The organism is Vibrio sp. 970, from assembly GCF_033339075.1.
In genome coordinates this window covers 57672-115342 of sequence record NZ_JAWOTW010000012.1, presented here as the reverse complement: position 1 = coordinate 115342, position 57671 = coordinate 57672, and the positions used below count along the sequence as shown (strand labels likewise).

44 protein-coding genes, 1 pseudogene and 1 other annotated feature (2 of these 46 cut by a window edge) are annotated in these 57671 nt (G+C 44.9%); of the genes and pseudogenes, 25 read left to right on the top strand and 20 right to left on the bottom strand.

All coding sequences use genetic code 11. The features are described from left to right. Both ftsZ and lpxC read left to right on the top strand, forming a co-directional pair. Positions 1-942, top strand: partial view of a cell division protein FtsZ gene (gene ftsZ / locus R7Q11_RS17515; RefSeq protein ID WP_017633617.1) — the 3' portion only. 297 nt of this gene lie to the left of the window's left edge; only the last 942 of its 1239 coding nucleotides appear in the window; the start codon falls outside the window, past its left edge; the stop codon is at positions 940-942. Between the two features lie 101 nt (positions 943-1043). Continuing rightward, entirely contained in the window at positions 1044-1961 is a 918-nt protein-coding gene (gene lpxC, locus R7Q11_RS17510; protein WP_005381871.1) for a UDP-3-O-acyl-N-acetylglucosamine deacetylase, read from the top strand. Between the two features lie 113 nt (positions 1962-2074). Here the strand turns inward: lpxC and R7Q11_RS17505 are convergent, their stop codons facing one another. Then, positions 2075-2533, bottom strand: coding sequence for a DUF721 domain-containing protein (locus R7Q11_RS17505; protein WP_033906094.1), 459 nt, complete (start codon positions 2531-2533; stop codon positions 2075-2077). A 407-nt stretch (positions 2534-2940) separates the two neighbouring features. Between R7Q11_RS17505 and secA the strand changes: the two genes are divergently transcribed. The 5 genes from secA to carB all read left to right on the top strand — a co-directional run bounded on the left by secA (position 2941) and on the right by carB (position 12015). Then, entirely contained in the window at positions 2941-5670 is a 2730-nt protein-coding gene (secA, locus tag R7Q11_RS17500; protein ID WP_064353624.1) for a preprotein translocase subunit SecA, read from the top strand. Positions 5671-5825: 155 nt separating this feature from the next. Further along, positions 5826-6224 (top strand): 8-oxo-dGTP diphosphatase MutT, encoded by a 399-nt coding sequence (gene mutT, locus R7Q11_RS17495; protein ID WP_005387387.1) that lies wholly within the window; start codon positions 5826-5828, stop codon positions 6222-6224. Between the two features lie 110 nt (positions 6225-6334). After that, complete coding sequence (dapB, locus tag R7Q11_RS17490) at positions 6335-7144, top strand: 4-hydroxy-tetrahydrodipicolinate reductase (protein WP_005381860.1); 810 nt, start codon at positions 6335-6337, stop codon at positions 7142-7144. Between the two features lie 481 nt (positions 7145-7625). After that, positions 7626-8765 carry a glutamine-hydrolyzing carbamoyl-phosphate synthase small subunit gene (carA, locus tag R7Q11_RS17485; protein WP_017821483.1) on the top strand — a complete coding sequence of 380 codons (1140 nt, stop codon included), beginning with the start codon at positions 7626-7628 and terminating at the stop codon, positions 8763-8765. 16 nt (positions 8766-8781) lie between these two features. Beyond that, positions 8782-12015: a carbamoyl-phosphate synthase large subunit gene (carB, locus tag R7Q11_RS17480; protein ID WP_213869784.1), complete on the top strand. Its 3234-nt coding sequence runs from the start codon at positions 8782-8784 to the stop codon at positions 12013-12015. 75 nt (positions 12016-12090) lie between these two features. On the opposite strand, the gene R7Q11_RS17475 is transcribed toward carB, so the two are convergent. Continuing rightward, entirely contained in the window at positions 12091-12510 is a 420-nt protein-coding gene (locus tag R7Q11_RS17475) for a hypothetical protein (RefSeq protein ID WP_155396149.1), read from the bottom strand. Continuing rightward, complete coding sequence (locus tag R7Q11_RS17470; protein ID WP_025768414.1) at positions 12500-13414, bottom strand: hypothetical protein; 915 nt, start codon at positions 13412-13414, stop codon at positions 12500-12502. Before R7Q11_RS17470 ends, R7Q11_RS17475 begins: the two co-directional genes overlap by 11 nt. A 249-nt stretch (positions 13415-13663) precedes the next feature. Between R7Q11_RS17470 and R7Q11_RS17465 the strand changes: the two genes are divergently transcribed. After that, on the top strand, positions 13664-14443 hold the full coding sequence (locus R7Q11_RS17465; protein ID WP_017821480.1) for a TSUP family transporter: 780 nt from the start codon (positions 13664-13666) through the stop codon (positions 14441-14443). Here the strand turns inward: R7Q11_RS17465 and R7Q11_RS17460 are convergent. From R7Q11_RS17460 to gltB (R7Q11_RS17415), 10 genes are all read right to left on the bottom strand, one after another. Further along, on the bottom strand, positions 14385-15239 hold the full coding sequence (locus R7Q11_RS17460) for a LysR family transcriptional regulator (RefSeq protein WP_225466621.1): 855 nt from the start codon (positions 15237-15239) through the stop codon (positions 14385-14387). The genes R7Q11_RS17465 and R7Q11_RS17460 overlap by 59 nt on opposite strands. Before the next feature lie 128 nt (positions 15240-15367). Continuing rightward, positions 15368-15988: a TRIC cation channel family protein gene (locus tag R7Q11_RS17455; RefSeq protein ID WP_005387377.1), complete on the bottom strand. Its 621-nt coding sequence runs from the start codon at positions 15986-15988 to the stop codon at positions 15368-15370. 69 nt (positions 15989-16057) lie between these two features. Then, the gene (gene btuF / locus R7Q11_RS17450) at positions 16058-16879 is read right to left on the bottom strand and encodes a vitamin B12 ABC transporter substrate-binding protein BtuF (protein WP_025768416.1); all 822 of its coding nucleotides are present in this window, start codon (positions 16877-16879) and stop codon (positions 16058-16060) included. Continuing rightward, a complete protein-coding gene (locus tag R7Q11_RS17445; protein WP_025768417.1) occupies positions 16879-17832 on the bottom strand; it encodes a cobalamin biosynthesis family protein in 954 nt (317 codons plus the stop codon). Before R7Q11_RS17445 ends, btuF begins: the two co-directional genes overlap by 1 nt. Positions 17833-17843: 11 nt before the next feature. Further along, on the bottom strand, positions 17844-18539 hold the full coding sequence (gene mtnN / locus R7Q11_RS17440; RefSeq protein ID WP_005381837.1) for a 5'-methylthioadenosine/S-adenosylhomocysteine nucleosidase: 696 nt from the start codon (positions 18537-18539) through the stop codon (positions 17844-17846). 63 nt (positions 18540-18602) lie between these two features. Next, positions 18603-19031: a DUF1499 domain-containing protein gene (locus R7Q11_RS17435; protein WP_025768418.1), complete on the bottom strand. Its 429-nt coding sequence runs from the start codon at positions 19029-19031 to the stop codon at positions 18603-18605. 91 nt (positions 19032-19122) lie between these two features. Beyond that, positions 19123-20535, bottom strand: a complete 1413-nt coding sequence (locus R7Q11_RS17430) for an FAD-dependent oxidoreductase (protein ID WP_005381833.1) — start codon at positions 20533-20535, stop codon at positions 19123-19125. Between the two features lie 20 nt (positions 20536-20555). Next, the gene (gltB, locus tag R7Q11_RS17425) at positions 20556-25019 is read right to left on the bottom strand and encodes a glutamate synthase large subunit (protein ID WP_053306880.1); all 4464 of its coding nucleotides are present in this window, start codon (positions 25017-25019) and stop codon (positions 20556-20558) included. 448 nt (positions 25020-25467) lie between these two features. Then, positions 25468-26937, bottom strand: coding sequence for a glutamate synthase subunit beta (locus R7Q11_RS17420; RefSeq protein WP_104975856.1), 1470 nt, complete (start codon positions 26935-26937; stop codon positions 25468-25470). After that, positions 26937-31487, bottom strand: coding sequence for a glutamate synthase large subunit (gltB, locus tag R7Q11_RS17415; RefSeq protein ID WP_213896354.1), 4551 nt, complete (start codon positions 31485-31487; stop codon positions 26937-26939). The genes R7Q11_RS17420 and gltB (R7Q11_RS17415) overlap by 1 nt, the downstream gene beginning before the upstream one ends. Positions 31488-32038: 551 nt before the next feature. Between gltB (R7Q11_RS17415) and R7Q11_RS17410 the strand changes: the two genes are divergently transcribed. The 4 genes from R7Q11_RS17410 (at position 32039) to R7Q11_RS17395 (ending at position 37822) form a co-directional block, all read left to right on the top strand. Next, positions 32039-32998, top strand: coding sequence for a TIGR01212 family radical SAM protein (locus R7Q11_RS17410; protein ID WP_005381829.1), 960 nt, complete (start codon positions 32039-32041; stop codon positions 32996-32998). Between the two features lie 35 nt (positions 32999-33033). Then, positions 33034-34779 (top strand): GGDEF domain-containing protein, encoded by a 1746-nt coding sequence (locus R7Q11_RS17405; protein WP_005381828.1) that lies wholly within the window; start codon positions 33034-33036, stop codon positions 34777-34779. Positions 34780-35016: 237 nt separating this feature from the next. Then, positions 35017-37371: an aerobic respiration two-component sensor histidine kinase ArcB gene (gene arcB, locus R7Q11_RS17400; RefSeq protein WP_005381826.1), complete on the top strand. Its 2355-nt coding sequence runs from the start codon at positions 35017-35019 to the stop codon at positions 37369-37371. 1 nt (position 37372) lies between these two features. Further along, positions 37373-37822, top strand: a complete 450-nt coding sequence (locus R7Q11_RS17395; RefSeq protein ID WP_054574283.1) for a hypothetical protein — start codon at positions 37373-37375, stop codon at positions 37820-37822. Positions 37823-37907: 85 nt separating this feature from the next. Here the strand turns inward: R7Q11_RS17395 and arcA are convergent, their stop codons facing one another. Continuing rightward, positions 37908-38624: a two-component system response regulator ArcA gene (arcA, locus tag R7Q11_RS17390; protein ID WP_005381824.1), complete on the bottom strand. Its 717-nt coding sequence runs from the start codon at positions 38622-38624 to the stop codon at positions 37908-37910. A 361-nt stretch (positions 38625-38985) separates the two neighbouring features. On the opposite strand from arcA, the gene R7Q11_RS17385 reads away from it, so the two are divergent. Both R7Q11_RS17385 and R7Q11_RS17380 read left to right on the top strand, forming a co-directional pair. After that, positions 38986-39393, top strand: a complete 408-nt coding sequence (locus R7Q11_RS17385) for a DUF3293 domain-containing protein (RefSeq protein ID WP_005381823.1) — start codon at positions 38986-38988, stop codon at positions 39391-39393. 64 nt (positions 39394-39457) lie between these two features. Continuing rightward, positions 39458-39940: a putative 4-hydroxy-4-methyl-2-oxoglutarate aldolase gene (locus R7Q11_RS17380; protein ID WP_005381822.1), complete on the top strand. Its 483-nt coding sequence runs from the start codon at positions 39458-39460 to the stop codon at positions 39938-39940. Here R7Q11_RS17380 and R7Q11_RS17375 read toward each other — a convergent pair. Then, positions 39937-40407 (bottom strand): hypothetical protein, encoded by a 471-nt coding sequence (locus R7Q11_RS17375; protein ID WP_017821468.1) that lies wholly within the window; start codon positions 40405-40407, stop codon positions 39937-39939. The genes R7Q11_RS17380 and R7Q11_RS17375 overlap by 4 nt on opposite strands. A 423-nt stretch (positions 40408-40830) precedes the next feature. Here R7Q11_RS17375 and thrL point away from each other — a divergent pair, with 423 nt between their 5' ends. The 5 genes from thrL to R7Q11_RS17350 all read left to right on the top strand — a co-directional run bounded on the left by thrL (position 40831) and on the right by R7Q11_RS17350 (position 46530). Beyond that, on the top strand, positions 40831-40908 hold the full coding sequence (thrL, locus tag R7Q11_RS17370; RefSeq protein WP_074192076.1) for a thr operon leader peptide: 78 nt from the start codon (positions 40831-40833) through the stop codon (positions 40906-40908). Continuing rightward, positions 40844-40963 (top strand) — a sequence feature (Thr leader region). (Overlaps the previous gene by 65 nt.) A 53-nt stretch (positions 40964-41016) precedes the next feature. After that, complete coding sequence (thrA, locus tag R7Q11_RS17365) at positions 41017-43476, top strand: bifunctional aspartate kinase/homoserine dehydrogenase I (RefSeq protein WP_017821509.1); 2460 nt, start codon at positions 41017-41019, stop codon at positions 43474-43476. A gap of 20 nt (positions 43477-43496) precedes the next feature. Next, on the top strand, positions 43497-44453 hold the full coding sequence (gene thrB, locus R7Q11_RS17360) for a homoserine kinase (RefSeq protein ID WP_017635074.1): 957 nt from the start codon (positions 43497-43499) through the stop codon (positions 44451-44453). Then, on the top strand, positions 44450-45730 hold the full coding sequence (gene thrC / locus R7Q11_RS17355) for a threonine synthase (RefSeq protein ID WP_005381818.1): 1281 nt from the start codon (positions 44450-44452) through the stop codon (positions 45728-45730). Before thrB ends, thrC begins: the two co-directional genes overlap by 4 nt. A gap of 140 nt (positions 45731-45870) precedes the next feature. Next, positions 45871-46530 (top strand): NADPH-dependent FMN reductase, encoded by a 660-nt coding sequence (locus tag R7Q11_RS17350; protein ID WP_053350217.1) that lies wholly within the window; start codon positions 45871-45873, stop codon positions 46528-46530. Positions 46531-46641: 111 nt separating this feature from the next. Here R7Q11_RS17350 and grcA read toward each other — a convergent pair whose 3' ends face one another. Further along, a complete protein-coding gene (gene grcA / locus R7Q11_RS17345) occupies positions 46642-47019 on the bottom strand; it encodes an autonomous glycyl radical cofactor GrcA (protein WP_005381814.1) in 378 nt (125 codons plus the stop codon). A gap of 326 nt (positions 47020-47345) precedes the next feature. Between grcA and nfo the strand changes: the two are divergent. From nfo to R7Q11_RS17330, 3 genes and pseudogenes are all read left to right on the top strand, one after another. Then, positions 47346-48230 (top strand): annotated as a pseudogene (gene nfo / locus R7Q11_RS17340) (deoxyribonuclease IV). 289 nt (positions 48231-48519) lie between these two features. Beyond that, positions 48520-49200 carry a uracil-DNA glycosylase gene (gene ung, locus R7Q11_RS17335; RefSeq protein WP_149192034.1) on the top strand — a complete coding sequence of 227 codons (681 nt, stop codon included), beginning with the start codon at positions 48520-48522 and terminating at the stop codon, positions 49198-49200. Positions 49201-49313: 113 nt separating this feature from the next. Beyond that, positions 49314-49865: a hemerythrin domain-containing protein gene (locus tag R7Q11_RS17330; RefSeq protein WP_005381807.1), complete on the top strand. Its 552-nt coding sequence runs from the start codon at positions 49314-49316 to the stop codon at positions 49863-49865. Positions 49866-50101: 236 nt separating this feature from the next. Here R7Q11_RS17330 and R7Q11_RS17325 read toward each other — a convergent pair whose 3' ends face one another. After that, on the bottom strand, positions 50102-50287 hold the full coding sequence (locus tag R7Q11_RS17325) for a DUF3545 family protein (protein WP_005381805.1): 186 nt from the start codon (positions 50285-50287) through the stop codon (positions 50102-50104). A 721-nt stretch (positions 50288-51008) separates the two neighbouring features. On the opposite strand from R7Q11_RS17325, the gene R7Q11_RS17320 reads away from it, so the two are divergent. Then, positions 51009-52442, top strand: coding sequence for an alanine/glycine:cation symporter family protein (locus R7Q11_RS17320; RefSeq protein ID WP_225466620.1), 1434 nt, complete (start codon positions 51009-51011; stop codon positions 52440-52442). A 110-nt stretch (positions 52443-52552) separates the two neighbouring features. Then, on the top strand, positions 52553-53329 hold the full coding sequence (gene yaaA / locus R7Q11_RS17315; protein ID WP_225466619.1) for a peroxide stress protein YaaA: 777 nt from the start codon (positions 52553-52555) through the stop codon (positions 53327-53329). 109 nt (positions 53330-53438) lie between these two features. Here the strand turns inward: yaaA and srmB are convergent, their stop codons facing one another. Together srmB and R7Q11_RS17305 are read right to left on the bottom strand one after the other, a co-directional pair. Next, positions 53439-54662 carry an ATP-dependent RNA helicase SrmB gene (gene srmB / locus R7Q11_RS17310; protein WP_005381797.1) on the bottom strand — a complete coding sequence of 408 codons (1224 nt, stop codon included), beginning with the start codon at positions 54660-54662 and terminating at the stop codon, positions 53439-53441. 107 nt (positions 54663-54769) lie between these two features. Beyond that, the gene (locus R7Q11_RS17305; RefSeq protein ID WP_206970473.1) at positions 54770-55489 is read right to left on the bottom strand and encodes a tRNA1(Val) (adenine(37)-N6)-methyltransferase; all 720 of its coding nucleotides are present in this window, start codon (positions 55487-55489) and stop codon (positions 54770-54772) included. A 330-nt stretch (positions 55490-55819) separates the two neighbouring features. Between R7Q11_RS17305 and brnQ the strand changes: the two genes are divergently transcribed. Then, on the top strand, positions 55820-57130 hold the full coding sequence (gene brnQ, locus R7Q11_RS17300; RefSeq protein ID WP_005382851.1) for a branched-chain amino acid transport system II carrier protein: 1311 nt from the start codon (positions 55820-55822) through the stop codon (positions 57128-57130). A gap of 72 nt (positions 57131-57202) precedes the next feature. On the opposite strand, the gene fldB is transcribed toward brnQ, so the two are convergent. Beyond that, a protein-coding gene (gene fldB / locus R7Q11_RS17295) for a flavodoxin FldB (protein ID WP_005381790.1) crosses the window boundary here: on the bottom strand, positions 57203-57671 show its 3' portion. 50 nt of this gene lie beyond the right edge of the window; 469 of the gene's 519 nt are visible here — the last part of the coding sequence; the start codon falls outside the window, past its right edge; the stop codon is at positions 57203-57205.

The window sequence follows — 57671 nt, the reverse complement described above, 5'->3', positions numbered from 1 at the left end:
TTTATCGCAGCTGGTATGGGTGGCGGTACCGGTACTGGTGCAGCGCCTGTTATTGCTGAAGTGGCTAAAGAGCTTGGCATTCTAACAGTAGCGGTAGTAACTAAACCGTTTAGTTTTGAAGGTAAAAAGCGTTTGGCATTTGCTGAGCAAGGTATCGATGAGCTGTCTAAGCATGTTGACTCTTTGATCACGATTCCAAACGAAAAGCTACTTAAAGTACTTGGTCGTGGTGTAACACTACTAGAAGCTTTTGCAAGCGCTAACGATGTTCTTAAGAATGCCGTTCAAGGTATTGCTGAGCTAATTACTCGCCCTGGCATGATCAACGTCGACTTTGCGGACGTAAGAACTGTAATGTCTGAAATGGGTCACGCAATGATGGGTAGCGGCATCGCCAAAGGTGAAGACCGTGCTGAAGAAGCGGCTGAAATGGCAATTTCTAGCCCACTTCTGGAAGACATCGATCTAGCGGGCGCTCGTGGTGTTCTTGTCAATATTACTGCTGGTCTGGATATGCGTCTTGACGAGTTTGAGACGGTTGGTAATACAGTGAAGGCATTCGCTTCTGACAATGCGACTGTTGTTATCGGTACTTCTCTAGACCCTGATATGACTGACGAAATCCGCGTAACAGTTGTAGCGACAGGTATTGGTAATGAGAAAAAGCCAGATATCACGCTAGTTGCGGGTGGTAAAGCTAAAGTGGCACCGACGCCGCAAGCTCAACCACAGCAACAAGCAGCGGCAACGCAAGCTGAAGAAAAACCGGCACAGACCTTGCAGAATAATCAAGTGCAAGAGAAGCCACAGGTAACTCCTCAGCCGACAAACACTGCTCCTTCTTCTCCAGCTTCGTCGAGCCAAAGTTCTGCGGCTCCAAAGCAAGAAAAGGAAAGTGGTTATTTAGATATACCGGCATTTTTGCGTCGTCAGGCTGATTAATCTTTAACCCATAAATTTGACATGGCTCAAAATTATGGTAGCATTCACGGTCGACGTTACAGACGGCCGTGTTTTGTAGCAAATTTTTGAGAGGCAAGCAGATGATCAGACAACGTACTCTGAAAGAAATAGTGAAAACAACTGGTGTGGGTCTCCACTCTGGTCGTAAAGTCACACTTACTCTGCGCCCGGCTGCTGCAAATACAGGTATCATTTACCGTCGTACAGATGTAAATCCACCTGTAGATTTTCCAGCTGATCCAGCTTCGGTTCGTGACACCATGCTTTGTACTGCATTGGTAAACGATGAAGGTGTGCGTATTTCAACTGTTGAGCACTTGAATGCGGCACTTGCTGGTATGGGCATCGATAACATTGTTGTCGAAGTAGACGCACCTGAAATTCCGATCATGGATGGTAGTGCAAGCCCATTTGTATACTTGCTACAACAAGCAGGTATCGAAACGCAAAATGCGCCAAAACGCTTCATCCGCATCAAAAAGCCAGTTCGTTTTGAAGATGGTGATAAATGGGCAGAATTTGTACCATTTAACGGCTTCCGTATGGACTTCGAAATTGAGTTTAATCACCCAGCGATTGAATCAGACGAGCAACGTTTGCTGTTTGATTTCTCGTCAAAAGGCTTTGTTCGTGAGATTTCTCGAGCACGTACGTTTGGCTTTATGCGTGATATCGAATATCTACAATCTCAAAACCTAGTTTTGGGTGGTAGTTTTGACAATGCTATCGTTTTGGATGATTACCGTATTCTTAATGAAGAAGGTCTACGCTTTGAAAATGAGTTTGTGACTCACAAAGTGTTGGATGCGATTGGTGACCTTTACATGTGTGGCCACCCAATCATTGGTGAATTCCGTGCCTTTAAATCTGGCCACGGTTTAAATAACCAACTGTTACGTGCTGTTCTTGCAGATCAGGAAGCGTGGGAGTGGACTACATTCGAAGAAGAAGTCGGCTCACCAGTAGCATTCGCAGAACCAAATATGGTGCTTGCGTAAATACTTGGCATTAGAATTAATAAAAAACCAGGCTTATGCCTGGTTTTTTGCTATTTGGCTTTAATCCTGGATTTATCAATAACATTCAAGCTTTCAGCATATTGAAATAACGTTCACTTACGATCTTCCTTTTCTGCCATATCGGCTAATCGTTTTAAACGCTCTTGAATTTTCGGTGGCGCCATGTCGGCAATCGTCATTAATGACTTTGCTGCAGATTCGGTTAGTGGTGGACGCTTAGGTCTGTCGTCTTGTTGAAAGCGGTTTCGATATAGTGAAGGATTGATCCTCACTTCAACGCTCATCAGCTTGGCAAAGCCTTGAGTACGAAGTTTATTTAGGATCATGAGGCGATCGTAATCGATCTTCATTTTGATCGCGGCACTAGAGACATCGATCAATAGATGGCCGTTACGAACATTCGCTACTCGGCAATGATCGGCCGTCCCCGTGGGTAAGACCTCTTGCAAAGCTTGGTTAAGCTGTAAGATTTCTCCAGCATGTTCTTGAATCTGCTTGAACTGTGACTCAGCAATAACATCTTCAGTCGAGGTTGGACGGTGATCACGCATAGGTAAAATCTAATTTTGTTGAGATATAGCTATTCTAGAGCAGCTTTCTATCAAGGTATAGTTTACATTAACGTCTTTAGCTTCAGTTTTACAATGTAGCAAGGTAAAAAGCAAAGTTTGCTCTGGATGGATTACACATATTGCGGTATGCAATATCGGCTAATCAGTCACCACTTTAAGTAAAAACTTCAGAGTGCTTCAAACAAATACGTCTATTTATGGTTGTATCGATTAAAAATCCTTACACTAAGCCACATTGTTTCAAAACTTAGCCTTGAAATATGGATGTTTGAACTCAATATCTTTGATAAATGATTTATCTCAGTATTCTTAGTTCCAAACTGGCAGAGACTGAAGGCATTATGAGTAGATCGGGAACGGTCTGAATAAAGAGAGATTCACGAAAAATGATAACTAAGCTACTGACAAAAGTGATTGGCAGTCGCAACGACCGAACACTGCGCCGCCTTAGAAAAATTGTAAAAGAAATTAATAACTTTGAGCCAACATTCGAAGCTCTAAGTGACGAAGAGTTAAAAGCAAAGACGGTTGAATTCCGTGAGCGCCTAGAGAAGGGTGAAACTCTTGATAAACTACTTCCAGAAGCTTTTGCTACGGTTCGTGAAGCATCTAAGCGTGTCTACGGTATGCGCCACTTCGACGTCCAGCTTATCGGTGGTATGGTTCTAAATGCGGGTCAAATCGCTGAAATGCGTACGGGTGAAGGTAAAACGCTGACGGCAACGCTTCCTGCTTACCTAAATGCCCTAGCTGGTAAAGGCGTTCATATTGTAACAGTGAACGATTATCTAGCTAAACGTGATGCAGAGACAAACCGCCCTCTATTTGAATTTTTAGGTATGACTGTTGGCGTAAACGTGCCAAACATGCCTCCTCAAGAGAAAAAAGAAGCGTACCAAGCTGACATCTTGTACGGAACGAACAATGAATTTGGTTTTGACTACCTTCGTGACAATATGGCTTTCCGTAGCGAAGATCGCGTACAACGTGAACGCTTCTTTGCAGTTGTCGATGAGGTGGACTCAATCCTAATTGATGAAGCTCGTACCCCTTTAATCATTTCTGGTCCTGCTGAAGATAGCTCTGAGCTATACACCCGAATCAACCTTTTGATCCCGCATCTTAAAAAGCAAGACAAAGAAGACTCTGAAGAATATCGTGGTGATGGTCACTACACTGTTGATGAGAAATCAAAGCAAGTATACCTCACAGAAACGGGCCAAGAGTACGTTGAAGAACTGTTGGTGAAAAATGGTCTTATGGAAGAGGGTGACACACTTTACTCTCCGACTAACATCAGCATGTTACATCACGTGAATGCCGCTTTGCGTGCTCATGTGTTGTTTGAGCGCAACGTTGATTACATCGTTACTGACGAAGGTGAAGTAGTAATTGTTGATGAACATACTGGTCGTACAATGCCAGGTCGTCGTTGGTCTGAAGGTCTTCATCAAGCAGTAGAAGCGAAAGAAGGCGTTAAGATTCAAAACGAAAACCAAACTTTGGCTTCGATTACCTTCCAGAACTACTTCCGCTTATACGAAAAACTGTCTGGTATGACAGGTACTGCGGATACTGAAGCGTTTGAGTTCCAATCTATTTATGGCTTGGAAACTGTTGTTATCCCAACCAACAAACCAATGATTCGTAACGATATGCCGGATGTGGTGTACCGTACCGAAGCTGAGAAGTTTGCTGCAATCATTGAAGATATCAAAGAGCGCGTTGCGAAAGGTCAGCCAACATTGGTTGGTACCGTATCGATTGAAAAATCAGAACTACTCTCCAACGCCTTGAAGAAAGCGAAGATCAAACACAACGTATTGAATGCGAAATTCCATGAGAAGGAAGCGGAAATTGTTGCTGAAGCGGGTATGCCGGGTGCGGTAACTATCGCGACCAACATGGCCGGTCGTGGTACGGATATTGTGCTTGGCGGTAGTTGGCAATCAAAAGTGGAAGCTTTGGAGAACCCAACTCAAGAACAAATCGATGCGATTAAAGCAGAGTGGAAAGTGGTACATGATCAAGTACTAGATGCTGGTGGTCTACACATCATTGGTACTGAGCGCCACGAATCTCGCCGTATTGATAACCAGCTACGTGGTCGTTCTGGTCGTCAAGGTGATGCGGGTTCATCGCGCTTCTACCTATCTATGGAAGACTCTTTGTTACGTATTTTCACTTCTGATCGTATGGCGAGCCTTATTCAAAGTGGTATGGAAGAAGGTGAAGCTATTGAATCGAAAATGCTTTCTCGCTCAATTGAAAAAGCACAGCGCAAAGTGGAAGGCCGTAACTTTGATATCCGTAAGCAGCTACTAGAATACGATGATGTGGCGAACGATCAGCGTAAGGTTGTCTACGAGCTGCGCGACGAATTGATGAACGTTGAAGACATCAGCGGTATGATCGAGCAAAACCGTGAAGATGTGCTAACCGCGGTTATTGATGAGTACATCCCGCCACAATCACTAGAAGATATGTGGGACGTTGAAGGTCTGCAAGAGCGCTTGAAAGCAGACTTCGATCTTGATGCGCCAGTGAAGCAATGGCTTGAAGAAGACGATAAGCTTTACGAAGAGGCGCTACGCGAGAAGATCATCAATCTAGCCGTTGAAGTGTACAAAGAGAAAGAGGAAGTGGTGGGTGCGCAAGTGCTTCGTAACTTCGAGAAATCGGTTATGCTTCAAACTCTGGATACGCTTTGGAAAGAGCACTTGGCAGCAATGGATCACTTGCGTCAGGGTATTCACTTACGCGGCTATGCGCAGAAGAACCCGAAACAGGAATACAAGCGTGAATCGTTTGAACTGTTTGAAGGTCTACTAGAAGCGCTGAAAGCTGATGTGATTACTGTTCTATCTCGCGTTCGAGTTCAGCAACAAGAAGAAGTTGAACGTATGGAAGAGCAACGTCGTGCGCAAGCTGAAGAGGCCGCTCGTCGTGCTCAAGCGCAACACGCAGCAGCACAAAATCCTCTTTCTGAAGGTGAAGAATCTGAAGAAGGTTCAAGTCAGCCAATGGTACGTGATGAACGTAAAGTAGGTCGCAATGAGCCTTGCCCTTGTGGTAGTGGTAAGAAGTATAAACAGTGTCACGGCAAAATCGACTAACGTATTAGTCAGATAATTTTTTAAAGAGTCGCCTAGGCGGCTCTTTTTTTAAGCAAATTCTGTGGCTGTCGAATTTCATAAGTTTTGATAGCATCGGATAGTTTTAGAGATGCAAAGACCGTTGAAGTGTAACGGCTTGAGAGTTAGGAACCCCTATGAAAAGAATTCACATAGTCGCGGCTATTATTTTTAACCAAGACAAATCAAAAATTTTTATTACAAAGCGTCCAGACGACAAGCATAAAGGCGGGTTTTGGGAGTTTCCCGGCGGGAAAGTCGAGTCAGGAGAAAGTATTGAACATGCTCTAGCAAGAGAACTTGAAGAAGAAGTAGGAATTGAAGTTACTGAGCAAGCCCTTTTCGAGCATTTGGAATATGACTATCCAGACAAATCACTTAAGTTTGATTTTATTACGGTATCTAAGTTCAGTAATGAGCCTTACGGCCGAGAAGGTCAAGAAGGTCGCTGGGTTGAGATAAGAGAATTGGGTAACTATGCCTTTCCTGAAGCGAACGTGCCTATCTTGGAGCGTGTCGTAAAAGAGTTTGCTTAAGCCTGATGAACTTGCTTGTGGTAACCACGGTATGTTGTTAGTTTAAACAGATTAAGCGAAACGAGAGAACGAGAGCAAGCCTCGTTATCCAGAGAAGGAGAGAAAGCGCAATGGTTCGTATTGCAATCGCAGGAGCAGCAGGCCGAATGGGCCGTAATTTGGTTAAAGCTTCACACCTTAATCCAGAGGCGACAGTGAGCGCGGGATCAGAACGACCTGAGTCCTCACTTGTCGGTGTCGATATCGGTGAACTTTGTGGTGAAGGCAAATTCGATGTGTTCTTAACGGATGATCTTGCTAAAGACGTCGATAATTTTGATGTAATCATCGATTTTACTGCCCCAGTAAGTACGTTGGCGAATCTTGAACTGTGTAAGAAGCATGGAAAGAGTATTGTGATTGGGACGACTGGTTTCAGTGATGCAGAGCGTGAACTGATTGACGAAGCCGCTAAGCAAGTGCCTGTTGTCATGGCTCCTAACTACTCTGTTGGTGTGAACCTAGTATTTAAGCTTCTTGAGAAAGCAGCCAAAGTGATGGGCGACTACTGTGATGTTGAGATTGTCGAAGCACATCATCGTCATAAAGTTGATGCTCCTTCTGGTACCGCTATCGGGATGGGCGAAGCCATTGCTGGTGCGATGGGCAACAAGCTGAATGATGTAGCTGTCTATGCGCGAGAAGGTATCACAGGTGAACGTACTAAAGATGAGATCGGCTTTGCTACAATTCGCGCTGGCGATATCGTCGGTGAGCACACAGCCATGTTTGCTGATATCGGGGAACGAGTGGAGATAACGCACAAAGCGACCGATCGTATGACGTTTGCTAATGGCGCCGTCAAGGCCGCTGTTTGGTTGAGTGCCAAACCAGCGGGCTTTTATACCATGACAGATGTTTTGGGATTGAATGAACTCTAAATACATAATTATTCGCCGGCGGTAGCCGGCTTTTTTATATCTATAGAATTATTTGTAAATGAAATGATTCTAACAGAAAGTATTTTGGTGCTTGCTTTTGTTGTTGTTTTGGTTGTTTTGTGGGTTTTTTGGGTTTTGATGTCTAAAAACTAATATCTTTTTTGTCGAGTGAACGTTTGCGTGAAAAACTCATACTTTTTTGTGATCTCTAAAAAGTTCAAATTTGTAAAATTCATTAAACCTCTATGCCTCTCTATGTAATAGCATGTAAAAGTTATCTTTTTGGGCCTTACTGATTCAAAATGACCTTACTCGCTAGAAATTAATCATTTATTTTTGATTGTAGGTTGACAGGTTTCGAGTCCAACTTTAGAATACCGCCAATTTGTCTGAAATACCTATTTATGTAGATTTTATAGGTAAAGGAAGGCATGTTTGCAGTTTGATTTATTTTTTTTGCATTTTTATTCTGGAGGTTGTCTTGGGTAAATTAGCACTGTTGGTCCTAGAAGATGGGACAGTGTTCCGCGGAGTGTCCATAGGGGCAGATGGTCTTTCCGTTGGTGAAGTCGTTTTTAATACCTCGATGACGGGGTATCAAGAAATCCTCACTGATCCTTCCTATTCTCAGCAAATCGTCACTCTCACTTATCCTCACATTGGCAATACCGGAACCACTTCCGAAGATGAAGAATCCTCTTCCATTCATGCACAAGGCCTTGTGATTCGCGATCTTCCTCTAATCGCTTCTAACTTCCGTAACGAACAATCCCTCTCTGATTATCTTAAGTCTCAAAATATCGTTGGCATCGCTGATATCGATACTCGTAAGCTCACTCGTATCCTGCGTGAAAAAGGTGCTCAAAACGGCTGTATTGTTGCGGGCAACAACCTAGACGAAGCTTTGGCACTAGCGAAAGCAAAAGAATTCCCAGGCTTAAAAGGAATGGACCTTGCGAAAGAAGTTACAACAAAAGAAGCGTATCAATGGAAGCAAGGTTCGTGGACGCTTGAAGGTGGACTTCCAGAGGCGAAAGATGACAGCGAGCTGCCATACCACGTTGTCGCTTACGACTTCGGCGCAAAACGCAACATCTTACGAATGTTGGTTGACCGAGGCTGCCGCTTAACGGTTGTACCTGCAGAAACGTCAGCGGAAGAAGTTCTGGCACTAAATCCAGATGGCGTATTCTTATCAAACGGCCCTGGTGACCCAGAACCATGTACTTACGCGATTGAAGCAACCAAAGTGTTCCTAGAAAAAGGCCTGCCAATTTTTGGTATTTGTCTAGGTCACCAAATTCTGGCGCTAGCATCAGGTGCGCAAACGGTGAAAATGAAGTTTGGTCACCACGGTGCAAACCACCCAGTAAAAGATTTAGAGCGTAACGTTGTGATGATCACTTCGCAAAACCACGGCTTTGCGGCAGATGAAGCAACATTACCGGAAAACTTACGTGCTACTCACGTATCGCTATTTGATGGCTCTTTGCAAGGTATCCACCGCACAGACAAGCCAGCATTTAGCTTCCAAGGTCACCCAGAAGCGAGCCCTGGTCCACATGACGCGGCACCGCTATTTGACCACTTTATCGAACTAATCAAAAAACACAGCGCTTAATTCGGAGTAGTAGATAATGCCAAAACGTACTGACATTCAAAGTATTCTAATTCTTGGTGCTGGTCCGATTGTTATCGGTCAGGCATGTGAGTTTGACTACTCTGGCGCACAAGCGTGTAAAGCTCTTCGCGAAGAAGGCTACCGAGTTATCCTAGTTAACTCTAATCCAGCAACGATTATGACTGACCCAGAGATGGCAGATGCGACTTACATCGAGCCGATTCAGTGGGAAGTTGTACGCAAGATCATCGAGAAAGAACGTCCTGATGCAGTTCTGCCAACTATGGGTGGTCAGACAGCACTTAACTGTGCGTTAGATTTAGAGAAGCACGGCGTTCTCGCAGAGTTTGGCGTAGAGATGATTGGTGCAACGGCTGATGCAATCGACAAAGCGGAAGACCGTTCTCGTTTTGATAAAGCGATGAAGTCTATCGGCCTTGAGTGTCCTCGCGCAGATACAGCGAAGAGCATGGAAGAAGCTTACAAAGTTTTAGATATGGTTGGCTTCCCTTGTATCATCCGTCCATCGTTCACCATGGGTGGCACTGGTGGTGGTATCGCGTACAACAAAGAAGAGTTCGAAGAAATCTGTCGTCGTGGTCTGGACTTATCTCCGACCAACGAACTTCTTATCGATGAGTCGCTAATCGGTTGGAAAGAGTACGAAATGGAAGTCGTTCGTGACAAAGCGGACAACTGTATCATCGTATGTTCAATCGAGAACTTTGACCCAATGGGCATCCATACGGGTGACTCAATCACGGTTGCTCCAGCACAAACACTGACTGACAAAGAATACCAGCTTATGCGTAATGCATCGCTAGCCGTTCTACGTGAGATTGGTGTTGAAACAGGTGGTTCAAACGTACAGTTTGGTATCAACCCGAAAGATGGTCGTATGGTCATCATCGAGATGAACCCGCGTGTATCTCGCTCTTCTGCGCTAGCATCAAAAGCAACAGGCTTCCCAATCGCGAAAATTGCCGCGAAACTGGCTGTTGGCTTTACGCTAGACGAACTACAAAACGACATCACAGGTGGTGCAACACCTGCGTCATTTGAACCAACTATCGACTACGTCGTAACTAAGATCCCTCGCTTTAACTTCGAGAAATTTGCTGGTGCAAACGATCGTCTGACAACTCAGATGAAATCGGTTGGTGAGGTAATGGCGATTGGTCGTAACCAACAAGAATCTCTTCACAAAGCACTGCGTGGCCTAGAAGTTGGCGCAACTGGTTTTGATGAGATGGTCGATCCGGAAGCGCCAGATGCACTGACTAAGATTCGTCACGAACTTAAAGAAGCAGGTGCAGAGCGTATCTGGTACATCGCCGATGCATTCCGAGCGGGTATGTCAGTCGACGGTGTGTTCAACTTGACTCAAATCGACCGCTGGTTCCTGGTTCAAATCGAAGAAATTGTAAAACTCGAAGAACAAGTCAAGGCGGGCGGCTACGCAGGTTTGACCAAAGAAGTGCTTCGTCAGATGAAACGCAAAGGCTTCTCTGATGCTCGCTTGTCTAAATTGCTTGGTGTCGCTGAAAGTGAAATTCGCCGTGCTCGTGAGCAGTTTGATATTCATCCGGTTTACAAACGTGTGGATACATGTGCAGCAGAGTTTTCTTCTGACACGGCTTACATGTACTCATCTTACGATGAAGAATGTGAAGCAAACCCAACAGACAAAGATAAGATCATGGTTCTTGGTGGCGGTCCAAACCGTATCGGCCAAGGTATCGAATTCGATTACTGTTGTGTTCATGCATCACTTGCGCTGCGTGAAGACGGTTACGAAACCATTATGGTTAACTGTAACCCAGAAACGGTATCTACTGACTACGATACGTCTGATCGTCTGTACTTCGAGCCAGTAACTCTGGAAGATGTACTGTCTATCGCTCGCGTTGAAAAACCAAAAGGTGTGATTGTTCAGTACGGTGGTCAAACGCCACTTAAACTGGCTCGTGCTCTAGAAGCGGCTGGTGTGCCAATCATTGGTACTAGCCCAGATGCTATCGACCGTGCGGAAGACCGTGAACGCTTCCAAGCCGCTGTTGACCGTTTAGGTCTACTTCAGCCAGAAAACGCGACAGTAACAACGATGGAGCAAGCGGTTGAGAAATCGAAAGAAATTGGCTTCCCATTAGTTGTTCGTCCATCTTATGTACTCGGTGGTCGTGCGATGGAAATCGTATACGACGAGCAAGATCTGCGTCGCTACTTCAACGAAGCAGTAAGCGTATCGAACGAGTCTCCAGTTCTGCTAGACCGTTTCTTGGATGATGCAACCGAAGTTGATATTGATGCTATCTGTGACGGTGAACGCGTCGTTATCGGCGGTATCATGGAGCACATCGAACAAGCGGGTGTTCACTCTGGTGACTCTGCATGTTCACTGCCTGCATACACGCTAAGTCAGGAAATTCAAGACAAGATGCGTGAGCAAGTTGAGAAGTTAGCATTCGAACTCGGTGTGCGCGGTTTGATGAACACGCAGTTTGCTGTGAAAGATAACGACGTTTATCTAATTGAAGTGAACCCTCGTGCTGCTCGTACGGTACCATTCGTATCGAAAGCGACAGGCGCTCCTCTAGCGAAAATCGCTGCACGTGTAATGGCGGGTCAATCTCTAGAGTCACAAGGCTTTACTAAAGAGATTATCCCTCCTTACTACTCAGTGAAAGAAGTGGTTCTGCCGTTCAACAAATTCCCTGGTGTTGACCCTCTATTGGGCCCTGAAATGCGCTCAACAGGTGAAGTAATGGGTGTGGGTGCAACGTTCGCAGAAGCTTACGCGAAAGCAGAGCTAGGTTGTGGTGCGGTTTATCCTGAAGGTGGTCGTGCGCTACTGTCTGTACGTGAAGGTGATAAAGAGCGTGTTGTTGACCTAGCTTCTAAGTTAGTGAAACTGGGTTACCAGTTGGATGCGACACACGGTACAGCTGTAATTCTGGGCGAAGCGGGTATTAACCCACGTTTGGTAAACAAAGTACACGAAGGTCGTCCACACATTCTTGACCGCATCAAGAACAACGAATACACCTACATCGTAAACACGGCTGCTGGTCGTCAAGCGATTGAAGATTCGAAAGTTCTACGCCGTGGTGCACTGGCTGAAAAAGTGAACTACACAACGACACTGAATGCAGCGTTCGCTACATGTATGTCTCATACTGCAGACGCAAAAGCGTCAGTAACTTCGGTTCAAGAGTTACACGCTAAAGTGAAAGCGAGTCTAGACGCGTAACAGATAAAAATCAGTAAGCTCATTAATCAGGGCTTACATGACAACCTCATTGCCCGCTCATTTGAGCGGGCTTTTTTATATCGAGGTTTTTCTAAAATGAAGAGCATTAAAGTGTGCTAGGAACGATTGGTATGCTTCGCTTTTGAAGATCATTAAGCTAATGATGGCAAGCAATGTACCCAAAGATGAAGAAATAGTACTACCATTTGCTACAACAAAATTAATGCTGCAAGTGAGAATGATAAAAGAGATAGTAAGTAAGTTTATTTTTGCAGCAACACTTAATCCTTTGCTTATTGTCAGAATGTTTGGAATGCATACAACAACAACCGTAATAGCTCCCAATGTAAGGAGGTAAGTATCTAGAGCAATGTGTTGAGTGAAAGAAAACCAGTCATTCCAAATGCTTAAGCTAATAGCCAGACCAATAGTCAATGCCAAGTATAAACATATACTTAGTGAGATGTTTGCTATGCTAATTGATTTAGTATTCAACTTTCAATTCCTCATAGATTCCAATAGCAAGATTTCTTAACTCTCCCGAATAACCGCTTCCTACTATGCTAATTGAGCCTCCAATTGCATCTAGAAGCTGATGAGAAATGGATGCGGATATTGTTGCTTGTGAATACCTCTTAGGAATTTCTCCTGACAACATTAGCTGTTTACGAGCTTTATTCGAAATGCTCGGAAGGTTTTTACGGATGATTTCTTTAGTTAATCTTGTTCTTTCTTGTCTGTTTAAGCCTTTTAGAATCTCGGGAACGCCTTTCTTAGTGGTTTGCTTAAGAGATTGAACCATTTTTATCGTTTGATATCCACTAGCGCCCGCTCCAGCTAAGGAGATGTAATCTAAAGCTTTAGTTGTATTTTGATACCACTCATTACTGTCTATATCCGATAATTTGTCTGGTGATTTAGATACCATACGGGTTCTTGCTACTCCAATAGCACATTGAGCTGTGGCAGCAACAGTAGCGGCGTGTGAGATATAGGACATAGTTACGCCCACAGGACCACTTACTGGTATTGTTAGCCCCGAACCAACTACCCCAATCCAGCCAATCGCTGCACCAATACAGCTAATGCTCGCTGATAGAAGCTCTTGATTGAATCTTGATTTTGACTCTTCCTGTTTTATTTTTTTTGCAAATTCTTGAGATGATTGTAATTTTATCGGTTCTCGTAGAATGATAAAGGTAGGATTGATATGGCATGTGGATTTAAAGTCTCTTAAGCGTACAACGGTGAATTTGTTATCAATATAAATTACACCCGCACCGCTAGTCTCTGGTTTAGCGTCAATAACGCTGAATAGCTGATTAATATTCACTATCTGTTCGATTTTTAAGCGTAATTGCTGTTCTTTTATTGATGGTCGAGTCAGTAAGGCTTCCATTATTTTCGTTTTTTATCAGATTAAATATTTCCTATTAAGACAGCATTTTCTTTTTCTATCAAAATATTAAGAGGCTCTTGAGGTGAGGCTCTATATTTGGATGTAATTGATATTTTTAATGTATCATTCTCTAGATTTATTAACTGATGAAAATTAGGAATAGATTGGTGTCTTGACTTTCCATTGGTAGTTTTGTGAATAAGTGCTACCGTTTCTTCCTCTTTGATACCTCTTCAAAAAGGAAGTGTAGTGGAAATCACGGTTGAAATTTTGTTGGCCTTATTTTTAGTTGCGACTGCCGCAGGCTTTATTGATGCGATGGCTGGTGGGGGAGGGCTCATTACGCTCCCTGCGCTTTTGGCTGCGGGGTTGAGTCCGACTCAAGCTCTAGCGACCAATAAGTTACAAAGTTCGTTTGGCAGTTTCTCTGCTAGCTGGTATTTCGTGCGTAACGGTATTGTTAGCTTAAAGGAAATGCGTTTTGCGATACTCTGCACTTTTATAGGCGCTGCAATCGGTGCCGAGGCTGTGCAGTTTATTGATGCTAGCGTACTCACCAGTTTGATCCCTGTTCTTTTGATAGCCATTTCCCTCTATTTTTTACTCGCGCCAAGTACGCGAAAAATCGATGGAGAACCAAAGTTATCTGAAGCGATGTTTGCGCTATGCATTGGTGGCGGGATCGGTTTCTATGATGGCTTTTTTGGCCCTGGGACTGGATCTATTTTTACTGTTTGTTTTGTTGCACTAGGTCACTTTTCTTTGGTCGAAGCCACAGCTAGAACCAAAATCCTCAATTTCACGTCAAACATTGCGGCACTACTCTTTTTTATCTTAGCTGGGTTGCCAGTGTGGAAGCTTGGCTTAACTATGGCTGTTGGCGGTTTTCTTGGTGCTCAGTTAGGGGCGAAGGTCGTGGTAAGTAAAGGGCAAAAATGGATTCGTCCTCTAGTTATAGTGATGTCGATGCTTATGGCAACGAAACTTCTTTGGCAACAACATCAGCAATGGATTCTGTCAGTGCTTTAACTCGCTCGCTACGATATGTGCTGTGACGTAAGCAGATATGTATTGGTCGAACTAACTGATCTAGCTCTTCAAAGTCATAGCAGAACTTAGGTGTGATATTAAGTATCGTTAGGATAGATTTAGGGATTAAAGCGGGAGCCATACCTCCCAAAGCCAGTTGTGCTGCCGCAGTATACGAATCCATTTCCATCAAAGGTTCGATTCCGTGTTTGGATAAAATAGCTTGTTGATATGTGTTGGCAGGGTTAGTTAGGTCATTGGTCAAAATAGCTTTAGGTAGTTGTGAAAGTGAATGTCGACTGACAATTGAGAAAGGTTCATCGGCGAGGTGAAGGCTCATTAATCCATGGTGAGGCGGTAAATAACCAGCACAGAATCCCAGTGTCGCTTTACCTGATTTCACATTCTCAATAATGCGTGGCGTATGATTGGTCGATATTCGTATGTACTGATCATGGGCAGAGTGTTCTGCCATGATCATGCTGAGGTATCCCGCCACTAAGGTTTCAGAGCAGTCCATTTTGATTAAAGAAGTGTCTTCTATTTGTTGTTGATCGTAGATTTTTCCTCTTAACTCATTGAACGTGGGTTCTATTGTGTTTATGAGGGCAAGGCCATCGGAGGTCAGCTTTATGTGCCGACCATTTGGCTCTATCAATTTTTTTCCTAACTTCTTCTCTAGATTTGAAATACGTTTACTCACGGCAGACTGACTAATATAGAGTTGACTGCCCGTGCGGCTCATGGTTTTTTCTTTACTGAGGATAAGTAACGTTTCAATACCTTCAAGCAACATAATGATTAATGAAAGTTAGGAATGGTTGAGATAATTTAGCGAATTGCCCAAGAATTGGCGAATCAAATGAGCATAAATGAGAGGAGCCGACACTTGGTCGACTCCATGATGAGTGATGTTGTTGGTGTTTAACGGTTAATGGCGAAAGTTGGCAGGGATAGATGCCAACGAATCGCACCGAGACGTATAATGAGCGTTGAGATTACACCAGCGAGTAAAGCCGTTGAGTGGTCATAACCCATGTTTACCGCCATCGTATGGAAGATGCCGCCAATAATACATGCCGTAGCATAGACTTCACTTCTTAATACCATAGGAACTTCGCGAGCCAACACGTCTCGTATAATGCCACCGCCACAGCCAGTAATAACCCCCATTATCACCGCGACCATCCCAGAAGCATTGTAGGCGAGTGCCTTTTCTACTCCTATTCCCACAAATACAGCGAGACCGATGGCATCACAAACGGGTAATACCCACCATGAGAGTCGCTTGGGTCTTCGAATAACAAGCATGGTTAGTAGACACGTAACAAATATCACCCATAAGTAAGTCGTATCTGTTATCCAAAATACGGGAGTGGCACCAAGCGCCATGTCTCGGATTGTTCCGCCACCTATAGCAGTCACACTGCCGAGCACGATAACGCCGAATGGATCCATTTTTAAACGGCCCGCCAGTAATACGCCAGAGATGGCGAAAACAGCGGTACCGAACAAATCGATCATATAAAGCAGCATGGAGTCCATGTTACTTAGTACCTTTAAATAGTGTGAGAAAAAATGGGCGGAAATTGTACGGTATTTGCCACGAAATCGTTAGCGTTTTTGACGAACGCTTTTAAAGTGCTCACACACTTCCTTGATCGCGTTCAATGTGCGTGGTGTCGGACGGTTAATCCAATCAGAGTTTAGGGACCAGATGTGTTTGTTTTTAAGGGCAAGAAGCTCATTACTCCACTCAGCCCACATACCATCGTTACTCATTGCGTGACGAGAAGTAAAAATAACCTCTGGCTGGCGAGTAATGACTTGTTCGATGCTAACTTGAGGATAAGGCGCGCTGGATGCGGCGAAAATGTTCTCACCACCGCAAAAAGTAAAGACTTCACTTGGCCAGTTCTTTCCAGCGACAGTGATGATAGGCTTTTCACTCAACTGATAAAAGTAACGAACTTTCTCGTTCGTGTTGTACTGTTCTTTTAGTGTACTCAGCTGCGTTCTAAAATCTTCAGCGGCCTTTTTTCCTACTTGTGGAGTTTCGCTGTATTGGCTGAGTTGCTCGATATTATTGGCGATATCTTCTAATGAACCTGTAGTGGAGTAATAGATAGGAATACCGAACTGTTTAATTTTCTCCAACTCTTTAGCGGGGTTTCCGGCTGGCCAAGCAATCACTAAGTCCGGTTGAAGAGCAATAATGCGCTCTAATTTAATTCCTTGATAATTTGAGACTCTTTCTAGCTGCTTTGCCTGTTCTGGATAATCGCTCATTTCGCTGACAGCAACAAGCTGGTCTCCTAGCCCTGCAGCAAAGGCAATTTCGGTGGCATGTGGAGCTAAACTTATAATGCGTTGAGCGGGTTGAGCGACGGTCGCTGTCGAAACAAACAGCGTTAATGCGAAGCATAATTTATTCATCATAATCCTTGATAAATTATTCCTAAAAGCAAACTTTGGATTGCGATCCAAGCCAGGACGCGCCAAACGAGCAGCGTATGTATTTGTGAAAGGTGAATAGCCGATGGCGCAATGCGCCCACCGATTTTTGCGCGCTCTGCACGCACACCTTGATAGATAGCAGGGCCGCATAAAGACAGTTGTAGTTTGTGTCCGATAGTACATAACACCCAACTAGGTCCTGGTAAGGGCCAAGACTTCGCTTGCTGTTGTATTCCAGAGAGCACATTACTTGTATTCTTTCCGGCAGCTAAAAGTATGGCAAAGAGACGAAGTGGAATAATATCCAGAGTAGCAACCAGTTGAACCACAGGTTTACCAAAGGGCAAATATTGGCGTCGGCTAGGGGACCACACTCGCGCTAATTCTGTTGTGAGTCGATACATTAACGCACCAATACCACCTGTTAGTGCGTACCAAAATAGCACACCGATCACGTTGCGGCTGTATGCCATAATCAGGGTTTCTGAGCCAGCTTTACCTATGCCAACGAGCGAGAGGCTACCAGTATCGCGATTAAGATATGGTTGCAGTAATGCTCGACATTGGGCTTTGTCTTCCGAAGAGATACTTGTGACGAGCTGTTTCGTTAACGTTTCGCTGTTGCGCCAGTCTAGCGCAAGGATCAATAGAACCAGTTCATATAAAGGGATTTGCCAAACAAATGGCTTTACTGCAATCAGTAATATCAAGCAAGGAAACAGCATCAAGCCTAATGCAAGACTGCCTGAGATTACACTCTGTGAGTAATTGTGATTATTGTTCACTTTGTTAGCTAGCTGCTCTGCTAGCTTTCGCCATAAAGTGATGGGGTGCGCTGAATGGGGGATTGGCACTAAAAGGTGCAAGATCAGTGCACCCCACATAATGAGGAGCGCACCGTTGGCATAAAATGACTGAAAAACTTCTTCCATGAATGAGTCGTTTACTTAATGAGTTCCAGCATTTTGAATACCATTTCGGAAGAGCTTTTTGCTGCTAGAGGCAGGAACTCATCAAAGCTCATTGGTGATTCTTTATCAGCGACATCAGAGATTGCACGCACAACAACAAACGGTGTGTTGAATTGGTGACAAGTTTGAGCGATAGCAGATGCTTCCATTTCTACAGCGATAACTGACGGGAAGTGTTTACGAATAAACTCTTGACGCTCAGCAGTACAAACAAACGCATCGCCAGTACAAATTAGGCCGCGAACCGCATGAGTGTTTTCCATTTGTGCTAGGGCTTTTTCGGCTAAGTCCATTAGCTTGTCATCCGCTTTGAATGCAGCTGGTTGACCGGCCATTTGGCCAATCTCATAACCAAAAGCGGTTACGTCTGCATCGTGATGACGAACTTCTGTAGAGATAACTACATCGCCAAGGTTTAAGCTTGAATCGAAACCGCCAGCAGAGCCTGTGTTAATCACAACGTCTGGTTGGTATTCATCAAGAAGGATTGTCGTGCCCACTGCCGCTGCAACTTTACCGATGCCCGATTGTAGTACGACGACTTCAACATCGTTAATTTGACCAGAGAAAAACGTACAACCTGCTTTATTTACAGTTTTGCAGTTTGTAATTGCTTGCTTCAGGATGGTCACTTCTTGTTCCATCGCACCGATGATACCAACTTTCATAACACTCTCTTTAGGTAAATATTTTAGTTGGCCGAGAGTATAGCACTCCCCGTTGGCAGTTTTCTATTTGATGAGCTTAGCTTGAGTGAGCTTTTCTCGTAATTGATCGGCGCGCTTTCTGTTTACGCCAAAATCAGAGTAGCCCACACGAGATTCCGAGCGCACAATCAGTTGGTCTCCTGCTATTTTTAGTTCGAGGTCATCCACGAAGCGCATGATTTTAGATGTGCACTCGATACGAAGGTAGTTGCTTTCTTTCACCGCGGTTTTCGCGCCTGGCAGTTCAAGCGCAACTTGCTCAATAGCGTCGATGTTCGCTGAATCCACTAAGATGAATGGCGTTAGGTTGTATTTTTCTCGCGTGTCTTGGGTGGAGACGCAGTTTGGTTTGTCACCACAAGGTGATTGAGAACGATCCGTCATGGTTGTGACTCCTTGGCTACAAGCGGTTAAGCCGAGCAAAGTAATGGAAAGGAGAGCGGCTTTTTTCATTGGTTTTATCCCTTATCATAGGAATTTAATTATATGTAATAAAAGAAAAAAGGATCCAATAGTAGGATCCTTTTTGAGACGTTAACAGTGATTAAACTTCGAGGTAATCGAGAATGCCTTCTGCCGCTTTTCGTCCTTCATCAATTGCGGTTACGACAAGATCAGAACCTCGTACCGCATCGCCACCCGCGAAGATCTTTTCGTTGCTGGTCTGGAACTGGAACTCTTGCTTAGCTGGGGCTTTGATACGACCCCATTGATCCAAATCGACATCAAACGGTGCTAACCAGTCCATTTTGTGCGGCTGGAAACCAAACGCCATGATAACAACGTCTGCTGGTAGAACGTGCTCGCTGCCTTCAACGGGCTCTGGACGTCGGCGACCCGCTTCATCAGGTTCACCAAGTGCGGTTTTCACCACTTTGACCCCCGAGACTTTGCCTGACGCATCCACTTCAACTCCCAAAGGCTGAAGGTTGAACATGAACTTCACGCCTTCTTCCTTTGCGTTTTTTACCTCGCGACGAGAGCCCGGCATGTTGGCCTCATCACGACGATAAGCACAAACTACGTTGGAGGCACCTTGGCGAATTGAGGTACGAACGCAGTCCATTGCTGTATCACCACCACCCAGTACGACGACTTTCTTTCCTGCCATATCGATAAAGGGTTGGTTACTCTCAAGATCCATGACTTTGTAGGTGTTCGAAACTAAAAATGGCAGCGCGTCATACACACCCGGCGCATCTTCATTATCTAGACCTGCACGCATGTATTTATAGGTGCCAACGCCCAAGAAAACAGCATCGTATTCATCAAGCAGCTCTTGCATTTGGACATCTTTGCCTACTTCCATGTTCATGCGGAACTCGACGCCCATTTCAGTGAACACACGGCGGCGGTTTTCCATCACGCCTTTTTCAAGCTTGAAGGAAGGAATACCGAAGGTCAGAAGGCCTCCAATTTCAGGGTAGCGGTCAAACACGACTGGCTTAACGCCATTGCGCACTAGGATATCCGCGGCAGCCAAGCCAGCTGGGCCTGCTCCAATGATTGCAACCTTTTTATCGGTCCACTCCACCTTGGACATATCTGGCTTCCAGCCCATTTCAAACGCTTTGTCGGTAATGTACTTTTCTATGTTACCGATGGTGACGGCACCAAAGTCATCATTAAGCGTGCATGAACCTTCACATAGGCGGTCTTGAGGACAAACGCGCCCACATACTTCCGGTAGGCTATTGGTTTGATGCGATAGTTCAACCGCTTCAAGAATACGACCTTCATTGGCAAGTTTTAACCATTGAGGGATGTAGTTGTGGACTGGGCATTTCCATTCACAATATGGGTTGCCACAATCTAAGCAGCGATCCGCTTGTGCAGTCGCCTGTTGTTTAGTGAACGGTTCATAGATTTCAACGAACTCGATCTTACGAACTTTGATAGGCTTTTTCGCAGGATCTACACGCTGCACATCGATAAATTGATAAACGTTCTGGCTCATGATTCAAACATCCTCCATGATTACTGTGCTTGAACACGCAGCTCTGCGGCACTGCGGCTCTGGTGACCAAGTAGCGTGCGAAGATCTGCCGCTTGTGGTTTCACCAAATAGAACTTTGGAATCCATTCATCAAAGTTCGCCAAAATATTTTCTGCATGACTCGACCCTGTTTCTTCAAGGTGTTCCGCAATTAGGCCACGCAAATGTTCTTGGTGGATGTAAAGATCGGACAATGAGATGGCTTCGACAGACTCAGTATTAACTCGACCTTCAAAGCTTTGGTTCTCATCCAGAACATAGGCAAAGCCTCCAGTCATACCCGCGCCAAAGTTCACACCTGTCGCACCAAGAATGGCAACAATACCGCCAGTCATGTACTCACAAGCGTTATCGCCAGCACCTTCAATGACGGCTATCGTACCTGAGTTTCGTACGCCGAAACGCTCACCTGCTTTACCGGCTGCAAATAGTTTACCGCCGGTCGCGCCGTACAGACAGGTGTTACCAATGATGGTTGCTTCATTACACTTAAATGCAGTGCCAAGGTGAGGTTTGATAACCACTTTACCACCCGCCATGCCTTTGCCCACGTAGTCGTTCGCATCGCCCGTGAGGTAAAGCTCTACACCACCTGCGTTCCAAACACCAAAGGACTGGCCTGCGGTGCCGTCAAGATAGATTTTGATAGGGGAAGCCGCCAACCCTTGGTTGCCATAGCGTTTTGCTATTTCGCCAGATAAGCGTGCACCAACAGAACGATCAGTGTTGATGACATTGTAGAAGAAACTTGCCGATTGACTGTTTTCGACCGCATGCATGGCATCATCAACGATCTTTTGGTTGAGCTCAGCTTTATCAAACGGTTTGTTTGGCTCTGTCCAAAATAGCGGATGGCCCTCAGGTGATACTGGAGCTTCTAGAATATTGGATAGATCCAGCTTGGTCTGTTTCGCTGTAAATCCCTCTACTGCCTCAAGTAAATCGGTACGACCAATCAAGTCCGTCAGCTTTTCAACGCCAAGTTCGGCGAGTAATCCGCGCACTTCGTCTGCCAGGCCGATGAAGTAATTCATCACCATTTCTGGTAGACCTTTGAAGTATTCTTTACGCAGTGTCTCGTCTTGAGTCGCAACCCCAGTTGCACAGTTGTTGAGGTGACAAATTCGTAGGAACTTACAACCCATAGCGACCATTGGCGCAGTACCAAAACCGAAGCTTTCTGCACCTAAAATTGCGGCTTTAACTACGTCTAAACCAGTCTTTAGACCACCGTCTACCTGTAGGCGGATCTTATGACGCAGACCATTAGCAACCAGAGCTTGTTGTGTCTCTGCCAACCCCAACTCCCAAGGGCTACCAGCGTATTTTACCGAAGTTAATGGGCTTGCTGCGGTACCACCGTCGTAACCCGAAATGGTAATAAGATCAGCGTAAGCCTTGGCTACACCCGTTGCGATGGTGCCGACACCTGGCTCGGAGACGAGTTTTACCGAAACCAGCGCATTCGGGTTGACTTGTTTAAGGTCGAAGATCAGCTGGGCCAAATCTTCAATCGAATAGATATCGTGATGCGGAGGAGGGGAGATCAGAGTCACGCCTTGTACCGAATAACGCAGTTTTGCGATTTCTGCGGTGACTTTGTGTCCTGGTAGCTGTCCACCTTCACCCGGTTTCGCACCTTGTGCCACCTTGATTTGCAGTACATCCGCATTAGTCAGGTAATGCGGCGTTACACCAAATCGGCCAGAAGCAATCTGTTTGATACGTGAGTTACGCTCAGTACCGAAACGGCGAGGATCTTCACCGCCTTCACCCGAGTTAGAGTAACCACCAAGACGGTTCATCGCCGTTGCAAGTGCTTCATGCGCTTCTGGGCTAAGTGCGCCAATGGACATTGCCGCTGAGTCAAAGCGTTTGAACAGTTCAGTGCGTGGTTCTATTTGCTCAAGTGGCAGCGGTGAGTCTGATTTTTTCAGCGACATTAAGTCACGCAGCATGGCAACAGGGCGTTGGTTTACCTGCTTAGCAAAGCTCTGATAGTCGTTACTTTCGCCAGATTTAACGGCCTGTTGCAGCGTGCCGACGACATCCGGGTTGTAAGCATGATACTCACCTCCATGGACGTACTTTAACAAGCCGCCATGATCAATCGATTTGCGTTTCGCCCATGCTTTACGAGATAAGTTTGTAAGATCTTGCTGGAAGTCGTCAAAATTCGCGCCTTCAATTCGAGTTGTGACGCCTTTAAAACACAGATCGACCACATTTTGGCTCAAGCCAACTGCTTCAAACAGTTGTGAGCAGCGGTAAGAGGCGATGGTTGAGATCCCCATTTTCGACATGATCTTGTACAGGCCTTTGTTGATGCCGTATTGGTAGTTTTGCATCACATCGCGGTAGTCTTTCTCTAGTGCTTTATCATCAATCAGTTTACCTAACGCTTCATAAGCAAGGTATGGGTAAACCGCAGTGGCACCAAAACCAAGTAAGACGGCAAATTGGTGTGGATCACGGGCTGTTGCGGTTTCGACAACAATGTTGGCATCGCAACGTAAGTTCGCGTCAATCAGACGAGTTTGAACGGCGCCGACTGCCATTGCTGCCGGAATTGGTAACTTACCTTTGACCAAGGCTCTGTCCGAAAGAACCACTAAAACCGTGCCTTCACGAACGACTTGCTCTGCTTGCTCACACAGATCATTAATGGCTTGTTTAAGATCTTTTTGTTGTGGATCGTAGTTGATATCGAGAATGGTATTACGGTAATGATCGTCACTCAGCTCTAGTAGTTGCTGCATGTCTGAATAGAGCAGTACTGGAGAATCAAAGGTTACACGATGCGCGTGGCCATCGGTTTCACAGAAGACGTTCATCTCCTGGCCGATGCTGGTCGCCAGCGACATGACGTGTTTCTCACGCAGCGGATCGATTGGTGGGTTGGTGACCTGCGCGAACTTCTGACGGAAGTAATCAGTCACCAAGCGCTCTTTCGAAGAAAGAACCGCCATCGGGGTGTCATCACCCATCGAACCGACGGCTTCTTGCCCCATATCACCGAGGACACGCAATACTTGATCGACTTCTTCATTGCTCATAGCAAACTGCTTTTGATAAGTCTTAAGCAAGTCTTCATCAAAGCTGCGCTCACCTACTTGATCTTCAGGCAGCTGAGAGAACGGTGTTAGTTTGCGAACGTTGTTCTCCATCCATTCGCGATAAGGGTGACGAGATTTCAGGTCATTATCGATCTCGCTAGATTGCCAAAGCTTACCTTTACGAGTGTCGATGACGAGCAATTCCCCCGGACCTACACGACCTTTTTTGGCAACTTCATCTGGGGCGTAATTCCAAATCCCTACCTCAGACGCCAGAGTGATCAACTTGTCTTTGGTAATTACATAACGCGCAGGACGTAAACCGTTTCGGTCTAGGTTACAAGCAGCATAACGACCATCGGACAGTACGATACCTGCTGGGCCATCCCATGGTTCCATGTGTTTGGAGTTGAAATCGTAAAACGCACGCAAATCCGGATCCATGTCAGGGTGGTTTTGCCATGCTGGCGGCACAAGCATACGCATGGCACGGAAGATATCCATGCCGCCAGCTAAAAAGAGATCTAGCATATTATCTAGGCTAGACGAGTCTGAGCCTGTCTCGTTCACAAACGGTGCTGCAGTTTGTAGGTCAGGCAGCAGTGGTGACGAGAACTTGTAAGCACGAGCGCGTGCCCATTGTCGGTTACCTTCAATGGTATTGATCTCACCATTATGAGCAAGGTAGCGGAACGGTTGAGCTAATGGCCAACGCGGTTGAGTGTTGGTAGAAAAACGCTGGTGGAACAGACAGATAGCAGATTCCATACGTAGATCGGCAAGATCAAGATAAAAGCGCGGTAAGTCCGCAGGCATGCATAGGCCTTTGTACACCAAAACTTGAGTCGATAAGCTACAGATGTAGAAATCCGGATCTTCGGTGATTTGTTTCTCGATGCGACGGCGTGCGATGTAGAGACGACGTTCAATGTCGCGTTCGCGCCAACCTGCCGGTGCAGAGACAAAGACTTGCTGAATATTTGGAAGCGAGTTGGCCGCAATTGGACCGAGTACTTCTGAATTAGTTGGTACTTCACGCCAACCAGCCACAGTTAGCGTCTCTTGCGCCAGTTCTTTGTTGACGATGTCTTTAGCGAGTTGAGCTTTGACTGGATCTTGGTTGAAGAAAATCATCCCTACGGCGTATTGCTTGCCAAGGTTGAAACCATTTTCTTCGGCAATAAGACGTAAATAGGAATCGGGCTTTTGTAATAGAAGACCACAACCATCACCAGTTTTACCATCGGCGGCGATACCACCACGGTGAGTCATGCGGTCAAGTGCAGAAATTGCTGTACGTACCAGCTTGTGGCTTTGTTCGCCTTCCATATGCGCGATCAAGCCAAATCCACAGTTGTCTTTCTCAAGACTTGGATCATAAAGAGCCATTGCAATTCTCCCTTTGCTTATCCGTCATCCCGACAGATATATCAACACTGCTTACGTTGATATCGATGACTAACTATGCGTCATCTTTATAGCTTTATGTATAATTATTCAGTAAAAGTTGTGGAATATTTAACATTTTTTGAGTGTTTTATTTTCATCAACTTCACAAGCTATAGCTTATTGTAAAAAAGGTCAAGTTATTAGTGGATCATCACGTGAATATACGATTTACCATTTAATAAGCTAAAATAGTTTAATAATTTCAAATAGATAGAAAATTGATTGTTACAAAAAAGTAACATTTGATTCTGTGGGAGATAAAAAAGACCAGCATAAAATGCTGGTCAAAATAGAAAGATTGGAAGGAATTGTTTTCTTTCTTCACCGATAGCCATCGATATTGCTGATGGCTATTAGGCAATTGAAAGAGAGAAGCATGACTGCTTCGTTAAGCAGAAAGCATCAGTGAATCTGCTTTTGCTTCTAGGTTTGTGCCACCCATTAGGTAATCATCGATAGCACGGGCACATTCGCGGCCTTCATTGATACAACGAACCACCAAAGATTGGCCTGTTCGCATATCACCAGCAGCAAATACGCCTTCTTGGTTAGTAGCAAAATCTTGAGTTGCTACGTTACCGCGATCGTCTAGTGCGATATCCAGTTGAGCAAGTACGCCTGTTGGTTCAGGGTGTAGGAATCCCATCGCTAGAAATGCCATATCACATGGAATCACACGCTCGCTGCCTTCTACTTCTTTGAAGCTTGGACGCTCGCCTGGTTTCGCATCTTGCCAAACGATATCAGCTAAACGAAGACCGGTAACTTCACCTTTGTCATTGCCGATGAACTCTTTGGTTAGGATATTCCAGTGACGATCAACGCCTTCTTCATGAGACGTCGAAGTACGTAGGATCATCGGGTACTGTGGCCATGGCATATTGGCAGGACGTTTCTCTGGTGGAATCGGCATGATTTCAACCTGAGTGATGCTTGCTGCACCGTGGCGGTTTGATGTACCTACACAGTCAGAACCCGTATCACCACCACCGATAACGACAACGTGTTTACCCGCGGCGTGAAGTTCTTCACCCTTAAGATCCATGTCGTTGGCACGGCGGTTATTTTGACCTAGGAATTCCATCGCGAAGTGAACGCCTTTTAGTTCACGACCCGGAACGGGCAAATCACGTGGAACCGTTGAGCCACCGGTTAGTAGAACCACATCGAACTCTTGACGCAATTGTTGAGCATTTACATCAACACCGACGTGTTGGTTTACTTTAAACTCAATGCCAGCTTCTGCCATTAGATTGATCTTGCGATCAATGACTTCCATGCTCAGTTTAAAGTCTGGGATACCAAAACGTAGCAGACCGCCCACTTTCTCGTCTCGCTCGAATACCGTCACAGTATGACCAGCGCTGTTTAGCTGCTCTGCTGCCGCAAGGCCAGCAGGACCTGAACCAATGATCGCAACGGTTTTGCCAGTGCGAGAGCGTGGTGTTTTTGGTTTGGCGTACCCTTCACGATACGCCGTTTCTACGATGGTTTTCTCGATATTACAGATAGTGATTGGATCTTGGTTGATGCCAAGTACACAAGCACTTTCACACGGAGCAGGGCAAACACGACCAGTGAACTCTGGGAAGTTATTGGTTGAGCTTAGAATGTTCCAAGCTTCTTCCCAGCTATCACGATAAACCGCATCGTTAAACTCTGGGATGATGTTACCGATAGGGCAGCCGTTATGACAAAACGGCACACCACAATCCATACAACGAGAAGCCTGAGTATTGATCTTGTCACCAAACTCCTCGTTCAGAACGAACTCTTTGTTGTTCTTGATGCGTTCAGCTGGGTCGATCTTCTGTGGTAGTTCACGACCATGCTCTAAAAATCCAGTAGGCTTACCCATTATACGGCCTCCACTTGAGTTTCGTTTCCTTGAGACTGTGCTTCAGCTTTACGCTTTTGAAGAACCGCTTTGTAGTCACGCGGCATTACCTTAACCATAGAGGCTAGGCTTGCTTCAAAGTTGTCTAGGAAAGACTGAGCGACTTCACTTCCTGTGAATTGAACATGCTTAGTTAGCATGTCGAGTAATAGATCTCTGTCTTCTTGCTCGATTGGATCTAGGTCTACTAACTCTGGGTTCAGTTTTGACTCAAAGTCACCTGATTTATCCCATACGTAAGCCACGCCACCACTCATACCTGCGGCAAAGTTACGACCTGTTGACCCAAGGATGATGGCTGCACCGCCAGTCATGTATTCACAACCGTGGTCACCGACGCCTTCTACTACTACTTTCGCGCCTGAGTTACGAACACAGAAACGTTCACCAGCCATACCACGAATGAAAGACTCACCCGAAGTTGCACCGTAGAAGCACACGTTACCAACCACGATGTTGTCTTCCGCGACAATGCTTGATTTCGCATCTGGATAAAGTACTAAAGTACCGCCGGATAAGCCTTTACCCCAGTAGTCGTTCGCGTCGCCTTCCACTTCGAACTTCACGCCCTTAGCTAGGAATGCGCCGAATGACTGACCTGCAGAACCTTTGAACTTCACGTTCATTGGCTGAGGTAGACCTGCATCTTTGTACACTTTCGAGATTTCGTTCGACAACATGGTACCTGCAGAGCGGTCCGTGTTGACGATAGGGAACTCGGCATTCACCGCTTCGCCTTTCTCTAGTGCAGGAATCGCTGCTTGAATCAGCTTACGGTCTAGCACTTCTTCTAGGTTGTGGTTCTGTTGAGCTTGGTTGAATACACCATCAGCTTCACGTGGTTGCTCAACGTGGAGAACAGGAGACAGATCTAGGTTCTTGTATTTCCAGTGAGAAATGTCTTGGCGGATCTTCAGTTTCTGACCTTGACCGACCATTTCATCGATAGTGCGGAAGCCAAGCTCAGCCATGATTTCACGTAGACCTTGTGCCATGTATTGGAAGAAGGTAACGACGTCTTCTACGCGGCCATCAAAGCGCTCGCGAAGCGTCTTGTTCTGAGTCGCGATACCAACAGGACAAGTGTTCTTATGACACTTACGCATCATGATACAACCTTCAACCACTAATGCTGCGGTTGCTACGCCCCATTCTTCTGCACCAAGTAGTGTTGCCACTGCAAGGTCGCGAGGTGTCTTCATCTGACCATCTGCTTGAACCACGATACGGTTACGTAGACCGTTCTTCAGTAGCGTTTGGTGCGTTTCTGCCAAGCCAAGTTCCCAAGGAAGACCGGTATGGCGGATTGAAGACATTGGTGATGCACCTGTACCGCCGTCGAAACCTGCGATTAGTACAACGTCCGCTTTCGCTTTCGCTACACCAGAAGCGATCGTACCTACGCCTGCTTCTGATACCAGCTTCACGTTTACACGGCCTGCGCGGTTCGCGTTCTTCAAGTCGTAGATAAGCTGAGCCAAATCTTCGATTGAGTAGATATCGTGGTGTGGTGGTGGAGAGATAAGGCCAACGCCCGGAGTCGAGTGACGCGTTGCACCGATCCAGTCATCTACTTTATCGCCTGGTAGCTGACCACCTTCACCTGGCTTCGCACCTTGAGCCATTTTGATTTGCAGCTCTTCAGCGTTAGTTAGGTAGTAAGAGGTTACGCCGAAACGACCTGAAGCCACCTGCTTGATTGCAGAGCGTTCCCAATCGCCGTTCTCTTTGCGCTCGAAACGCATTGGGTCTTCACCACCTTCACCAGAGTTCGATTTCGCGCCAAGACGGTTCATCGCAACAGCCAGTGTGGAGTGTGCTTCGTAAGAAATAGAACCGAATGACATAGCACCCGTCGCGAAGCGTTTCACGATGTTGTCAATTGGCTCGACTTCGTCGATAGAGATAGAACCGGCTGGATTCTTAATGAATTCTAGCTGGCTACGCAGAGTTACCGCGTTGTCACCTTGTTTATCTACGGCTGTCGCGTATTGCTTGAACTGATCGTAGTTCTTGTTGCGCGTAGACTCTTGCAGTAGAGAAATAGTCTCTGGGTTGAATAGGTGCTTTTCACCACGCTGTTTCCATTGGTAAACACCACCAACATCCAGCATTTGAATTGGGATTTCGCGTTGTGGGTAACCGATGCGGTGACGGATCAGCACTTCTTTGGCGATATCATCAAGGGTGAGACCTTGGATACGAGAAACCGTACCAGTGAAGTATTTGTCTACCACGGATTTGTGGATGCCCAAGGCTTCGAAGATTTGTGCGCCATGGTACGACTGTAGCGTCGAGATACCCATCTTCGAGAAGATCTTCAGAAGACCGCCATTAATCGCTTTACGGTAGTTGTTGAACAGATCGCGCGGGTTCGCTTCTGGATCCAACTTCTTCGTACGTTGAAGTTCAATGATGGTTTCAATCACTAGGTAAGGGTTAACCGCATTCGCACCGTAACCAAGTAGCGTTGCAAAGTGGTGCGTTTCACGCGCGTCACCAGTTTCAACCACGATGTCACACTTCGCACGTAGACCTTTACGGATCAAGTGGTGGTGCACTGCGCCAACAGCCAGCATTGCTGGGATCGCCGCGTGGTTTGAATTCACTGCGCGGTCAGTGAGTAGGATGATTGAATAACCATCGATAACCGCGTCTTCTGCGTATTGGCAGATACGTTTTAATGCACGCTCAAGTTTGCCTTGATCTTCACTAGCTTGGAATACGATATCCAACGTTTTCGCTTGTAGGTGCTCGTTATCGATCGCACGCAGTTTTTCAAGCTCAGAGTTGGCTAGAACAGGCGATTCCAATTCTACTTTCTGACAGTGAAGTGGTGTTTCAGTCAGAAGGTTTTGGTCTTTACCCAAGTAAGTGTTCAGCGACATAACCATACGCTCACGGATCGGGTCGATCGGTGGGTTAGTTACCTGTGCGAACAGCTGCTTGAAGTAGTTTGAAAGATGTTGAGACTGATGAGATAGAACCGCAAGAGGCCAGTCGGCACCCATTGCTGATAATGGCTCTTTCGCATCATTCGCCATTGGAACGATGATTTCGTTCACTTCTTCAGTGCTTACGCCAAACGCTTGTTGGCGGTGTAGAAGGTGTTCTGGCTTAGGTTGGCTGAACTGGTTGCTCGCATCTGGCAGCTTCTTCAAGCTCAGTAGGTTTTCTTCTACCCACTTCTCGTAAGGCTGTGCCGTTGCGATGGTGTCTTTCACTTCTTCATCAGAGATGATTCGACCTTGTTCTAGGTCTGCAACGAAGATACGACCCGGTTGTAGACGACCACGGAACTCTACGTTCTCTGGTTCAATATCCACAACACCAGATTCAGATGCCATCACTAGGAAGTTATCTTTGGTCACTGTGTAGCGAGAAGGGCGCAAACCGTTACGGTCTAGTGTCGCACCAACTTGAACACCATCAGTAAAACATACTGAAGCAGGACCATCCCATGGTTCCATGATGTTCGCGTGGTACTGATAGAACGCGCGACGTTTAGGATCCATGTTTTTGTTTTCTTGCCATGCTTCCGGGATCATCATCATCAATGCGTGTGGCAGGCTGCGACCAGAAAGAACTAGGAGCTCAAGTGCCATATCGAAGTTAGATGAATCCGAGCTGCCTTCCTGACAGATTGGAAGAAGCATGTCGATTTCAGCCTGAGTAAACAGGTCTGATTCTAGGATTGCTTCACGGGCTTTCATCCAGTTCAAGTTACCGCGAACTGTATTGATTTCACCGTTGTGGGCAATGTAACGGAAAGGCTGTGCAAGACGCCATTTCGGGAAGGTATTGGTAGAGAAACGAGAGTGTACCAGCGCCAGTGCAGTCACCATGGTCGGGTTTTGTAGATCAAGGAAGTACTGAGGTACTTGCTCGGTCGTTAACTGACCTTTGTATACCAATGTCTTGTAAGACATGGAGTTAATGTAGAAGTCGTCACCAATGTTCGAAACGCTTTCTAGGCAAACACGTACAGTATAGTTACGAAGTACGTACAGTTTGCGCTCTAGCTCTTCAGGCGTGATGCCAGGGCCGCCGGAGATAAACACGTGCTCAAATTGAGGCTCTGTGCTTAGAGGGTCGGCACCAATCATGGAGTTGTCGGTTGGTAATACGCGGTAGCCGATAACTTCAAGGTCTAGACGCTGTGCGTTGCGTTCTAGAATGTCACGGCATTGTTCGCGTTTGTATTCGTCTTTCGGGAAAAGAACGACACCAACGCCATACTTTTCAAACGAAGGCAGTTTAATGCCTAGTTTAACGGCCTCTTCTAATAGGAATTCATGAGGTTTTTGCAACAAGATACCCGCACCGTCACCGCTGCATGGGTCACAACCTTGACCACCACGGTGTTCCATGCGAGCCAGCATATCCAATGCTTGAGTCACTACTTCATGAGATTTACGGTTTTTAAGGTGAGCAACAAAACCGATACCACAAGCGTCATGCTCCAGTTCCGGAGTGTACAGACCCTGTGGATTTTGCTCTCTATCTACCATAGATACATCCTTCCAGTTCAATGTCGACGCAAAAGTACCGGGCAGCAAATACTACCTAGACTATTGATTACGTCTTGTCCTTTATATTTATTATCGCCACCGATCTAGGTTGACCGGTCTTGATTCCTTTCCGTATCTCGCAGGAAAAGTTTTGCGAGAAAAACAATCCTTGGTGGTATCCCTTTATTTATTATCACTATCTAGTGATTTATATAGGTAGGAGTGGGATAACACCGACAAATCCCGCAGTGTGCTTTGTAATAAAAGTCACAAAAATAACGGGGTTGTGTAAGTATCCTACAATTTTGTCACTTCAGAATGCAATGAAAAACTCGGCGTTGTGACCCAATTTTTTCGTTTAATTATGCATTTTTAGTTTAACATTTACGCAACATGAACGATTTTTGCCTTTAATTATGCAAGTTTATTGATTTTGACCCGCATGATGGGTGTTTGAATTGATTAATATTGTGTGTTTTTTCTTGCAGGGATGTAATTTATTTACACAGATCGTAGTGAGATTGATTACGGTTTACTATTGGTGAGAATTTATGCAGTTACATGAATTGGTCAATACAATCGGCCAAGATCTTCAGCGTCGATACGGTGAAAAGGTTCATAAGTTAACATTGCACGGTGGATTTAGTTGCCCTAACCGCGATGGCACGATTGGGCGGGGAGGATGTACATTTTGCAATGTGGCTTCGTTTGCAGATGAAGAAGTCCAGATAAAAAGCATTCACGAACAGTTAAAAGATCGCGCAGGTGAAATTCACAGAGCGAAGAAGTATCTCGCTTATTTTCAGGCCTACACCAGTACCTATGCCGAAGTACAAGTTCTCAAAAACATGTATGAGGAAGCACTAAAGGCTGCAGACATGGTTGGTCTTTGTGTGGGGACGCGTCCTGATTGCGTCCCTGATGCGGTATTGGATTTACTGTCGGGCTATGTACAGCAAGGTTATGAAATTTGGCTAGAACTAGGTCTTCAAACCGCCAACAATGACACCCTAAAACGTATCAATCGTGGTCATGACTTTGAGTGTTATGCCGAAATCACTAAGCGTGCTCGAACACTCGGAATCAAGGTTTGTACTCACTTAATTGTGGGTTTACCCAAAGAAACCCGCGCCGAAAATATTGAAACGCTGCAAAAAGTGTTGGCCGTGGGAACGGATGGCATCAAGTTACATGGCTTGCATATTGTCGAAGGTAGCACCATGGCGAAAGCTTGGCGTGCTGGAAAGCTAGAAGCCCCTGAATTAGAAGAATATGTTGCGATCGCCAGTGAAATGATTCGTATGACACCACCAGATGTGATTTATCATCGCGTTTCATCAGCAGCCAGGAGGCCCACGTTATTATCGCCTCTGTGGTGTGAAAACCGTTGGCTAGCGATGACGGAAATTGGTCGAGATCTCAGTGCTCATGGTGCTCAAGGGAGCCTTACGGGGAATGCCTTTATCTATACTAAACCGGAATTAATAGCAGATCGCTCAATAAATAACTGATATATTTTAACCAGTGTTCTTTGAAGGTTTAAACGATGGATCAGTTACTCAATTGGCTTTGGGGTGGTCAAGGCGGTTATGGCTATGTCGTCTTGTTGTTAATCGCAGGCGTGTGCGCGTTAGCACTGATCTATTTGCACTTTCAGACATCACTTAAGCAACTAGTAACGGATTCTCCCTATCCAGTCATAGTGGTGGACACTAGCCATGCTCAGCTCTTGCTATCTAACCAGGCTGCGATGCAGTTGTTAGGCATTCGCTCTTTGGGAACGGGGTATTTGTATCCTGCTTTATTCGATATTCATGAGCTTGAGCAGTTTCTCGATCGCTTCTCTAGTCGTCATTTTCGTCAGCAGGCTTTTGACTGGCGACTATCTGATAGTGAATCTATTAAAGTGGAGCTGTCAGGCAGAAAGAGTTTATTGCGCAATCATCGAGTTTGGATTCTTTATGCTCAGCCATATCAAGCCACTCACCAAGAGCAGCAACAAGAACTTGCCCAATTAATCATCGCACGTTCGGCATTAGACTCACTTTCAGAGCTGATTTGTACCCAAGACCGCCAAGGCAATCTATTAACGACCAATCGAGCATTTGATCAATTCTGGCAAGGGCGAAGGGAAGAAGCTTGCGCATCCAAGGCCTTGGGTGAGATGACCAGAAAAAGCGAACGTAAATGGACAACGGATCCACAAGGTCGAAGTTGCTTATTGGAAGTCAATCAAAACTCTCTTGTTTCGCCGAGTGGTGAGCTTATCGGTACGCTGTCTATTAGTCATGACGTGACTGAATGGCACAAGATGCAACAGAATCTGCGAGATGAAATGGAGCGTCGCAAAGATACAGAGGTGGCGCTAGCGCAAAGAGATACTATCTTACAAACGATTCTGGATGCCAGTCCGGACTCTATTGGTATTTTCAATGAGAACATGGTCTATCAAGCGTGTAATCAGCCTTTTGTTAAGGCGTTAGGCATTTCAAAAATTTCTGATTTGATAGGTAAGCGCCTCCAAGACGTGATTCCTAAAGAGATGTACGCGCGCTTAGCAGACAGTGACTTAGAAGCATTACGCCAGTTAGAGCCAGTTCGATACATAGATAAAGTCGTGAGTAGTGATGGTAAAAGTACGTGGTTTGATGTGGTGAAATCGCCTTTTAAAGATAAAGCATCAGGAACGAATGGTGTGCTGATCATGGCGCGTGATATTTCTGAGCGTTATCTTGCAGAACAAAAGTTGGAAAAAGCCAACCTAGAGTTAGAAAAATTGAGCTTTATGGATAGCTTAACTCAAGTATCGAACCGACGCCGTTTCGACGAACAACTGCAGGTATTGTGGTACCACCACGCTCGAGAAAAGCTGCCGCTCACCATCATGTTATGTGACATCGACTTTTTCAAAGATTACAACGACTGTTACGGTCACCAACAAGGTGATGAAGCGTTAGTCAGTGTCGCTACCGTGTTTACACAAGTCATCAATCGTTCTTCGGATTGTGTTGCGCGTTATGGTGGCGAGGAGTTTGGTTTTATCTTGCCGAATACCACCACGGAAGGTGCGCGCAACGTAGCACAGCGTATTCATGAGAAAATTCTACAGCTTGATATGGAACACGACAGTTCAGAAGCATCTGAACGCCTTACCGTCAGTATCGGTCTGGTCTCTTACATTCCTCAGCATGGTGATGAACCCGAAATGGGCATCGCTATGGCTGACAGTGCGTTATACCAAGCTAAAGCTGATGGACGTAATCGCACCTGTATTCACCCCAGTTCTTGCTAACGCTTTGTGACCGCTTGCTCTAAGTTGATAGCTGATTGTTTAAATCACCGTATTAAACACGTTAAACTTACAGAAGCCTGTGCGCTCGTTGGTTTATCTTTCTATCTCGTGTCACAAGCGCAGATCGCACCGTGTGTTTTTCACTAATCAAACAGACCTAAATTGCGTTAGGTCGAGTGCATTTACCTGTTTTTCATCATCGAATGGCGCTATCTAGCCACCACCATGGAGTAGTTAATGAAACCCATGAAAAACCTCGCCCAGTATTATGTCGACTTGCTAGTCAAACTGGGGATTGTTCGCTTCTCTATTTTGCTAGCCCTTGCGCTGGTGGCATTAGCTGTTGTGGTGCAGGTAGGGATTACTTTAGCTCTCAAAGGGCGAGTAGATGATATCGATATTGTCCGTTCGGTGTTTTTTGGTCTATTGATCACCCCTTGGGCGGTTTACTTCCTCTCTGTGGTTGTCGATCAACTAGAAGAGTCTCGCCAGCGTTTAACTAAGCTGGTGTCCAAACTGAAGGACATGCGTTCGCGAGATCAAGAGCTGAATTACCAACTTCAACAAAACATTGAAAAGCTTAACCAAGAAATTGAAGAGCGTATTAAAGCGGAAGAAGCACGTGAAGAGGCGATGCAAGACCTCGAAAATGAGGTGTTCCAACGCGAACGTACTCAATTAGAGTTGGCAGAACGTACCGCATTACTGCGTTCATTTATTGATGCCTCACCAGACTTAATTTACTACCGCAATGCGGATGGTGTTTTCTCTGGCTGTAACCGCGCGATGGAAGAGCTAACGGGCAAGAAAGAGCACCAGTTAGTCGGATTAAGCCCTTGGGATGTGTATAGCAAAGAAATCGCCGAGCATATCGTTGATACTGACCAAAAGGTTTTTGCCGATAATCAAGCGATTACTTACGAGCAATGGCTCGAATACCCAGATGGTCGCAAGCATTACTTTGAGCTGCGTAAAGTGCCATTTTACAGCAAAGATGGCCGCCACCTTGGTCTCGTTGGGTTCGGTCGTGATATCACTGAACGTAAGCGCCATGAAGAGTCGTTAGAGAAAGCAAGCCGCGACAAAACTACCTTCATCTCAACCATCAGTCATGAGCTGCGAACGCCGCTGAATGGCATTGTAGGCTTAAGTCGTATGCTTCTAGATAGTCCGTTGACAGAAGAGCAGCGTAAACACATGCAGACCATCAATGTGAGTGCGATTACTCTAGGTAACATCTTCAACGATATTATCGATATGGATAAATTTGATCGCCGTAAGTTAGAACTATTACCTGCGCCACTTAACTTCGAAGACTTCGTCGCAGAGATTGAGAGTATCTCAGCTCTGATGGCGGAACAAAAAGGGTTACGCTTTGACTTAGAACGTTTAAGCGACTTGCCAAAAGCAATTGAAGTGGATGCAACCCGTCTACGTCAGGTGATTTGGAACTTGGTCAGCAACGCAATGAAGTTCACCAAGGAAGGTGGCGTTGTGATGACAGTGAGCGCGGATGTCGAAGACGATTTTGCGACCATTATTATGGAAGTGGAAGACACAGGTATTGGTATCCCAGACGAAGAGCTAGATAAGATCTTTGCGATGTACTACCAAGTGAAATCAGGCAAGGACAACCTGCATGCGGTCGGTACAGGTATTGGTTTGGCGGTATCTAAGCAACTGATCAATATGATGGATGGTGACATTACGGTTACCAGTGAGGAAGGCTTTGGTAGCACTTTTACTGTATCGATCCACGTTCCGATTGTTGAACTAGCTGAGCCAGTCATTGATGCGAAACGCGACAATGTGCGCCTCAACATATTTATGGTCGAAGACATCGAGCTTAACGTAACTGTGGCTAAATCGTTACTTGAGAGCCTAGGGCACTCTGTCACCGTGGCAATGACGGGCCAAGAAGCGTTAGTGAACTTTGTGCCAGAAAAATACGACTTAGCGTTGTTGGATATCCAACTGCCTGATATGACGGGCTTTGATGTCGCCAATTATTACCGCAAGCATTATAACAATCTTCCTCCATTGGTCGCCTTAACTGCTAATGTAATGAAAGATCGTCGTGAATACTTAGATAACGGCATGGATGATGCGATCAGTAAGCCGCTGGCAGTGAATGCTATTCAGTCAGTGATTGATAAATTCTTCGCTCACCAGTTAGAACAACCTAAGGAAGTGGTGAGCGGTCCCGAAACAGTGGAAGAGCCAGTGCCTTCTCCTGTGATTGAGACACATTTGCTCGATATGGATATGTTAGAGTCTTACGTCGACATTGTTGGTGCAAAACCTGTCTACGACAGCATAAAAATGTTTGAAGATATGATGCCAGACTATATCGATGTCTTAGATTCGAACATGACAGCGAAAGATCAAGATGGGATTGTTTCTGAAGCGCATAAAATCAAAGGTGCTGCAGGTTCAATTGGCCTGAAACGTATCCAAAGTGTGGCGCAAAAAGCGCAATCGCCCGATATGCCTGCATGGTGGGAAAACATTTCAGACTGGGTTGAAGAGATCAAAAATGAATACCAAAACGATATTCAAGTCCTCAAAAGTTGGTTGGAACAAAGGAAATAACATGAAAAGAATCGCACCATTGGCGTTAGTCATGGCATTGATGGCAGGCTGTAGTTCCGTTCCAAATGTGAATTGGCAACAAAACAGTCAGATTACGATTAATGAGGTTAATGTTGAGCTCAAAAGTAATTTATGGGTGAACCTCATGCCGAATATTGGGGACGTGGAAGAGCAAAGTATTCAAGGTGCACTTTACCTCGAAGGAGATCAGTTACTTCCTGCAAATCTAACGGCAGAAGCTCTTATTATTAAACAGGGGCAAAAAGAGTGGTTGGTGGACAGTGCGTCTTTAGATACTCGAACGCACAGTGAAAGCCGATGGGAGGTGGCGTTCTCGTCTCACATTGATGTGAACACAGAAAAATCGGTTGATATCGCAGTGCTTCTAGACGATGCGGGTAAACAGCGTTGGTTAGTCGAAAAGTACGTGAAGATTAACAAGGTTTATTAACCGCAATGATGTTGCATTAGTCGTTAGACCTAAAACAAAAAGGGCTTGCTCAATGAGCAAGCCCTTTGCATATTAGCGGTTAAATCTAGTCTTCTAGATCGCCACAGAAGCGGTAACCTTCGCCGTGGATAGTGGCGATGATTTCTGGCGTACCTGAAACAGACTCAAAGTGCTTACGGATACGACGAATCGTTACGTCTACAGTACGGTCGTGTGGCTTAAGTTCACGACCAGTCATCTTCTTAAGAAGATCTGCACGAGTTTGAATCTTACCCGGGTTCTCACAGAAGTGCAGTAATGCGCGGAACTCAGAGCGAGGTAGCTTGTAGCTATCACCAGCAGGGCTTACTAGAGAGCGGCTGTTGATGTCTAGTACCCAACCGTTGAATTCATACTTTTCTACCGAGCGCTTCTCTTCTTGCACCGCGTTAGAGCTCATTGAGCGACTAAGTAGGTTACGTGCACGAATAGTTAGTTCACGTGGGTTGAATGGTTTAGTGATGTAGTCATCTGCACCAATCTCAAGACCTAGGATCTTGTCTACTTCATTGTCACGGCCTGTCAGGAACATTAAAGCAATGTTCGCTTGCTCGCGTAATTCACGCGCTAGTAGAAGGCCATTCTTGCCTGGAAGATTAATGTCCATAATAACCAAGTTGACTGAGTTATCAGACAACACTTGGTGCATCTCTTCACCGTCACTGGCTTCAAAAACAGCGTATCCCTCTGCTTCAAAAATACTCTTAAGAGTGTTACGAGTTACTTGCTCATCTTCAACGATAAGAATCTGCGGGGTTTGCATTGGCGGTACCTAAATTTGTGACAAAATTGTGCTAATAGAATAAATTCTAGGCAAAAATATAACATACAGGTAATGTGATTTTGATAATAAATCAAGTTGATCAAAAAAACACTTCTTTCAGTTATCCGCCCTCCATGGAATTTTGCCAACTCACCAGTATCCAATGGCGACGTTTATTCTAAAGGGCTTGTTTACCTTTCATTTCCTGCTTTCAGTGGGGCCTGAAACGTAAACACCCTAAGATATTGAGCGGATTTTATATTGTTAACAGCATGCTAACAATGCTCAAATGTTAATTCCATTCAGTTTGTTGATTTATATCAATTGATGAAATGTAACTGTTATTAATCGTTTAAGACTTATGATAGAAAAAAGTAATAAGAACATAGACGCATCGTTATGGAATGCTTATTCAGAATCTTTTTTCAGATTCGAAGCCGAGTGGCGTGTTTCAAACTATGCTGTGATAACCGCTTGGAACCCATACAGTAACTTGAGGTCCAAAGAAGAGAACAGCATAAACAATCACGCGTTAGAAAAACAGCTACAGCACGTTAATTACGCGCCTGTCACGGTAGGTGATAGCGCTTTTACATGGTATGAGGAAAGCTTTGCCGTCGAGTTGTCGCCAGAGGTAGCCGTTGAATTGGCGAGTGACTTTCAACAAAACGCGATTTATTACGTCATTAATGACCAACTTTATCTTATTGCGTGCTCGCAGCCGAAAGTTTTTCATACGTTAGGCTCCATTAAACCTCGGCTCGTATAGAAGGTATAGAAAAGGATACTGCTCACTGAAGCACCGCTTGGGTGAGAAAATTCACGGAGGAAATATGAGAGACATTACACCCGATATTTGTGACCAATTTGAAGACCAAGTGAGCTTGCTTACTTTACCATTGCAGAACTTTGGTCAACGTAGCGCTTTTTACGGTGAAATCGTTACGGTGCGCTGCTATCACGATAACTCGAAAGTGCGTGAAGTACTGGGCGAAGATGGAACGGGTAAAGTATTGATTGTTGACGGACATGGATCGTGTCAGAGAGCATTACTCGGCGATCAATTAGCGATACTCGGAATAGAAAATGGGTGGGAAGGTATCATTGTCTATGGTGCAATACGCGACGTAGCACAAATATCTCAAATGGACATTGGCGTTCAAGCTCTTGGAACTAACCCGTTTAAAACAGAGAAACGCGGGATAGGAGAGGTAAACGTAACCTTAACGATGCAAAACCAAATCGTTCAACCTAAGCACTACGTTTACGCGGACTGGAACGGTGTGTTGATTTCTAAGCAAAAGCTGGACTTCTAAAAACGAAAGCCTAAACCAACCTCAAAGCCTTGTTGCCAATCTTGGTAATCAAGAGTCGCGTGAAGATCCAGTTTATCGGTAATTTTTACGCGACTTGATACTTCAGCCGCGAGGCTACTGTCGTCTTGGCGAATACCTTCCGCTGTTTCATTCTTGTAAGAGCGAACTGTACTTTTCAGCGTGACACGATCATTAAAGTGATAGCTGATCCCACTCAAAAAACCACTTTGATTTTTGGTAGGAGAGTTATTGACTCGCGCACCGACATAAACGTCTACCGAATCAAAAAGTTCGTAAGCGTAACCCGTATCGATATTCCAAACATCAAAACTGTCAGACTGATAACTGTCGCTGGAAATGAATAGTTTATGAGGAGAAGGGGATATTTTACCTGGAAGCGGCGGAAGCTCGTTTGCTAGACAAACACCAGGCACAAAAAACAGCAACAGAAAAAGCCCTCTTTTCATGTTCACCACTCCTTGTGTCAACTTTTTTATTAGTATGCGCCCAAAGCTTCTCACTATTAAAGCATAGAATATGAAAGCTAGCTCACCTATTTTCTAAATAATTCGATCCTATGAACATAAGTCACAGTTAAGTTGTTGTTATGTGTCACAACCCTCTCGAATTATTTGATCGTACGTTTTATGGCAAAGATCAGACTAGTTATTAGATAAAAAACCGAACTGGTGATGATGGTTAAGTCCTTTACAAAAACTAACTGTAGATTTTTAAATGATCAATAATGTGTAATTAACTATAAATATCAATGACATTGCTTAGCAGAATTCTCTGAAAGATGGAAAAACAAACAATTTTTTGTTGACTATGTATCAGAAACTCGGTAAACGTAGAGTTAAGCAAACACAATTAACGTTGAATATTTATTTATGCCATCTAACAGCCTAGTAGTAATGACCACGACCATTATTATTACCGACACGACACATGTTGGGGCAGGCTGCTGAGCGAAAGAAATTCACAAAAAAGGCCTGTATCCAACAAGATACAGGCCTTTTTTTATGCTTTTTTATCCAGAATTTAGACAAATTTAAGAAGATATACCGGAGGAAGGGATGCGAGTATTGAAGTTTGGCGGATCATCACTAGCTGATGCAGATCGCTTTTTGAGAGCGGCAGACATTATTGCCAATAACGCTCAACAAGAAGAAGTGGCGGTTGTTCTTTCCGCTCCTGGTAAAACAACAAACAAATTGGTTGCGGTCATTGAAGGCGCATTGCGCAATGGTGAAGCAGAACTACAAATCAAAGAGTTGGAGGAGTCGTTTAAAACGCTCTTCACTCAAGTCCAAGCAGTACTACCCAATATCGATGGTTCAGCTTTCGATAACCAAGTGAAAACTTCTCTCTCTCAATTACGCCAATTCGTTCATGGCATCAATCTTCTTGGCATGTGCCCAAACAATGTTAATGCACGTATTATTAGCAAAGGCGAACGCGTTTCGATTCAATTGATGAAAGCGGTGTTAGAAGCCAAAGGCCAGCCTGCACATCTTATCGACCCAGTTGAATACCTATACGCAAAAGGTGATCACCTTGAAGCCATGGTCGATGTTGAAGTTTCGACTCAGAACTTCCGCCAGAATCCTCTTCCTCAAGGTCATGTGAACATCATGCCTGGCTTTACCGCAGGTAACGAGAAAGGTGAATTGGTAACACTTGGTCGCAATGGCTCTGATTATTCGGCGGCGGTTCTTGCGGCGTGTCTGCGCGCAGATTGCTGTGAGATCTGGACAGACGTAGATGGTGTGTACAACTGTGACCCTCGCTTAGTCGAAGATGCTCGCCTACTTAAATCTCTTAGCTATCAAGAAGCGATGGAGCTTTCTTACTTCGGTGCTTCCGTTCTGCACCCGAAAACCATCGCCCCAATCGCACAGTTCCACATCCCATGTCTGATCAAAAACAGCTTTAACCCACAAGGTGCAGGAACTTTGATTGGGCAAGACACTGGTGAAGACAATCTGGCGATCAAAGGTATCACGACGCTAAACGACCTAACTATGGTTAACGTCTCCGGCCCAGGTATGAAGGGTATGGTTGGCATGGCAAGCCGCGTATTTGGCGCAATGTCTTCCGCTGGTGTGTCTATTGTTCTTATTACTCAGTCTTCTTCTGAGTACAGCATTAGCTTCTGTATTGAGGCAGAAGATAAAGCAAAAGCGCAACAAGTACTGGCCGATGCGTTTGAGTTGGAACTGAAAGATAGCTTATTAGAGCCGGTCGAGTTTATTGATAATGTTTCAATCATAACGTTGGTTGGTGACGGCATGCGTACATCGCGCGGTGTTGCATCTCGCTTCTTCTCATCTCTTGCTGAAGTGAACGTAAACATTGTAGCCATCGCACAGGGCTCATCTGAGCGTGCTATCTCAGCCGTGATTCCTGAAGATAAAATCTCTGAAGCGATCAAAGCGTGTCACGAAAACCTATTCAACTCTAAGCACTTCTTAGACGTATTCGTGGTTGGTATTGGTGGCGTTGGTGGTGAGCTGGTGGATCAGATCGAGCGTCAACAGGCGAAGCTTGCGGAAAAAGGCATCGTTATTCGCGTGTGTGGCTTGGCAAACAGCAAAGGTCTTCTGCTTGATAGTGAAGGTCTGCCACTCGATCATTGGCGTGATCGTATGTCGGCAGCGACAGAAGAGTTCAGCCTAGCGCGTTTGATTTCTTTGGTTCAACGTAACCACATCATCAACCCAGTATTGGTTGACTGTACATCAAGTGAAGATATTGCGAATCAATACGCTGATTTCCTAGCTGCTGGTTTCCATGTCGTTACACCAAATAAAAAAGCAAATACAGCAAGCATGGCTTACTACCATCAGCTTCGCGATGTTGCGCGCAGCTCTCGTCGCAAGCTGATGTACGAAACAACTGTGGGGGCGGGTCTACCGGTAATCGAAAACCTGCAAAACCTAATCTCAGCGGGTGATGAGCTAGAGCGCTTCAGCGGTATTCTTTCTGGCTCTCTGTCATACATCTTCGGTAAGTTAGATGAAGGTATGAGCCTAAGTGAAGCAACTAATATCGCAAAAGAAAATGGTTTTACTGAACCGGATCCTCGTGATGACCTTTCTGGTATGGATGTCGCGCGTAAGCTTCTGATCCTAGCTCGTGAAGCAGGCATGTCTCTAGAACTAGAAGACGTTGTGGTTGATCAAGCACTGCCACCAGGTTTTGATGATTCTGGTAGCGTTGATGAATTTATGGCGCGTTTACCTGAAGCAGACGCCTACTTTAAAGAATTATCTGCAAAGGCAGCGGAAGAAGGCAAAGTACTGCGCTACGTTGGTGAGATTAATGAGGGCAAGTGCACAGTAAGCATCGCTGCGGTGGATGAAAACGATCCAATGTATAAAATCAAGGACGGTGAAAACGCACTGGCATTTTACAGCCGTTACTATCAGCCAATCCCACTAGTGTTACGTGGCTATGGTGCAGGCACCGAAGTAACGGCTGCGGGTGTATTTTCTGACGTGATGCGTACTTTAGGTTGGAAACTAGGGGTATAACAATAATGAGTTCAAGTGATATGGATGTAGTGGTTTATGCCCCAGCATCAATTGGTAATGTAAGCGTTGGCTTTGATGTGCTGGGGGCTGCCGTGTCTCCAGTGGATGGCACACTATTGGGTGACCGTGTATTGGTGAAATCTGGGGCTGACCCGTTCAGCCTTAAAACGGCGGGTGATTTTGTTGAGAAATTGCCAACTGAACCAAAAGAGAACATCGTCTACGACTGTTGGCTTGTGTTTGCTCGTGAGTTAGACAAAAAAGGCGTTGAGCTAAAACCACTTGAGATGACGCTAGAAAAGAACATGCCAATTGGCTCTGGTTTAGGCTCAAGTGCATGTTCTATCGTTGCTGCATTAGATGCATTGAACCGATTCCATGGACAGCCACTTAACGAGACAGAATTACTAGCGCTGATGGGAGAGATGGAAGGCAAGATCTCTGGTGGTATTCACTACGACAACGTTGCGCCATGTTACCTTGGTGGTGTGCAACTGATGCTTGAAGAGTTGGGTATCATCAGTCAAGAAGTACCTTGCTTTGATGATTGGTACTGGGTGATGGCGTATCCGGGTATCAAGGTATCAACGGCGGAAGCGCGTGAGATCCTACCATCTCAATACCGCCGACAAGATATCATTGCTCATGGTCGCCACCTTGCGGGCTTTATTCATGCGTGTCATTCTGGTCAGCCAGAACTTGCTGCAAAAATGATCAAAGACGTGATCGCAGAACCGTATCGTGAGAAACTGCTTCCAGGTTTTGCGAATGCACGTCAATACGCAGCGTCTGCGGGTGCATTGGCAACCGGTATTTCTGGCAGTGGTCCGACACTGTTCAGTATTTGCAAAGAGAAAGATGTCGCTGAGCGAGTTGCTCGCTGGTTAGAACAAAACTACGTACAAAACGAAGAAGGATTCGTCCACGTTTGTCGTCTAGATAAGCAGGGTTCGAAAGTAACAGGAAGTGAGCTATGAAGCTTTACAATATAAAAGAAAATGATGAACAAGTTTCCTTTGGCCAAGCCGTTCGCCAAGGGTTAGGCCGTAACCAAGGTCTATTTTTTCCATCGGAATTACCAAAATTTGAAGATATCGATGCGCTGCTTGCAGAAGACTTTGTCTCTCGTAGCACTAAGATTCTATCGGCGTTAATTGGAGATGAACTTACAGAGGAGCAAGTGAATGCCCTTGTTGATGCTGCGTTTCAATTCCCTGCGCCTATCAACCAAGTAAAAGACGGTGTTTATGCACTGGAACTGTTCCATGGTCCAACGCTTGCGTTTAAAGACTTTGGTGGTCGCTTTATGGCGCAATCTCTTGCTGCGGTTTCGGACGGCGGCAAGATCACCATTCTGACGGCAACGTCTGGCGATACTGGCGCAGCCGTTGCGCATGCTTTCTACGGTATGGAAGACATCAATGTTGTGATTCTTTACCCGAAAGGAAAAATCAGCCCACTGCAAGAGAAGTTATTCTGTACGCTTGGTAAAAACATTCACACTGTCGCGATCGATGGCGACTTCGATGCGTGTCAGGCACTGGTTAAGCAAGCTTTTGATGATTCAGCACTGCGTGAAGAGATCGGTCTGAACTCTGCAAACTCAATCAACATCAGCCGTTTGATGGCGCAAATCTGTTACTACTTTGAAGCAGCTGCGCAAATGAGCAAGCAAGAGCGTGAAAACCTAGTGGTATCAGTACCAAGTGGTAACTTTGGTAACCTAACTGCTGGTCTACTGGCAAAAGCGCTGGGCTTGCCTATCAAACGCTTTATCGCGGCAACTAATGCCAATGACACTGTTCCTCGCTACCTAGAAACAGGTAAGTGGGAGCCAAAACCAACAGTCGCAACAACATCGAACGCGATGGACGTGAGCCAACCAAACAACTGGCCTCGTATTGAAGAGCTGTGCCGCGTGAAAGAGTGGGGCTTGGAGACGTTAGGTAAAGGCGCAGTATCTGATGAGCAAAGCGCACAGTCAGTGAAAGATTTACATGCTCTAGGCTACCTATGCGAACCGCATGGTGCGATTGCTTACCGAGTGCTTGAAGAACAATTGCAAGACGGTGAAACCGGTCTGTTCCTATGTACTGCTCACCCTGCGAAGTTCAAAGAAGTCGTGGATGATATTCTAGAATCCGATATCGAGCTTCCTGCGCCACTAGCGAAGCACGCTGCGATGGAGCTGCTATCGGAAGAGCTCGACGCAGACTTTGACGCATTGAAACAAGTACTGCGCCGCGTGCAGTAAGCTTCAAAGTATAGTAAGTATCAAAAAACAGAAATAACGAGAGGTGAATGAGTAATCATTCACCTTTTTTATTGTCGGTAAGTTTTGACTCTCTTTATGATTGAGAAACGAACTTAACTAAATGAGATGGAAAGAGAAGCATGCATTTTTTGATTTTTCTTGGCTCAGTGAGAGACAGCACGCCACCACGACCAGCCCGTTTAGGAATGCGAGTCAGTAAAGCGTGTGAAAAACTCATCGCGAGTCAACATTCGCAACATACGGTCGAAATCATCGACCCTTTGAATTACGACTTTGGTGATGTGTTTAAGCCCGAGTTTGCTTATCACCGCTCTAAAGTTCCGCAGAACCTAAGTGAGCTGGCAGACAAAATCAAACATGCGGATGGGTATGTGATGGTTAGCCCGGAATATAACCATTCGATGAGTCCTGCTCTGGCGAACACGCTTAACCATTTCGGCAGTTCGCTGTTTTCTTACAAGCCGAGTGCTATCGTGACCTATTCTGCCGGACAATGGGGTGGTGTTAGAGCTGCCGTTTCTATGCGTACCTTCTTATCTGAACTTGGATGTCTACCTGTCTCTGCGATGATCCACATTCCGAAAGCGCAAGAAGTGTTTGATGAACAGGGCGTTGCTGAGGATGAGTCGGAGCAGACGCAGTGGGACAACTATATGAATCGCACTATGCATCAATTGATTTGGTGGGCAGAAGGGGCGTCACTGCAAAGAGATAGGCGTGATCCAACCTCTTTAGCGCAAGCGTTTCAGAAAGATCCTTCGCAAAGAAATGCACCTTAGAGGCGAGTTGCTTTCCATTATAGAAAGGGTTTAGAAGGATTCTGAAACAAAAAAAGCTTGGTCATTGCAGACCAAGCTTTTTAAATTCTAGCGAGCTAGTTTACTGAGAGATTATAGAGTCTCAGTAAAAGTACGAGCGATTACATCACGTTGTTGCTCTGGAGTTAGCGAGTTAAAACGTACTGCGTAACCAGAAACACGAATAGTTAGTTGTGGGTATTTCTCTGGGTGTGCAACTGCATCTTCTAGTGTTTCGCGTTTAAGCACGTTCACGTTTAGGTGTTGGCCGCCTTCGATACGAGGAGCAGTTTCGATTGCAACTTCACGGCTTTCGTATTCACCTAGGTCGCTGATTGCGATAACTTGGTCTGCTTCGTAGCCAGCAGTTGCAGCAACACAACGAGCTTCATTTTTTTCGCTATCTAATAGCCAGATAGAGTTTAGTAGGTCGTCGTTTGCCGCTTTTGTAATTTGGATACCTTGGATCATCACTATCTCCTAGACCACTTACGTGGTGATTATTGGTGTTAATTTTCGAATTTTCGTTGAGCTGAGTATTATATAGCTAATATCCACTATTTTAATATTGATTTAAGTCAATAAACAACCAAAAACATTATTTTTATTAAGGTAATTTTATTGAGTTAAATCAATAAAACCTTTGAAAACAAACTAATTACAATTTATTTGATAATATAAAAAATATTTAATAACTGGTTTTGTTGTAAATTTACTACAAATTGAGATTGAAGTTTAAACTGGTTAACGCAACTATCTGTATTTAGGTAGCAATACTGAAAGTCTAAAGTGATTAAATGACAAACATGAAAAACAAGCTTGGGAATAAACTCATTGGTGCACATGTCTCTGCTGCTGGTGGGGTCGATCAAGCTCCGTTGAGAGCTCGTGAAATTGGCGCGAATGCATTCGCACTATTTACAAAAAACCAACGCTAGTGGGTGGCGAAGCCTTTAGAAGCAAAAACCATCAGTGCGTTTAAAGCGAACTGTAAAATGCTGGGTTTCGGAGCAGAACATATTCTTCCCCATGATTCTTATCTGATTAACTTGGGTGCGCCGGAAGAAGAAAAGCTGAATAAATCCCGCGCGGCATTTATTGATGAAATGGAGCGTTGTAATCAGTTGGGGCTGACTTTGCTTAACTTCCATCCGGGTAGTCACTTAAAGAAAGTCTCTGAACAGGAGTGCCTCGCGACGATCGCCGAGTCGATCAATCTTGCGCATAAAGCGGTGCCGAATGTGATCGCTGTTATCGAGAATACGGCAGGTCAAGGCACTAACTTAGGCTGGAAGTTTGAGCACCTTGCTGAAATCATCGAGCAAGTGGAAGATAAAGATCGTGTCGGCGTTTGTATTGATACCTGCCATACCTTTACGGCTGGTTATGACTTACGTACAAAAGAAGATTGCAAGCGCATCTTTGCAGAGTTCGACCGTATAGTAGGTATGCACTATTTAAGAGCAATGCATCTAAATGATTCAAAAGTAGAGTTTGCCAGCAAAGTAGATCGCCACCATTCTCTTGGTAAAGGAGAGATCGGGTGGGATTGCTTTGAGTACATCGCGAAAGACCCTCGTTTTGATGGTATCCCTCTGATTTTAGAAACAATTGATCCAGATATTTGGCAGCAAGAGATCAACACGTTGCGTCAATTCCATTTAGCGGCCATTGACAGTTAATGGCGTAACCACAAAGTTGGCACCTTTCTTTCTTAGTCATTGAACATCAATCTCTGAATTAGCAAAGAAGGATGCCAACATGTCTCGACCACTCTCTTTTACTCCTTATGCTTACACTCGTCGCGTGCTTCGCTTACCGATTCCTAATCGTCACATTACCGGACAGGGGCATTTTCGAACGCCACAGAAGCATTAGTCTTTTATTGCTTGTCTCAAGTTCGTGGTAAGTTTTTGTTTGTTTGAGTTTCGCTCGTTAGAATAGAAGCAAAATTTAGGACAGGAACTTTCCATGAATCAGTCACCCACTTGGCACGATGTGATCGGCGAAGAGAAAAAGCAGAGCTACTTTGTAGACACCTTGAATTTTGTTGAAGCCGAACGCGCCGCAGGCAAAGCTATTTTTCCTCCCACAAAAGATGTCTTTAACGCGTTTCGTTTTACCGAGTTCAAAGACGTTAAGGTCGTGATTCTAGGACAAGACCCATACCACGGCCCAAATCAGGCGCATGGCCTGTGTTTCTCTGTACTTCCTGGCATTAAAACGCCACCGTCACTGGTTAATATGTATAAAGAGCTGGCGCAAGATATTGAAGGTTTCCAAATCCCTCAACATGGTTTTTTGCAAAGCTGGGCTGAACAAGGCGTATTGTTACTCAATACGGTATTAACGGTGGAGCAAGGTAAAGCGCATTCACATTCAAAGACAGGTTGGGAAACGTTTACTGATCGAGTGATTGAAGCCATTAATCAGCATCAAGAAGGTGTAGTGTTCCTGCTGTGGGGTTCACATGCACAGAAGAAAGGTCGTTTTATCGATCGCAATAAACACCATGTCTTGGCAGCACCGCATCCATCGCCGTTATCGGCACATCGAGGCTTTTTCGGTTGTAAGCATTTCTCTCAAGCAAACCAGTTGCTTACATCACAAGAAAAAGCACCAATTAACTGGCATTTGCCATTAACGGTATAAATGAAGAGACAGCGATCATGGATGCTATGATCGCTGTTTTTTTGAGCACGCTCGAGGCTGATAGTAAATTTCTCATGTACACTTACTAAAAGTAGGTGTTAAGGAGAGACGCTATGATGATCGAAAGAATTCGACGCGAACATGGTTATATGGTTCGTCTGTTGGCGATACTGCGCCATAAGCTTAATGAGATAAAAAAAGAACGTGTAATCAACTATGCGTTAGTAAGCGAGATTGTTGATTACCTCTCTAATCATTCGGAGAAAGTACACCACCCGAAAGAAGATATCCTCTATCACCACTTTCTTGAACACTATGGTAAGCAACAAACCATGGAAAATTTAGAGAAAGAACATCTAGAGTTAGCGAGTAAAACCAGAGAGTTTTCATCCGTGATAGAGATGATCCTTCAGGATGCTGTTGTGCCACAAGACATGTTTGTCGCTCACCTAGAAGATTTCATAGAATCGCAAAGGCACCACTTGGAGCTAGAAGAGCGAAAAATTTTGCCTCTCATTGAAGAGTTATTTACCACAGAAGATTGGCAGCATGTCGAGAGCTTATGGAGCGTCAGTGAGGATGACCCTGTATTTGGTGACACGATTGCTGATCGTTATAAGCAGTTGGCCGAACGTGTTCGTCAAAGTGATACTGAGTATGTTTAAGCCTGAGTGATGAAACCTGAGCGAGCGAAAGCCGTCTCTCGGGTTTGTGAGATACATTTCTTATTTATTGGGAATCAACCGAAAATTTAGTGTGCATATTTCTCGGCAAAAAGTACGGAAGATTCTCATTGAGTAATAATGGTATTCATACTTAAACCTTGGTACATAAACTCACGGTGTTTACGGTCACTGTAAACAAAAAACAAAAGGCACCTGTAAGGTGCCTTTTGTTTGAATTAGAGTTTAATGTCTTCCAAGTTATAATCGGTACAGACATCAAGTTCGCGCAGCTCTTTAAGCAAATTGCGTCTGTCGTTCATCTCTTCTATTTCACGCCACTTTCGCTTTACTGGTTTGGCACGAGATTTGGTTGTTGAGGTAGTATCCAGATTAAAAATGTCATCTAGTTGAAAGCCTTCCATAAGCCACCTTTACCTTTCTTAAGCTAAACTGTTGTAACCAGTCCTTGTGGAGTTTTTTAAGTACCACAATAGCCGTGAGAATAACCATGATATATTTCGCATTTGTGTCGGTAGCATGACATTTTCGTGCAAAAATATTCTCAAAATCACACTTTTTATTGCAACGATGTGGATAAAAAATGCACAAACGATCTCAAGAAAACGATTAAATAGAGAGATTTTCTATGTTAATTCGATTTGATGAATGGGTGCACTGCGCAAAGGTTAAAGTTGCATAAAATCAGTTTGATGAAATAGTGTTCAATTAGATAGTAAGTCACTAGCGTAAATTTATGTAACACCTTGTGAATACTAGCTTGTTCTTGTTTATACGGTTTGCCATTCCATTTAATGAAGAATAATTATTTATGTTGGTGTTTGGTAATTGAAATGTTGCGCAGTTTGAGTGTTAAGTCTTCTATTTATGTTATTTTTTGGTGACTTTATAGTGAAAAATAACAATTATATTATTATTGTTGCATATTGATTTTTGCGCTCCTAGGTTGCATTATCCGCCCGTCAAAAAATACGCTGGTACGTAAAATGGATGCATGAAGCGACGTTTACGATTCTAGATTGCCCATAAACATTACTTAAAAAGCTAAGCACACTTTGACACTTAGCAGGCAATTTGGTGGATGGCTAGGACGCATAGACTGGCGCAACTCACTTTGAGGTACACATGACAGACTTAATCAATTTGATGAACGATCTCCTCTGGGGCTCGATTCTGGTTTATCTTCTTGTTGGTGTTGGTATTTACTTCACCGCTCGATTAGGGTTCATTCAGTTCCGCCATTTCGGCCACATGTTCTCTGTTCTTAAGAACAGCCGTAAAGCAGACAAAGCTGGTATTTCCTCTTTCCAAGCGCTTTGTACTAGTCTTGCTGCACGTGTTGGTACAGGTAACATGGCGGGCGTTGCAGTTGCATTGACTGCGGGTGGTCCTGGTGCGATCTTCTGGATGTGGCTGATTGCAATGCTTGGTATGGCAACATCGTTTGCTGAGAGCACACTGGCGCAGCTATACAAAACCAAAGATGATGATGGCAACTACCGTGGTGGCCCTGCCTACTACATGGAAAAAGGCTTGGGCATGCGTTGGATGGGCGTGTTGTTCTCAGTTTTCCTAATCATCGCTTTTGGTTTGGTATTCAACGCCGTACAAGCTAACTCAATTGCCAATGCAATGAGCAACGCATTTGGTTGGAATAACCTGTATGTCGGTATTGCCGTTGTTTTACTGTCTGCAATTGTTATTTTCGGTGGCATCAAGCGTATCGCAAGAGTTGCTGAGATGATCGTTCCGATCATGGCACTACTTTATCTAGCCCTAGCGCTGTTCATCATGTTCTCTAACCTAGAGAAATTACCTGATGTATTGATGCTTATCTTTAAGAGTGCATTTGGTCTGCAAGAAGCAGCAGCAGGTGGTCTTGGCTACGCAATTGCACAGGCAATGATTAACGGTATTAAGCGCGGTCTATTCTCGAATGAAGCAGGTATGGGTTCTGCACCTAACGCGGCAGCTTCAGCAACACCTTACCCACCACACCCAGCGTCTCAAGGTTACGTACAGATGCTAGGCGTGTTCATGGATACGATCGTTATCTGTTCTGCAACAGTGGCTATCATCCTGATGTCTGGTGAGTATGTCGGTCAAGCAACAGAAGTGACTGGTATCGAGCTAACTCAGCGAGCATTGAGCTCACAAGTTGGCGATTGGGGCGGCATCTTTGTTGCTGTGGCAATCTTCTTCTTTGCGTTTACTTCAATCATTGCAAACTACTCGTACGCTGAAACGAACTTAATCTTCCTAGAGCACAATCACAAAGCGGGCTTAAGCATTTTCCGCGTTATTGTTCTTGGTATGGTGATGTTTGGTGCACTAGCTTCGTTACCAGTCGTATGGTCGCTTGCTGACGTCTCTATGGGTCTGATGGCGATAGTCAACTTGGTGGCGATCATCTTGCTATCTGGCATCGTGATTAAACTGGCCAAAGATTACAATCGCCAGCTTGGTGAAGGCAAAGTGCCAACATTTGATGCGAATGACTTCCCAGAGCTGAAATCTCAGCTTGAAGAAGGCATTTGGTACAACGATAAAAAAGACTAAGTGAGCTATCACTCATAGTTGAAAGCTATTAGTACGATGTAAAAAGCCATGCAGACAATGCATGGCTTTTTTTGTACCCTATTAAAAACAAAATTAGAGAAGGGAAAGTCATGCTTATCGTAGTTTCTCCAGCGAAGACTCTTGATTACGAGTCTCCGTTAGCGACAGAAAAATTTACTCAACCTGAGTTGGTCGAATACTCAAAAGAGCTTATCGATGTTTGCCGCAAACTGACTCCTGCTGATGTTGCCTCTTTAATGAAAGTGAGCGACAAGATTGCCGATTTAAATGTGGGCCGATTCCAAGAGTGGAGTGAAACGTTTACCACGGAAAACTCACGACAAGCCATTCTTGCATTTAAAGGTGACGTTTACACAGGGCTAGACGCCGAAAGTTTATCTGAAGCGGACTTCGAATATGCTCAAGATCATCTGCGTATGCTATCGGGTCTTTATGGTTTACTAAAACCACTTGATTTGATGCAGCCATACCGCCTTGAAATGGGTACCAAGCTTGCAAACGACAAGGGTACGAACTTGTACCAGTTTTGGGGCAATGTTATTACAGACAAGCTTAACGAAGCGATTTCTGCTCAAGGCGATAATGTCCTTATCAACCTTGCATCAAATGAATACTTTAAAGCGGTTAAGCCAAAGAATTTAGATGCGCAAGTGATCACGCCAGTATTCAAAGATTGTAAGAATGGTCAATACAAGGTCATCAGTTTTTACGCGAAGAAAGCGCGCGGTATGATGGCGCGTTACATCATTGAAAGCCGTGTTGAGAGCGTGGCAGACCTGACTAAGTTTGATACGGCGGGTTACTACTTTGTGGAAGATGAATCGACGCCAACAGAGTTAGTATTTAAACGCGAAGAGCAAAAATAAAGCTGATTGAGACGTAGTCTACGTTAATCTCTATCAGCACAAACGAAAAAGGGTTGGCATTGCCAACCCTTTGTTATTTTTTAGCTTGAGCTACTTGGCCCCAACAAGGTTACTTCTTCTTAGCGGTTTTCTTTTTCGCTACTTTTTTCTTGTCGTCTTTTTTCTTTTTCTTCTTAAACACAGGCTTTTTGTGTTTAGGACGCATCTCTTTCACGAAACGCTCTTTGATGTCTTCTTTCACGTAGCGCGCAACGCGATCCATCATTGGTTGGTCGTGTGCTTCTACGATTGAGATAGCGTTACCTTTTTTACCCGCGCGAGCCGTACGGCCGATACGGTGAAGGTAAACATCAGCCGTGCGCGGCATGTCGTAGTTGATAACGTGTGATACATCCGGAAGATCGATACCACGCGCAGCAACGTCCGTCGCGAGCAGAACGTTCACAGTTCCATCGCGGAAGCGAGAAATCGCATTGTTACGACGATCTTGCGGCATTTCACCTTGAATCCAAGAACATGGAATCTGTGCACTTTCAAGCTGCGCTCGTAGCTCAGCCAAACGCTCACGAGTCTTTAAAAAGACGATAGTGCGCTCAGCTTGCTGAGTAATAATGTGTTTTAGTAATTCTAGTTTGTGTTCAGCATCATCAGCACGGTGGTACCACTGAGCAATTTTCTTACGCTCACGCAGCGGTGATTTTGCGTCGATCTCTGCTGGGTCATTCAACAGATCAGCGGTAAAGCCTTCTACGCCTTTCCCTTCTAACGTTGCTGAAAACAGAAGGGTTTGCTTACGCCAGCGACATTCGTTAGACAGGCGATCGACAGTAGGAGCAAAACCCATATCTAGCATACGGTCTGCTTCATCAAGGATTAACCATTCGATTGCACGACAATCAAAACGCTCTGCATCAATGTATTCTTTTAAACGGCCAGGTGTCGCAACCACAATGTCTTGCGTTGTTGCAAGGATGTCGGCGTGCTCTTGGTACTGAACACCACCAGTGATGGTGAAAATGTTGAGTTTGGTATTTTTTGCCAAAGCACGTGCTTGATCGGCAATTTGCATCGCCAGTTCGCGAGTAGGCGTTAGGATCAAAATACGCGCAGGCCCAGGCTTACGACGAGGGAAGTCTTGCAAGTATTGCAATGCTGGCAGGACGAAGGCGGCCGTTTTACCAGTTCCTGTTGGCGCTGACGCTAGAATGTCACGACCGTCCAACGCTTGTGGAATCGCTTCTGCCTGAATTTTTGTTGGGCGTTCGTAACCCATCTCTTCAATGGCTTCAAGTAGGTTTTGGTCTAGATCAAGTTCAGCAAAGGTTCTGATCACAATGAGTTCTCCACAAGCAAAGCTTGGTTAATGGTTCGCCACAACAGCATAGAATACAAAAAGGTCGCACATTATAAAGTGATTGGTGATAAGGATCACATGTTATTTCACATCTTAAGATAAAACTCGCGGGTTAACTGGATGAAATCATCACTATAGCCGTCATTTGAACGGATAATTAAATGTGACGTCTGCAAATCGCAAGGTCGTTTTGACAGTTCAAATAACAGTCGGTGTACTGGTTTCTTTTCTGATGGTTGCACACGACAGATCCTCGATAGATACCAACCTTGGTTTAATGCTAGCTCAATGAACTGCTCGCCTTCGGTGATTGGCAACACAAAACTAGCTCTCCCTTCGTCATCAAGCAAATGATAGCAACGCTGTAGCAATGCGTTATGGCCTAGCGTATCAGTGTGCCTCGCGGTTGCACGTTGACTGTGTTTCGATTGCTCGCCGCTGTTGAAGTAGGGCGGGTTACAAATGATGCGTTGGAATGAATGTGTCGGCGTAAAGTGCAGTATGTCGGTGTGATGCACACTTACACGATCTGACCAAGGAGACTGGACCATATTTTTTTGCGCGGCAGCAACGGCTGTTAATTCGATATCGACCGCGGTTATTTGAGCTTCCGTAAAGCGTTGAGCACACATCAGGGCAAGCAGGCCAGTGCCAGTGCCAATATCGAGAATTTTAGCGTCGTTAGGGCTTTGAATCCAAGCACCAAGCATTACCCCATCTGTGCTGACTGGCATACCACTCTCGCCGCCCTCAATACAAAATTGCTTAAAATTGAAACCTTTAGTTTTCAGTTTTTTGTTCTTCATGATTGTTTTATATTTGCTCAATAATTAAGTGGATTACTCTATTGTTTATTAATTGTATAGATTGTTGTTTTGTTGGTTATTAAATTGTATTGTTAATTGATCGAGATAAAGAACTGGTCTGTTATTTGGATCTGGTTATATCCACTGCTTTTAAGTTTGAAAACTAAATTAATATGGTGTTTTTTTCTTAAAGGTTGCCAAATGATGAGTCTTTCGTCATTATGCGGCGAAAATTTTATAGATTGAACCACGTGTACTTATTGACTTTAGGTATACAAAAAGTGGTCTAAGCATACACAACATTCATTAATTAAAAGACAAGGGTTATCTGTGAAGCAGACGTTAAAACTAACAGATATTATCGCAGTAGGCTTTATGCTATTTGCGTTCTTTTTAGGTGCGGGCAATATTATCTTTCCACCTCTAGCGGGTCAGTTAGCGGGTGAAAACTTAATGCCAGCTATGTTTGGTTTCTTGCTGACAGCGGTAGGTCTACCTCTTATTACTATCGTTGCTATTGCTGTTGCTGGTGGTTCTTGGGATCACTTAACGCAAGATCTTCCGAAAAAAGCAGCGGTTATTATGGCTGCGTTGATCTTCATCATCATCGGTCCTGCGTTTGCTGCGCCTCGTACTGGCCTAGTGGCTTACGAGATGGCGGTGAAACCTTTCTTCCTTGAAGCGTCACAAACGCATCTCACTGCATTTTCAGTGATCTTCTTTATTGCGGCGATGATGTTCTCATGGTTCCAAGGCCGTTTGATCGATCTTATCGGTAAAGTACTGACACCAGCATTGTTCGTTGGTTTGATCATTCTTGCTGTCGCTGTCTTCCTTGATCCTCAGGGCGATATGATTGGCGCGCACGGTGAATACCTAACGCAGCCTCTGACCAAAGGCTTCTTAGAAGGCTACAACACAATGGATACGTTCGCGTCATTGATGTTTGGTATGCTGATGGTTGATGCACTGCGCGGTAAAGGCATTACTGAGCGCTCTGCAACTACTAAATATCTGATCTATGCAGGTTGTATTGCTGCTGCTGGTCTTGCGTTTGTTTACATCTCACTATTTTACTTAGGTGCGACGAGTGCAACGGTTGCTGCTGGTGCTGATAATGGTGGCCTAGTGCTTAGCCAATACGTTCAAGCGTTGTTTGGTCCATACGGTCAAATCGTTCTGTCTGTCATCGTATTGCTAGCGTGTCTGACAACCGCGATTGGCTTGATTTCTGCGTGTTCAGATTTCTTCAGCTCGAAAACACCACTGTCATACAAGCAATGGGTACTGATTAATGGTTCTGTTTGTGCATTGGTTGCAAACGTTGGTCTTGCACAGCTGATTTCTCTGTCAGTGCCAGTATTGTTTGCGCTGTACCCTGTGGCGATTGCGTTGGTTGCACTAACATTTGTGCGCAGTAAACTGCCGAATCCACGCTTTGCTTACCGTGCGGTACTGCTTGTATCTCTGCTGTTTGCGTTAGTTGATGCGGCAAAAGTATCGGGTATTGATGTTTCTGCGTTTAACATGTTGCCACTATTCGAAGTCGGCATGGGTTGGGTGCTTCCAACATTTGCGGCTATCGTGTGCATGTTCTTCATCGCGAAACCTCGCCCAGAGCTAGCACAAGAAACCGCGTAATCAAGATAATAAAAAGCCCGATGAATTACTTCATCGGGCTTTTTACTTTTTAATGATGACGTGTTTGCGCTATTAAAGCGTGTCGTGGAATTCCACAAGAACTTGTTCACACCATTTTTCGATGCGTTCATCACTCAGTTCGTACTGTGAGTCTTCATCTAACGCAAGTCCAACAAACTTGCTGCCATCTTCGATCAATGCTTTCGATGCTTCAAATTCGTAGCCTTCATTTGGCCAGTAACCGATAAAGGTTGCGCCTGTGGCTTGCAATTCATCGTGAAGTAAGCCCATCGCATCTAAATACCACTCTCCGTAACCTTCTTGGTCACCCAGACCAAACAGCGCTACAACTTTGCCTTTCAGTGGTGTGGTCGCGATGTCTTGCCAAATCGCGTTCCAATCTTCTTGAATTTCACCAAAATCCCAAGTTGAGATGCCAAGGAGTAATAAGTCGTAGTCCGCCATTAGTGATAACGGTGTCTCTTTCACATTGTGAATGTCGACAAGGTCTTCACCAATAAGGGTACGAATTTTCTCTGCT

Coding starts and splice junctions, on each gene's coding strand:
- lpxC (WP_005381871.1), top strand. CDS start 1,044: ATGATCAGACAACGTACTCTGAAAGAAATAGTGAAAACAACTGGTGTG.
- R7Q11_RS17505 (WP_033906094.1), bottom strand. CDS start 2,533: ATGCGTGATCACCGTCCAACCTCGACTGAAGATGTTATTGCTGAGTCA.
- secA (WP_064353624.1), top strand. CDS start 2,941: ATGATAACTAAGCTACTGACAAAAGTGATTGGCAGTCGCAACGACCGA.
- mutT (WP_005387387.1), top strand. CDS start 5,826: ATGAAAAGAATTCACATAGTCGCGGCTATTATTTTTAACCAAGACAAA.
- dapB (WP_005381860.1), top strand. CDS start 6,335: ATGGTTCGTATTGCAATCGCAGGAGCAGCAGGCCGAATGGGCCGTAAT.
- carB (WP_213869784.1), top strand. CDS start 8,782: ATGCCAAAACGTACTGACATTCAAAGTATTCTAATTCTTGGTGCTGGT.
- R7Q11_RS17470 (WP_025768414.1), bottom strand. CDS start 13,414: ATGGAAGCCTTACTGACTCGACCATCAATAAAAGAACAGCAATTACGC.
- R7Q11_RS17460 (WP_225466621.1), bottom strand. CDS start 15,239: ATGTTGCTTGAAGGTATTGAAACGTTACTTATCCTCAGTAAAGAAAAA.
- R7Q11_RS17455 (WP_005387377.1), bottom strand. CDS start 15,988: ATGGACTCCATGCTGCTTTATATGATCGATTTGTTCGGTACCGCTGTT.
- btuF (WP_025768416.1), bottom strand. CDS start 16,879: ATGAATAAATTATGCTTCGCATTAACGCTGTTTGTTTCGACAGCGACC.
- R7Q11_RS17445 (WP_025768417.1), bottom strand. CDS start 17,832: ATGGAAGAAGTTTTTCAGTCATTTTATGCCAACGGTGCGCTCCTCATT.
- mtnN (WP_005381837.1), bottom strand. CDS start 18,539: ATGAAAGTTGGTATCATCGGTGCGATGGAACAAGAAGTGACCATCCTG.
- R7Q11_RS17435 (WP_025768418.1), bottom strand. CDS start 19,031: ATGAAAAAAGCCGCTCTCCTTTCCATTACTTTGCTCGGCTTAACCGCT.
- R7Q11_RS17430 (WP_005381833.1), bottom strand. CDS start 20,535: ATGAGCCAGAACGTTTATCAATTTATCGATGTGCAGCGTGTAGATCCT.
- gltB (WP_053306880.1), bottom strand. CDS start 25,019: ATGGCTCTTTATGATCCAAGTCTTGAGAAAGACAACTGTGGATTTGGC.
- R7Q11_RS17420 (WP_104975856.1), bottom strand. CDS start 26,937: ATGGGTAAGCCTACTGGATTTTTAGAGCATGGTCGTGAACTACCACAG.
- gltB (WP_213896354.1), bottom strand. CDS start 31,487: ATGGTAGATAGAGAGCAAAATCCACAGGGTCTGTACACTCCGGAACTG.
- R7Q11_RS17410 (WP_005381829.1), top strand. CDS start 32,039: ATGCAGTTACATGAATTGGTCAATACAATCGGCCAAGATCTTCAGCGT.
- R7Q11_RS17405 (WP_005381828.1), top strand. CDS start 33,034: ATGGATCAGTTACTCAATTGGCTTTGGGGTGGTCAAGGCGGTTATGGC.
- arcB (WP_005381826.1), top strand. CDS start 35,017: ATGAAACCCATGAAAAACCTCGCCCAGTATTATGTCGACTTGCTAGTC.
- R7Q11_RS17395 (WP_054574283.1), top strand. CDS start 37,373: ATGAAAAGAATCGCACCATTGGCGTTAGTCATGGCATTGATGGCAGGC.
- arcA (WP_005381824.1), bottom strand. CDS start 38,624: ATGCAAACCCCGCAGATTCTTATCGTTGAAGATGAGCAAGTAACTCGT.
- R7Q11_RS17385 (WP_005381823.1), top strand. CDS start 38,986: ATGATAGAAAAAAGTAATAAGAACATAGACGCATCGTTATGGAATGCT.
- R7Q11_RS17380 (WP_005381822.1), top strand. CDS start 39,458: ATGAGAGACATTACACCCGATATTTGTGACCAATTTGAAGACCAAGTG.
- R7Q11_RS17375 (WP_017821468.1), bottom strand. CDS start 40,407: ATGAAAAGAGGGCTTTTTCTGTTGCTGTTTTTTGTGCCTGGTGTTTGT.
- thrL (WP_074192076.1), top strand. CDS start 40,831: ATGCCATCTAACAGCCTAGTAGTAATGACCACGACCATTATTATTACC.
- thrA (WP_017821509.1), top strand. CDS start 41,017: ATGCGAGTATTGAAGTTTGGCGGATCATCACTAGCTGATGCAGATCGC.
- thrB (WP_017635074.1), top strand. CDS start 43,497: ATGGATGTAGTGGTTTATGCCCCAGCATCAATTGGTAATGTAAGCGTT.
- thrC (WP_005381818.1), top strand. CDS start 44,450: ATGAAGCTTTACAATATAAAAGAAAATGATGAACAAGTTTCCTTTGGC.
- R7Q11_RS17350 (WP_053350217.1), top strand. CDS start 45,871: ATGCATTTTTTGATTTTTCTTGGCTCAGTGAGAGACAGCACGCCACCA.
- grcA (WP_005381814.1), bottom strand. CDS start 47,019: ATGATCCAAGGTATCCAAATTACAAAAGCGGCAAACGACGACCTACTA.
- ung (WP_149192034.1), top strand. CDS start 48,520: ATGAATCAGTCACCCACTTGGCACGATGTGATCGGCGAAGAGAAAAAG.
- R7Q11_RS17330 (WP_005381807.1), top strand. CDS start 49,314: ATGATGATCGAAAGAATTCGACGCGAACATGGTTATATGGTTCGTCTG.
- R7Q11_RS17325 (WP_005381805.1), bottom strand. CDS start 50,287: ATGGAAGGCTTTCAACTAGATGACATTTTTAATCTGGATACTACCTCA.
- R7Q11_RS17320 (WP_225466620.1), top strand. CDS start 51,009: ATGACAGACTTAATCAATTTGATGAACGATCTCCTCTGGGGCTCGATT.
- yaaA (WP_225466619.1), top strand. CDS start 52,553: ATGCTTATCGTAGTTTCTCCAGCGAAGACTCTTGATTACGAGTCTCCG.
- R7Q11_RS17305 (WP_206970473.1), bottom strand. CDS start 55,489: ATGAAGAACAAAAAACTGAAAACTAAAGGTTTCAATTTTAAGCAATTT.